The organism is Streptomyces sp. NPDC002138, from assembly GCF_040296485.1.
In the GTDB taxonomy this organism is placed as follows: domain Bacteria; phylum Actinomycetota; class Actinomycetes; order Streptomycetales; family Streptomycetaceae; genus Streptomyces.
The window spans coordinates 113,830-168,791 of record NZ_JBEOXE010000004.1; the positions used below are offsets into that span (position 1 = coordinate 113,830).

Consider the following 54,962-nt stretch of genomic DNA (forward strand, 5'->3'; position numbering starts at 1 on the left):
GATGACCGGTCCGCCTCCGGTCACTTCCCGATCCGGGCCCGGCGGAGCCGGCCCACCGGCCCGGGGGTCCCGGCGGCTACGTCTCGTCGGTTGCCGGCACGATGAATCCCCGCACAGGCTGGGGACCACGCCTGTCCGGTTGCTCCGGCTGCTCCCGCTGCGCGCGCAGCCGGGCGACGATGTCCGCGTACCTGGGATCAGTCCACTCGGTCATGCGCGGAGCCCAGCCCTTCGGCTTCTTCGGGATGATGACGATCGGTCCACGATCGTCGTCCGAGTGCGGGCACTCGGCCGCCACCGAGACGAGCGAGTCCCTCGGACCCCGCCACAGGTCCAGGTCAACCGTGAATCCAGCGGCCTCGATGGCCGCGATCGTCCGCATCAGGCTGTCTGAGCCGCGGCCTGGTGCGGCCACTCGCTCAACGGGCCTGTTCCTGTCTCTGGTGCTGTTGTGCGCGGCGGCGGGCCTGGTGCTGGTCTTCTTCGGCGAGCAGGTCGCGGACCGCTTCGGCGAGGGCGACGGCCTTCGGCCAGCCGTCCGGGAGGCGGACCGCGATGTGCCATGCGGCCAGGGCGGCCGCGGCCGCCAGGGTTCGACGGCCTTCGGCCTGAAAGTGGAAGCATCGGACGCCGTGAGCGACGAGGCCGCCGCCGTCGCTCAGGTAGGCGATCCAGCCCGCGGTGACCGCACTGTCCGGCGGCTGCTCCGCGTGGGCGAGTACGTACGCCGCTTCCTGGGCGAGCCGCGACTCCCGGCTCACCGCAGGCTCCGCCGGACCGGCTCGCACGCCGGGTCCCGGAGGTCGTGCACCCAGTCCGAGGGGCGGGCTCCGGACGCCGAGTGCCGGATGAACTCCCGCCCGCCGCTCCGGATGGGGCGGTCGCAGACCGCACAGATCCGGAGCGGAGCCGTACTCACAGCCCCACCAAGGTGTCCGGCGCCGCTGTGAACTCCAGGCCGTTGGCCGCCCGGACGTATGCGGTGCGGGTGTTTTTCGGGGTTCCGGCGACCGTGCCGACGTACTCCTCGACCACGGCCATCAACTCACCCTCTCGGTCCGATTTGGGGTCACGGACCCGCCGGTGCAGGAGGGGGTGGTCGACGTGTCCGAAGGCTTCGAGCGACCTGCTCTCGCGTACTTCCATCCCCGTGCTCCCTACCGTCGTAGACGGGCGGGACCGTCCCGCACTCTCGTCGCTCCGTGTGAAGAGAGAACCGCAGTCGGTCCTCCGCGAGTACCGTTGAAGGGTCGGAGAACCATGCAACCCATGCACCTGTCGGGAGTTGCACATGGCACAGGACTCGCGCACACCGAATGCCGGGCTGAGAAACCTCCTTGAGCAGGCCGGCTGGTCCCGGACCCAGCTCGCAATGATCGTCAATCGCATCGGCGCAGAGGCTGGACTCGCCCTCTCCTACGGCCAGCCAGCCGTTTCCCAATGGGTCGCCGGACACCAGCCGCGACCACGGGTCAGGGCCATCGTCGTCGAGGCGTTCGAACGGAAGCTCGGTCGGCCGGTCACCTACGCCGAGGCGGGCTTTCCCGCCGCCCGCGGCGCCGAGGACCCGGACGTGGTCCGAGAACTCGTAGACCTGGGAAGGGCGGACATGGATCCCTCGCGGCGGCGCGTCATCGCGGCCGGCGTCTTTTCCGCGGCGCTCGCCATCCCACTGTTCCCGACGCTCGCCCGGGCCGACAGCCCGGACCCCGTACGGCCCGGGAAAGCCACCACCCGTGTGGGGCAGGCCCAGGTCGACGCCGTCCAGATCATGACGGACCGGATCGCCGGCATCCTCGACGAACTCGGGGCCGGGCACGCCCGTCCCATGGCCGCGGCGTTCCTCGTCAACACCGTCGGCCCGTGGCTCAAGGCCGAGGCCGCCGCACCCGTCCGGCGCGGGATGCTCGCCGCCGCCTCGGACCTCGTCTACCTCACCGGGTGGATGGCCATGTTCGAGCGCCAGCACCGGCTCGGTCAGGACTACTACCTGTCCGCGCTGAAACTCGCTGGAGAGGCGGAGGAGCACGTGACCTACTGCCGCACGCTGCGCGGCATGTCGTTGCAGGCTTCGAACCTCGGCTACGGTCGTCGGGCCCTGGAACTCGCCGACTCCGCCGCCGAGGCGGCCCCGGCCGCAGGCCCGCGGCTCGTGGCCTTCCTGCGGGGGCAGCAGGCCCATGGCGCCGCCATGGTGGGCGACAAGCGGCAGGCCTTCGCGCGGCTGCGGGAGGCGGAGGAGGCGCTCGGCCGCGCCGATGACCGCAGGGAGAACATCGGCGGGTACGACCGCACCGCCTACCTGTTCCACGTCGCACACGTGCAGAACGAGACGAAGGACGTCCCCGGTTCGGTGCGCACCCTGCGCGAGTCCATCCGTGTGCAGCCCGCCAACGAACGCCAGGGGCGCTTGCACGCCTACGGGCTGCTGGCTCAACGGCAGCTGTCCATCGGCCATGTCGAAGCCGCGTGCGAGTCGTGGGGCCGGTTCCTCGACGACTACGAGGCACTGTCGTCGGCGCGCGGCGACGAGCACTTCGAGGTGATGAACCTTCGGCTCCGTCCGCATGGTGGCGTGCGGGCGGTACGCGAACTGCGCGAGCGAGCAAAGCTCGTGGGCACGCTGAAGGGGTAGGCCGGACCCGGGCTACCCTGACGGCCTCATGACGACGAGGACTCTGTATCTGCTCTGTTCGGCCGCGCCGCCCGTGTTCGAGGTGGCCGGGGTCATCGAAGAGGCGCAGCGTCGGGGATGGGACGTGTGCCTCGGGCTGACGCCAACGGCGGCCGAGTGGCTGGAGGACGGCGCTCCCGGGCTCGCCGCCCTCACCGGGCATCCCGTGCGCTCGCGGTACAAGCGGCCCGGCGAGCCGGACGTGTGGCAGGTGGCGGACGCGGTGCTCGTGGCCCCGGCGACGATGAACACCGTCAACTGCTGGGCCCTGGGGATCACCGGCACGTGGCTCGTCGGGTTCGTCGCGGAAGCCATCGGCAAGGGCATCCCGATGACCGTGATGCCCTGCGTGAACTCGACTTACGCCCAGCATCCGCAGTTCGCGCTGTCGCTGGAGACCCTGCGGACTTCAGGAGTGCGGGTGTTGTTCGGGGCGGCCGGATTCGAGCCGAATCAGCCCGGGGAGAAGCGGCCGTATCCGTGGGGGACGGCGCTGGACGCGGTCGGGGAGCCGGTCCGTAGAGACAGGGGGTACCCCTCGCTACCAGGCCAGTTGGGCGATCTCCTCCGAGACCACCGCGCAGGCGTCCGCCGCCGGGTCGATCAGGGGGAAGTGACCGACGCCGTCCAGCATCGTCAGGCCGACCATCTCGCCCGCGTGTGCGGCGGCCGCCACGTACGCCTCCGACACCTCGTGCGGGACCACGATGTCGTCGCGGCCCTGTACGACGGCCGTGGCGATGCCGGTCGGGAGGAGGGCGGCCGGGTCGGCGTACGGGAGGCGGTCGGCGAAGTACTGCGGGCCGCCCAGGAGTTGGGACGAGGCGCCGCCGCAGACACCCCGTGACTCCGCCTCGGTGAAGTCCGCGATGGGGGCCAGCGCCACCACGCCGCGCAGCTGCGGCGGGAAGGGCAGCCGCCAGGGGGAGCCGGCGGGCAGGACGTGGCGGGCAGCCGCCCACAGGGCGAGGTGGCCGCCCGCCGAGTGGCCGGTGATCACCATGCGGCGCGGGTCGATGCCGGGGAGGGCGGTCGCCGCCAGTGCGGGGAGGGCGTCCAGGGCGGCCGCGACGTCGTCGAAGGTTTCCGGCCACCGGCCCGCCACCGGGCCACCTTCGGCGTCCTGCCGCGGAAGGGAACTGCCGCGCCGGTACTCGATGTTGGCGACCGCGAAACCCTGGCGGGCCAGGAAGTCCGCGAAGGGCGTGATGTGGCGGCGGTCGTACGGGGCGCGCCAGGCGCCCCCGTGGAGGACGGCGACCAGGGGCGCGGGGCCCGGGCCGGGGGCGCGCGGGGTGTAGAAGTCGATGACCTGGTCGGGGTGGTCCCCGTACGCGGCGGTGGTGTCGGGGGCGACCGGCGGGTGGGAGAAGGCCGACGCGGCCTCGGCAGCGTCACGTTCCACTGCGGGGTCCGTCATCAGCTCAACCTCCGGTAACGCGTGGGACAGCGGGGACAGCAGAGTCGGCGGGTACAGGTGTTCCGGGCAGAGCGGGACCGTATCAGGCTGGAACCTGCCGTTCCGTGCCACCCCGGGCGTACGGGGGCGCATATGCGGGGGCGGGCGGAGCCGTAGCCCCGCCCGCCCCCTTGCCGTGACGTTTCGCCGCGACATCACTCGTATATGTGACCCAGTCACCGACCCAGTACGTCGCCCAGCGTCCGGGCGGCCCGCTCCGCGTCGGCGAAACCGACGTACAGCGGGGTGAAACCGAACCGCAGCACGTCGGGGGCCCTGAAGTCGCCCACGACGCCGCGCGCGATCAGCTCGGCCATGACGGCGGAGGCGTTCTCGGTGCGCAGCGACACCTGGCTGCCGCGCTCCGCGTGCGCGGCCGGGGTGACCGGCTCGACCGCGCCCGGAGGCACGTACGCCGCGACGCATTCCAGGAAGAAGTCGGTCAGGGCGAGGGACTTGGCGCGGACGGCCTCGACCGTCACGCCCTCCCAGGCGTCCAGGGCCGCTTCGAGGGCGAGCATGGAGAGGATGTCCGGGGTCCCGACCCGGCCGCGGAGCGCGCCCTCGGCCGGGGTGAAGCCGGGGGTCATCGCGAAGGGGTCCGCGTGACCGTTCCAGCCGGGCAGGGGCGAGTCGAAGTCCTGCTGGTGGCGGGCGGCGATGTAGAGGTACGCGGGGGAACCCGGGCCGCCGTTCAGGTACTTGTACGTGCAGCCCACGGCGAGGTCGACGGCGTTCTCGTCGAGGTTCACCGGGAGGGCGCCGGCGCTGTGGCACAGGTCCCAGACGGTGACCGCGCCCGCGGCGCGGGCCGCCGCCGTGAGGGCCGGGAGGTCGTGCAGGCGGCCGGTGCGGTAGTCGACGTGGTTGAGGAGGACGACGGCCGTGGCCGGGCCGAACGCCTCGGCGGCGCGGTCCGGGTCGACGGGGACGATGTTCAGGCCGGTCATGCGGGCGGCGGAGGCCGCGATGTAGCCGTCGGTCGGGAAGGTGGCCGCGTCGACCAGGAGGTCGGTGCGGCCCTCGCCCGCGAGGCGGGCGGCGCCGACCAGGGCCTTGAAGAGGTTGACGCTGGTCGAGTCGCCCACGACGGTCTGGCCGGGGGCCGCCCCGATGAGGGGGGCGATGCGGTCGCCGATGCGCTGGGGGGCGGTCCACCAGGTGCCCTCGCTCCAGGACCGGATGAGGTCCTGGCCCCACTGGCGGGTCACGACGTCGGCCGTCGCGGCCGCCACGCCTGCCGGGAGGGCGCCGAGGCTGTTGCCGTCCAGGTAGACGAGGTCCTCGGGGAGCTCGAAGCGGGTGCGCAGCTTGGCCAGGTCGTCCTGGGTGTCCAGCTGGGCGGCGCGGGCCTGGAGGGCGGCTGCGCCGGGCGTCTCGGGGCTCCGCCCCGCATCCCGCTCCTCAAACGCCGGAGGGGCTGAGTGGGTGCCCGTCGGAGGGGCTGATTCCGCCGCAGCGGGCGTCGGGGTCTCAGACATGGCTGCGGGCCGTCCAGAGCTCCGGGAAGACGTTCTTCGTGGCGCGCTTCTCCAGCCAGGCCACGCCCGCCGAGCCGCCCGTGCCCGTCTTCGCGCCCATCGCGCGGCGGGTCGCGACCAGGTGGTCGTTGCGCCAGCGCCAGACCAGCTCCGCGACGTCCGTCAGGACCTCGCCGAGGCGGTGCAGGTCCGTGTGGGTGTCCGGGGCGGAGTACAGCTCGGTCCAGACCGCCTCCACGACCGGGGAGGGCTCGTACCGCTGGGTCAGGTCGCGGGACAGGACGGAGGCCGGGATCCGCAGGCCGCGGCGGGAGAGCAGGCGCAGGACCTCGTCGTAGAGGCTGGGCTCGGCCAGGGCCTTCTCCAGCTCCGCGTACACGCGCGGCGCGCCGCGGTGCGGGACCAGCATCGACGCGGACTTCTCGCCCAGGAGGAACTCCATGCGGCGGTACATCGCGGACTGGAAGCCGGATCCCTCGCCGAGGGCGCCGCGGTACGAGTTGAACTGGGCCGGGGTGAGCTGGGCGAGGGGGCGCCAGGAGGCGTTGAGGGCCTCCAGCTCGCGGAGTGAACGTTTCAGCGCGTCCACCGCGACGGGGAGGTCGTCCTCGCGCAGCGCGCGGGCCGCCGTCTCCCACTCGTGCACGATGACCGTGAACCACAGCTCCATGACCTGGGTGGTGACCAGGAAGACCATCTCGCCCGGGTCGTCCGAGCGCAGGTGCTGGAGGTGGGTGAGGACATCCGCCTGGACGTAGTCCTCGTAGGGGGTCGTGCCGGCGAAGTCGAGGTTCGGGGTATCCGAACCGCCCACTCCGGAGGCATCAAGGTATTCCGACATCGCTGTCTCCTCGATATGAACTTCCGGGTAGCGGTCCGCCCCTTCCTGCTGGGTGAGTGGAGCTCCGGTCCCCTGCTCGCATCATAGGCCGGGGGCCCACGGGGCCCGCCAGTGGAAGGTGACCACCTTCACACCCTCCCCGGCGGGCCCGGAGGAGACGCGGGCCTCAGTTCAGGGTGTCGGCCGCGGTCGCCGAGGAATCGCGCAGGAAGGTCGCGCAGCGCTCGTACTCCGCGTCCTCGCCGATGGCGTGCGCGGCCCGCGCGAGGGCGTGCAGGGCGCGCAGGAAGCCGCGGTTCGGCTCGTGCTCCCACGGCACCGGGCCGTGGCCCTTCCAGCCGGCGCGGCGCAGCGAGTCCAGGCCGCGGTGGTAGCCGGTGCGGGCGTACGCGTACGACTCCACGGGGCGGCCGGCCTCGAACGCGTCGTCCGCCAGGCGCGCCCAGGCGAGCGAGGAGGTCGGGTACTTCGCGGCCACCTCGGCCGGGTCGGTGCCCGCGGCGAGGGCCTCGCGCGGCTCGGGGTCGTCGGGCAGGTGGGTCGGGGCAGGGCCACCGAGCAGGTTCTCGTGAATCGACATGGCCCCAGTCTGCGGTACTCGCGGCCCCGTGGTGGGGGGCCCACCACACCGGGGGTCAGGTGTGTGCCCGGCACACCTCCCCCCGCGCGGGGGCCACACCGGACCGTGGGAGGGCAGTCGGCCTTCGACTCGACGTTCTTTACGGGGGAACAGCATGACCACCACGATCACCAGGAGTCCTGTCCAGACACGCCCGCGGAGCCGGATGGGGCCCGCAGGCGTCGGCACGGACCGCGCCCACCAGGCCGCGGCGGACCTGTGCGGGGCCGTCTTCGGCTCGCTGCGGCGCCGGGACCAGCGGGAGCGCGGCCTGCAGTACGTACGGGGGCTGCTCGCGACCCCCGGCCGCAAGTCCATCCGCAACATCGCGCAGCAGATCGGCGGGCCCGCCGCCGAGCAGAGCCTGCACCACTTCATCGCCGGTTCCACCTGGGACTGGCAGCCGATCCGCGCGGCCCTCTCGCAGTACCTGGAGCAGTCCTCGCCGCTGACGGCGTGGGTGGCCCAGCCGATGGCGATCCCCAAGGGCGGGGAGCACTCGGTGGGGGTGGGGCGCCAGTACGACGCGCACCGCGGGCAGATGTTCCGGGGGCAGCAGGCCTTCGGGATCTGGTTCACCTCGGCCGATGTGGTCACGCCGGTGGGCTGGCGGCTGTACCTCCCGGAGGACGGGGCCGGCGCCGGGGGCGGCCGGGCCGGGGCGCCGGAGGGCGGCGAGCGGGCCGGGGAGACGTACGAGGAGTGCGCGGTGACCGGGGTGCTGGACACCGTGCGCCAGGTCGCGATGCCGCCGCGGCCGGTGCTGCTGGACATCCCGAACATCGGCACCCGGTCCACGATGAACCGGTTCGCCGACGCGAAGCTGCCGGTGCTGGCCCGGATCAGCCCGGCCGCCCGGCTGCTGGTGACCGACCCGGCGCTGCCCGGGCACGGCGCGGGGACGCTGGCCGCGCGGGACGTGCTGCAGAACGTACGGGCGCTGCGCACGCCGGTCGAGTGGGCCGACCCGCTGTACCCGGGGCAGCGGCGGACCTCGCTGGTGGCCGCGGTGCGCGTGATGATGCCGGACCCCTCGCCCGCGCGCCGGCGCCACCTGACGCTGCTCGGCGAGTGGACCGACGCGCGCAGCCAGCCCTCGCAGCTGTGGGTGTCGGACCTGGCCCGGCCGGTGCCGGTGACCCCGGCGGTGCTGCTGCGGATGACGAAGCAGGCGCGGCGGGTGTCGGCGACCTCGGCGCGCAGCGTGCAGGAGGTCGGGCTGCGGGACTTCGCGGGGCGCTCGCTGTCGGGCTGGCACCGGCACGTGACGATGGCCTCGGTGGCGCACGCGGCGCGCTGCCTCTCGGAAACCGGGATGCCGGTCGGGCGGGACCTTGTCTAGGGTCGGCCCGTAGATCATGCGCCCGGTCCGCAACGCGGGCCGGGCGCCCTGGGGTTGGTAGCGACGGGGGTTCGTTGTGCACAGTGCTGTGGTCACCGCGGAGGGCGACCGGATCAGGTGGGTCGAGCTGGCCGGGGAGGAACCGGCGCGGGTCTACCTGCACGGGCTGGGCTCCACCTCGCCCGCGTACTTCGCGGCGAGCGCGACGCACCCCCGCCTCGCCGGGCGCCGCTCCCTGCTGCTGGACCTGCTGGGGCACGGGCACAGCGACCGGCCCGAGGAGTTCTCGTACACGCTGGAGGCGCATGCCGACGCCGTCGCCGCGGCCCTGCGGGACACCGGGGTCGCCGGGGGCGAGGTGATCGCGCACAGCATGGGCGGGGCCGTGGCGATCGTGCTGGCCCACCGGCATCCGGAGCTGGTCTCCCGGCTCGTCCTCGTCGACGCCAACCTCGACCCCGTACCGCCGCCCGCGCCCGGCAGCCCGGTGCCGGCCGGGAGCAGCGGGCTCGCCTCCTACACGGAGGAGGAGTTCCTCGCGGGCGGCTGGGCCGAGGTGCGGGACCGGGTCGGCGCGCACTGGTGGTCGACGATGCGGCTGGCGGGGCGGACCGCCCTGCACCGCACCGCCGTTCACCTCGCGGCGGGGACCGTTCCCACGATGCGGGAGCTGCTGCTGGGGCTGCGGATCCCGCGCACCTTCCTCTATCCGGCCGAGGACGGCGGGCTCGCGGGCGCCGCCGAGCTGGAGGCGGCGGGGGTGTCCGTCGTGGCGGTCGAGGACTGCGGGCACAACATCATGCTGGACAACCCGGACGGGTTCGCGGGCGTGGTGGGCGCGGCGCTGGCCACGTCGGTGTACGTGCTCGACGGGCGCCGGATCGACACGCTGGAGGACTTCTGGCGGGAGATCGGCGAGGCCGTGAACGGGCCCGAGGGGTACTTCGGCCGCAATCTCGACGCCTTCAACGACTGCCTGCGGGGGGACTACGGGACGCCGGACGACCGGGACTTCCTCTTCGAGTGGTACGACCACGAGCTGTCCCGGGAGCGCCTCGGACACGCCGAGACCGCCCGCCAGCTGGAGCTGCGGCTGACGCGCTGCCACCCCACCAACCGGGAGAGCGTCGCGGAGAAGCTGGCGGCCGCGCGGCGCGGGGAGGGGCCGACGGTCTTCGACTGGCTGACGGAGATCATGGAGGACCGGGCGCCGGGGGCGCTGCGGCTGCGCTGAACCCGGCTTCGGCGCGGGCGGGGGCGGGGGCGGGGGCCGCTTCGGCGGGCGGGGGCTACGTCGGGGGGCGGGTGCGGACCAGGACCTCGCGGGTGCGGCGCAGGCGCAGGGCCATCTGGATCTCCAGGGCCTGGGCGGGCTTCTGCCAGCCCTCGCCCAGGAGTTCGGCGATCCGCTCCAGGCGGCGCGACACGGTGTTGGCGTGCACGTGCAGCGCCTCGGCCGCGTGGGTGGGGCTGCCGCCCGACTCGAAGTACGCCTCCAGGGTGCGGGTCAGCTCGGTGAAGCGGGCCGCGTCGTACTCCAGGACCGGGCCTAGGGCCTGCGCGACGAAGGCGTCCACGTCGTGGTCGGCGGACAGCAGCAGCCCCAGGAAGCCGAGTTCGCGCAGCGAGGCGGTGCCTCCGGCGCCGTCGAGCGCGGTCAGCGCGTCCAGGCAGCGCGCGGCCTCCTCGTACACGCCCGCCACCGCGGAGGGACCCTTCGCCGGGCCCGCCGCGCCCGTGGAGACCGGGTGGCCGAGCAGCGGGGTGACCTCCCTCGAGACCTGCCGGGCCGCCGCGGAGGCGTCGTCGCCGGGCAGGAGCAGCACGATGCAGCCGCGGCGGACGCCCTTGAGGCCGCCGACCCGGTAGGCGTACGAGCTCGCCCACGCGACCGCGCGGCCCAGCTCCCCGCCCTCCGGCCGGACCACGACCACCACGTGCGGCACGTCGAGGTCGATGCCCAGGCGCCGGGTGCGCTCGCGCAGGTGCAGGTCGGAGGAGTGGTTCGGGCGGTCCAGCAGCTCCTGGAGCAGCTCGTCGTGGAGGGGGCCCTCCGCGGCCGCCGTACCCCGCTGGATCAGCATGAGGGAGGCCACCGACAGGGCCGACAGCTCCAGCAGCCGTACGTCCTCCTCGGTGAGCGGCTCGGCGGCGTGCAGCACCAGCACACCGAGGTCCTCGGCCCCGGCGGTGACGGGCGCGACCCACACCTCGCCCGCGTCGGACGGCCCTTCGGCGCCGACGCTCCCGCCGGCGCTCCCGTCCGGGAGCCGGACCGGGCGGCGGGCCGTGTGCGCGTGCAGGGCGCCGCGGGTGACGGCGGCCTCGTCGAGGCCGACCGGCCCGGGGCCCGGGGTCAGCGGGCGGCCGCCGGGGTCGCGGACCTGGAGTACGCCGTCCAGCGCGTCCGCGGTGGTCCGGGCGAGGGTGGCCAGGCCGGCCCCGTCCAGCACGAGGCGGGCGAGGCGGGCGTGGCAGTCCCACAGATAGCGGACCCGGGTGAGGGTGGCGTCGGTGACCGAGCCAAAACGTTCCAGCTCGCTCATCTCGTCGCGGGCCCGCTCCAGCAGGCGCGCCTTCTCGACGGCGACGGCGGCCAGGTCGGCCAGCGACAGCAGCATCCCCACCTCGGCCGGGGTGAAGGAGCGCACCCGGCGGTGCGCGCCGTAGAGCACGCCGAGGATCCCCTCGCGGTGGCGCAGCGGTACGGCGACGACCGCGCGCACGCCCTCGGCGCGGATCGCGGCGTCCACGCCGGGGGCGTGCGCGAGGGTGGTGTCGTGGAGGTAGTCCGCGCTCCACACGGGGGCGCGGCGCTCGCGCACCAGCGCCCCGAGCCCTTCGGCGGAGCCGAGTCCGAGCCCGCTCCCGTACCCGGCGGTGCCGCCGTCGGACAGGTGCGGGTACGCGGTCCCGTCGGGCCGGGTGAAGCTGACGCAGACCACGTCGAGCCCGAGCAGCCGCCGGGCCCGCCGGGCGATGACGCGCAGCAGGCTGTCGAGGTCGTAGGCGGAGGTCAGGTCGTGGGCGGTGTCGACGAGCGCGGCCAGACCGGCCCCGCCGTCGTCCGCGTCCCGGTCCGTGGCCGCGTCCGTGTCCGTGTCCGGGTACCCGTCCGCGTCCCGGTCCGTGGCCGTGGCCGGCTTCGGGTACCCGGCCGCGTCCCGGTCCGCGCGCGCGTCCGGGTCCGCGTCCGTCCGCGCGGCCGTGCCCGGGTCACCGTCCGCGGCCCCTGCGCCGTCGGGCTCGTCCCGCGGGCCGGGCGTGCGGTCCGGGCCGGGCGCGGGCCCGGCGCCGCGGGACGCGGCGGGTGGGGCCGCGGGCGCGGCGGCGCGGGAGCGGATCACCCGGGCCAGGGCGACCGCCCGGGTCAGCCCGGGGTCCGCCGTGGGCAGGAGCGCGTCGAAGGCGGCCGCGGGCGCGCCCGCGGCCAGCAGTTCGAGGACGGCCAGGGCCGCCGCCGTGTCTCCGGCGGCACTCCCGGCGCTGTCCGCCGCTGGTTCCATGCGCCCCGTTCCCCCGCTCCCCGACGTTCCACGACGTACCGGCACGAATCAAACCATCCGAACCTAGGTTCCGGTGGAAGTGCGGTCAAGTGAGCCTTCCGCTGGTCAGCACGGGTGCGCGCGCTCACGGCGGGCTCAGCGTGTCGCCCCGCAGCGGCGGCAGGCACTGCAGCGCCCGCAGGGTCAGCGCCGCCGCGGTCCCCCAGCCGACCAGCTCGGGCAGGTACTCCGCCCGGTCGCCGAGGTCCGTCCACATCAGCCGGTGCGGGCGGGCGCCCGCCGCGGCCAGGGAGCGCCAGCGCCGCCCGCCGAGCGCCCGGTCGTAGCGCGCGTACAGCAGCCGCGCCGTCGGTACCGCCAGCGGACCCAGTTCGCGCACGCCCAGGGACGCGAAGGCCGGGAGCGCGGCCAGGTCAAGGCCGCGCTCCCGGGCTCGCTCCAGGCCGCCCAGCCAGGCTCCCAGGACCCCCTCGTACGTCCTGGGGCCGGTCATCGGGCCGAAGGCGACGCCGACTCCCTCCCCGAGCAGCCGCGCGCCGACCGCCGGTCCTTCCCCCGTGGCGGGCAGCACGACGATCAGATTCGGCCGGTCCACGGCCGTCACCAGGGCGCGGGCCACCTCGTACGAGGTCCCCTCCCCCGGCGGTGGCGCCGCGACCAGGCCGCCCCTCGGGAGCAACGCGTCGCACACCGCGCCGAGGGCGGCGGGCCGCCGCGGCACCCCGTACAGCAGGTTCCGCACTCCCAGCCGGTCCGCGAACTCCCGCATCCGGTCCGGTCCCACGCCCGGCAGGCCCTCCAGCCACGGCGTGACGCCCTCGGCCGCGAGGCCCTCCACGGCACCGGCGGCGCCGGGTTCTTCGACAAACGCAGCACCCATATCCAGCGAGTGTGGGGCGCCGGAGCCCGCCGCACACGGCCGGTCCCGGCGGTGTGTCAACTCATTCCGCCGGGGGTGACCGCCGCCGCCGCACCGGCCAGCCGGGCCATCCGCGCCATGCGGGAGCCCAGTCGCCGCACGGCGTCCAGCACCGGATCCGGTCCGGGACCGACGAAGCGCCCCGGCGGCCCGGTCGGCCCGATCCAGCACATGTCCAACGCCTCGGCGAGCGTGACCAGTTCCCGCAGACGGTGTCGCGCGTCCCCCTCTGGCCGCACGAAACCGGCCGCCGGCTTGCCCCGCCAGCCGCCGCGTCCGAGCGCCTCCGGCAGCGGCAGCGCCGTGCCGAAGAGGATGCCGTCGGCCTCGGCCAACAGCTCCCACTGCGCCTCGCCCAGGTCCCCGGCGGCGACGAGGTGACTGCGCGCCCCGGCTTCCGCGGCGCCGTCGCGCGCCACGAAAGCCTCCGCGCAGGCCCGCCCCGCCCGCCCCGCGTGGACGACCGCGATCAGCGGGGGTGGGGTCACCCCCATCCCGTGTCACCCGCGGACGGGTGGCCGGGGAAGGAGGCCTGAGGGGCGCGAGCGGAGGTGCTGTGGTTCATGAAGTAACACTTTCTGAGAGAAAAGTACCGGCGGGAATGGTCGGGCTTTTGCCGGAACGAAGGAAAAAGACCGCGTCACAGGTAAGGATCCGGAGGGTCCGCGGTGGCCTGAAGTGGATCGGGACATTCCGGTGGACGGGCCAAAACAGCAGGTCAGGCGGCCATGTGCACGAGTGGCGGCGGCGTCGGCAGCAGGGCGCGGCGCAGAGCTCGGGTGGTGTCTCCCGGACAGGGCCCAAGGTCCGAACCGATCACTTCTGCGAGGGTTCGGTATGTTTCGGAGGATTTTCCTGTCGTCACGGCCCGCAATTCGGTCCGCAACTCCCGGTGCCGGCCCAGCGCCAGCTCCGCCTCCACCCATTGCTTCAACGCCGAGAGCCGGGTCGCTTCCAGGTCCGCGATCCGCGCGGCGAGCCGCGGGCCCGCCTCGATCCCCTCGAAGGCCGGCCCCCGCCACAGCCGCAGCGCGCCGCGCAGCCGCCGGGCCGCCGTGGCGAACTCCCCGCGCGCCATGGCCCGGTAGCCCGCTCCGGCCTCCCGGGCGAACTCCCCCTGGTCGCTGCGGCCGCCGTCGGTGTCGAGTAAGAATCCGCCGGGCAGCGAGACCAGAACGGCCTCGGGGGTGCGCCGCCCGGCGGAGTCGGCGGCTCCCGCGAGCAGTTCGCGGATCTGCCGGACGGCCGTCAGCAGGACCGAGCGGGCGTGTTCGCCGTCCGGTCCGTGCGCCGACAGTTCCGCGGCGAGCACGGTCGTGGGCACCATCTGGTCGGCGTACGCGGCGAGTACGGCGAACACCTGGCGGGCGGGCTGGGTCTGCGGGAACACGGCCACGCCGTTCTCCTGGGCGCGAAGCCCGCCCAGCACCTCGATGTCCATGAATCCCCTCCCCAGGGTGCGACGCGGCAAGGTCCCCGCTGAGTGCCGGACCTTGCTGAAAAATAATACCCGGAAGTTTTTTAAAGGGAACGCTCTGCGCATCACCAGTCACGTGAGCCCGGGCACAGAAAACCGGCCCCTCCCGTGGTCAGTGGAAAGAGCCGGTGAAAAGTGCCGGGGGAAAACGCGTGGCGGAGAGGTCAGGCCACGTGCTCCTCGGCATCTCCCGGGAACTGCCGCAGCGCGTCGCAGTCACACAGGTGCGCCCCCTGGGCGCCGTGCAGCGCGCGGCCGCCGCGGCCGGGAGCGGTGTCGAGCCGGATCGCCACGGCCGAGACGACCAGGCTCGGCATGACGCTCGTGTAGAGGGCCGAGACCTCGTCGTCGAGGGTGAGGCCGAGGGTCTGCGACATGACGTTGAGCCCGGCGAACGACCCGACGATCAGCCGCGACGGCTGCAGCGGGTCCACGTGCGAGAGCAGCTCGCCACGGGCCTTGGCCTCGGTCATCAGCTCCACGTGCAGGTCGATCCACCCCTGGTAGGGAGCCGCGCGGTCCAGGGACCGGCCATTCTGCTCCAGGGTGAGCCGCGCGCTGCCGCGCATCAGCACGTCGTGCTGGAGACGGTGCGAGAAGATCATGCCGATGTCGACGAACTGCTGCGCCTTGAATTCCTGCGGCGTGTAAACGGGATCGACATTGACCTGCGCGTCGATCACCGCCTGCGCCAGGTCTTCCTTCGAGTCGAAATGGAAGTACAGCGCGCCCTTGGTGACTCTGGCGATCTTGACGATGTCCGTCAGCTTCGCCGCGTCGTAACCCCGGTCCTCGAAGACCAGCGCGGCGGCCTCCAGGATGGCCTGGCGCGTCCGCACGGCGCGGTCCTGCTTCACCTGAGGTCGTTCGGTCCTCATCAGTCGATCTGTCCCTCTCCCATGCCCCCGTTCGACCGGCATTACATGCCCCCGGGTACGTACTTCTGAATACAGCTTCACACCATCGAGAAGCCGCCGTCCACCGGCATGGTGATGCCTGTGACGAACGAGGCACGCGCGCTGCAGAGCCACGCCGCCGCCTCCGCGATCTCCTCCGGCGCCGCCGTCCTGGGCTGCGGGGTTGCCGCGTGCAGCTGCGCCTCGACCCCCGGAACGGCGGCGAACCACTGCTCCACCACCTCGGTCCGCGTGGTCCCCGGCGCCACCGCGTTGACCCGGACGCCCTGGGCGGCGTACTCGGCGGCCGCGGCCTTGGTCAGGCCGATCACCGCGTGCTTGGCGGCGACGTACGGCGCGGCCACCGGGGTCGCCAGCAGGCCGCCGACGCTGCTGTTGTTGACGATCGTGCCACCGCCCGTCTCCAGCATCGCCGCGATCTCGTCGCGCAGACAGTTCCACGTGCCGCGCACGTTCACTTCCATGATCTGGTCGTACAGATCGTCGCCCATCTCGTGCAGCGGCGAACGCCCCACGCCCCAGCCCGCGTTGTTGAAGGCGCAATCCAGCCGTCCGAACCGGCGCACCGCGTGCGCCACCGCCTCGGCCGTGTCACCCGCACGGGTCACGTCGGTGACGGCGTACTCGGCTTCCGCGCCCTGCGCGCGCAGCTCCTCGGTCAGCTCCTTGAGCCGGACCTCGCGGCGCGCGGCCAGGACGACCCTGGCCCCTTCGCGGGCGAACACCCGGGCCGCGGCGGCTCCGATGCCACTGCTGGCGCCCGTGATCAGCGCGACCTTGCCCTCCAGCATCCGCTCCTGCGCCATTGCTCTCTCCATTCGTCGTTCATCCGTACTGATGACCCGGATCGGCCGAATTCATTCGGTTCCGGTGGTGTTCCGTGGGGGCCCGCGCCGATCGCCGCGGGGCCGCCGGGGGTGCCCCTCGAGGGCTCAGGCCGCCCAGGCCAGGCCCGCCGCGGCCTCTCCGTCGAGGGTGCGCAGCAGCTCCTCGTCGATCTCCTCGAGGGAACCGACGACGTGCCGCACGCCCGCCGCGCGCATCAGGCCCGCCTGGAAGCCGTGCCTGAAGGGGCTGGGGTGGCCGATGAACGGCACCCGCAGCTCGCGCGCCGCCTCCGAGACCCGCGCGACGTCGTCGACGAAGACCGCCCGGTCGTAGTCGACCCCGAAGGTGCCGACCGCGATCTCGTGGATGCCCGGCCGGAAATCGTTGGTGCAGATGTAGCCCGGCTCGTCGAAGAGGTGCGCGTACCGGCCGAGGTGGGTGTCGAAGTGGGCCTTGTCCAGACCGCCGTAACAGACGGTCCGCAGGCCCAGGGCGCGCAGCCGGTGCAGCAGCTGCTCCGCACCCGGGAGGACCTCCAGGGGGCGCTCGGCCAGGTAGGCGGCACGCTCCTCGAAGTACACCTCCAGCACCTTCTCCGGGGTCCAGTCGACGCCGGCCGCGGCGCCGAGCGCGCGGGCGGCGACCGTACGGGACTGGGAGAAGACCCCGCGCTCGACGGCCGCGTCGTAGATCCCGCCGCGGCTGGTGACGAACCGGTGGATCACCGGGCTGAAGGTGTCGTTGAGCAGGACGCCGTCGATGTTGACGGCGGCGAGCCTCAAGTGCTCCAGCGGGCGCACGGCGTGGCGGGCGGGCATCGGTGTCTCCCATCGGCGGGGGCCGCTTGGGGTGGCGGGTGGCGCGGGTGCCGGGCGCCGCGTGTGGTGACGGACGCGTTCCGAACAGATGCAGCCACCGGCGAACCGGGGGACCCCCAAAAAATACTCCTAGGCACGCGGCCGCTGCCCCCGGTAAAAGATACCGGACGCATGTCTGTTTTCATCTGCTCGGCCGAAATTCGACGCAGCGTGACGGAATGATCGCTTCCTCGTCACTGACCTGCGGAAACCTTAGGCAAGCTGACTGGTTGACCACCCGTTTCCCTGTGGAGTGTGTCACTTCGAGCCCCCATACGGCGTGATCATCAGGTAAGCCTCTGACTGTCAATGAAACCCGGAAGTACGTACTCGGCGACGGCCATCTCGAGCAACTTCCGGCCATGATCGCGAGGGGCTTCATGATCACGACCCTGGACCCGACGGAGCAGCCCGCCGCGCCCCCCTCGACGGACCGATCCGCCGCGACCCCCTCGATGTCCTGCGTCTGCCCGGACGGCCCGGGAGAGCGGCTGACCAGCACGGTTCCCCGGGAACTCGTGCACCGGGCCGCCGTCGCCGAGGTCTTCCTCACCGGCATGTGCCGTCCCGCCCCGGACCGCTTCCACATCACGGCCCAACTCCCGCGCGGGCACAGCTTCTTCACCCCGATCGCCGGTACGCACTACGACCCGATGATGATCTGCGAAACCATTCGTCAGGTCGGTTCCTACGTCGCCCACGAGGCCTACGGGGTCCCGCTGGGCCACCAGTTCCTGCTCTGGGGGCTCGACTACACGACGGTTCCCGAGCACCTCGTGATAGCGGACACCCCGGCGGACCTCGACCTCGACGTGACCTGCTCCGAGATCCGCATGCGGGGCACGCAGCTGCAGGCACTGCGGTACGCGGTGGTCATGCGGCAGAACGGCGTGGTCATCGCCACCGGCGACGTCGGCTACACCGTGACCTCACCGGCCGTCTACCGGCGGCTGCGCGCCGAGCAGATGGGCCGGCGCCCCATGCCGTCCCTGCCGTCCGCGCCCCTCGTACCCGCACAGGTCGGCCGGCACTCCCTCTTCGACGTGGTCCTCGCCGCCACCACGCAGGCCACCACGGGTGCCACCTGGCAGCTGCGGTACGACACCCGGCACCCGGTGCTCTTCGACCACCCCGGGGACCACCTGCCGGGCATGGTCCTGCTGGAGGCCGCCCGTCAGGCCGCGGTGGCGCTGACCCCGGCTCCCGCCGTCCTGCCGGTGTCGGTCGTCAGCACCTACCAGCGGTACGCGGAGTTCGGCATACCCCTGTGGATCCACGCCGAGCGCACGGGCCCGGCCACCGTCCGGGTCACCGGCACGCAGAGCGGCGAAGAGGTCTTCCTCGCCGTCGTGGGCACCGGCCAGGTCCAGTCGATGCCGTTCGGGATGATGACGGCCTGAGCCTCCGCGCACGCCGAAGGGCCCCGCTCCACCGCGCTCGAGGCGGCGGAGCGGGGCCCTTCGGGCAGAGCGGCTACTTCAGCTTGGTACCGGTGGAGCGCAGGTTCGCGCACGCCTCGGTGACGCGCACGGCCATGCCCGCCTCGGCGGCCTTGCCCCAGGTGCGGGGGTCGTACTTGGACTTGGTGCCGACCTCGCCGTCGACCTTCAGGACCGCGTCGTAGTTGCGGAACATGTGGTCCACGACCGGGCGGGTGAAGGCGTACTGGGTGTCGGTGTCGAGGTTCATCTTCACGACGCCGTTCTCCAGCGCGGTGGCGATCTCCTCGGCGGTGGAGCCGGAGCCGCCGTGGAAGACGAAGTCGAACGGCGAGGACTTGCCGTACTTCTCGCCGACACCGGCCTGCAGGTCCTTGAGCAGCTCGGGACGCAGGACGACGTTGCCCGGCTTGTAGACGCCGTGGACGTTGCCGAAGGAAGCGGCCAGCAGGTAGCGGCCCTTCTCGCCCAGGCCCAGGGCCTCGGCGGTGCGCAGGGCGTCGTCGACGGTCGTGTACAGCTCGTCGTTGATCTCGTGGCTGACGCCGTCCTCCTCGCCACCGGTCGGGGTGATCTCGACCTCGAGGATGATCTTGGCGGCCGCGGCCTTGGCCAGCAGCTCCTGGCCGATGGCCAGGTTGTCGGCGAGGGTCTCGGCGGAGCCGTCCCACATGTGCGACTGGAACAGCGGGTTCAGACCGCGGGCCACGCGCTCGGCGGAGACCTCGAGCAGCGGGCGGACGTAGCCGTCCAGCTTGTCCTTGGGGCAGTGGTCCGTGTGCAGCGCGACGGTGATGTCGTACTTCGCGGCCACGATGTGGGCGAACTCGGCCAGGGCGACGGCGCCCGTCACCATGTCCTTGTTGTACTGGCCACCCAGGAACTCCGCACCACCGGTGGAGATCTGGATGATGCCGTCGCTCTCGGCCTCCGCGAAGCCGCGCAGCGCAGCGTGCAGGGTCTGGGTCGAGGTCACATTGATCGCCGGGTAGGCAAACTTGCCTGCCTTCGCCCGGTCGAGCATCTCGTTGTAGACCTCGGGGGTTGCGATGGGCATCTGTCCGCTCCTTGGATGTGCGGGGAGTGTGCTTATTGCGGGCCCTGACCTGGGGGCGACGTTGCCGTCGGGGCCATCTTTCCAGACTCCGCCCCTCACTCCACCTCTGCGGCGGGCGGCACGGGCTCCGGCGGGCGGAGTGTTTCACGTGAAACACTCCGCCTCGGCGGAAAGCAGCAGGTCAGGGCCGCCCCGGAGGATTCCGGGGACCTAAGTCACCAGTTCCCGCGGGAGCCGTTCACTCAGGAGAGGCCGAGGTCCCCGAGCTGGTAGCCGGTGAGGTACGGCAGCCCGGCGGCCGCGATGGCGTCGGCGGCGCCGCGGTCGACGATGGTGGCGACGGCCACGACCTCGCCACCGGCCTCACGGACGGCCTCGACGGCGGTCAGCGGTGAGCCACCGGTGGTCGAGGTGTCCTCGACGACCAGGCAGCGACGGCCCTTGACCTCGGTGCCCTCGATGCGGCGCTGCATGCCGTGGGCCTTCTGCGCCTTGCGCACGACGAAGGCGTCCAGGCGCTGCCCGCGCGCGGCGGAGGCGTGCAGCATCGAGGTCGCGACCGGGTCGGCGCCCAGGGTCAGACCGCCGACGCAGTCGAAGTCGAGGTCGGCGGTGAGGTCGAGCATGACCTGGCCGACCAGCGGGGCCGCCTCGCCGTCCAGGGTGATCCGGCGCAGGTCGATGTAGTAGTCGGCCTCCCGCCCGGAGGAAAGCGTCACCTTGCCGTGCACCACGGCCTTGTCCTTGATCTGCTGGAGCAGCTCACCACGTACGTCACTCATGCCCATGAGCTTAGAGCCCGTCGTGGGAGTCGGACGCCTGGAGCCGGCGCCACGTCCAGGTGCTGGCCAGCTCCAGCGGATCGACGGGGGTGACCAGGCGCGGCAGGGTGTTCAGGCCGTTGGGCGGGCCGGACTGCGGCTCGACGCAGACGGCTTCCTCGGGCTGGTCGAAGACCACCACCCATTCGGCCCTGCTGGTCAGCCGCAGCTCAAGGGCGCCGGGCCAGGTCAGCGTCACGTCGACGCCGTAGGGCATGCCGAAGCAGTCGTCCCAGGGTCCGGGCAGCGGCTCGATGCGCCGGCCGGTCGGCAGGTAGTCCTCGCCGCGCTCCTCCTGCCAGGCGGGCTCGAACGTGAGCTGTACGTCCTCCCCCACCCCGAGGTTGCGGCGGAACCAGGGGTGCCAGCCGACCTGGGCGGGGAAGGAGTCGCCGTAGGTCTCCACGCCCAGGCCGAGGGTGAGCGCCTGCGCGGTGAGTCCGAAGGTCTGGGTCACCCGGCCCTGGAACGGCCACGGTTCGGCGAGGTCGTAGGTGAAGGAGGCCTCGGCGCCGGTGCCGTCCGCCGCGGTTCCGGCGGAACGCCAGGCGGCGTGCCGGGCGAAGCCGTGGAGGGCGTGCGGCGGGTGGTTCAGCGGCATCTGGTAGAGCACGCCACCGTCCCGGAAGCGGCCCTCGCCCAGCCGGCCGCACCACGGCACCATCGGGAAGGACCCGAAGTCCTCGCCTTGGCGCAGCAGTTCCAGCCCGTCGACGCGCAGACTGCTGATCCGGCAGCCGTTCTCCTGGTCGACGGTCAGTTCGGCGCCACCGGCGCTCAGTCGCGTACTCATGCCCCCGACCCTACGGGTCAGCGGCGCCTGCGCAGGGCACGTCCGACGACGACCGCCGAGGCGAGCGCGAGGGCCGCGGCGGGGGCGAGCCAGCGCAGGTTCAGCGCCTGGGAGCCGGAGTCGGGCGCGGGCACCGGGGCGTAACGCCCGCGCGGGGGCGCGTGGTCGACCTCTTCGGCACTGCGGCCGATCATCGTGCGGCGGGCGTGGGCGGCCTCGGCGGGCGGGCGGGGGGTGTCCCCGAGGTCGCCCAGGTCACCGAAGTCGTGGTCGAGGAAGGGGTCCAGCGAGGGCGGCGGCACGTCGGCGTCGAACACGGTGGCCGACACCTCGATGACCTCGGGGCCGTCCGGCTCGCCGGACCCGTCGGTCTCGTCGGATTCATCCGTCTCGTCGGATTCATCCAGCTCCTCCGGCCCGTCCACGACAGGCGCGGGCGGGGCCGTGGCCACGGTCGTCAGGTTCGCGCAGGCCCGGTCCAGCAGCCGGTGCACCGCGGTGGCGGTGGCCTCCGGCGCGAACCCCGCGGCGCGGCCGTCGGCGCCGCCCTCCGCGGTGATGACCAGCCGGGTGCCGTCGTCCGCCGGGACGAGCCGCAGGGAGAGCGAGACCTTCACGGAGCCGGAGCCGCGCACCTCCGCGCCGTCGGCCCGCGCCCCGAAGGTGTCCTCGTCCCGTTCGGTGACGGTCAGCGCACCCCGATAGGTGACGGTGTTGCCGCCGACGCGCAGCTTCAGCCGCCCGGCCAGCGGCCCGGAGGCGTCGTCGGCGTCCTGCTGGAAGCCGGGTACGCACCGGGCCAGGCGGGCGGGGTCCCGCAGCACCGCTCGCAGGTCGGCTGCCGGTACCGGAACGAACACCTGATGCTCCATGGCGCCGAGCCTACCGAGGGCGGGGCCCCCGCGTGGGCTTTCCCGCCCCCGCCCCGCCCCCGCCCCGTGAGCGGTGCCGCGCGCGGGCCGGGCATCCCCTCGGCGAGAGGGGTCAGAACGCGTAGCGCGGATGCGGAAGGGTCGATGGGGGCAGGCCGCGCATGCGGACGCGTTCGGCGTCGCGGGCCGCGTCCTGGAGGGCGCGCGTGGACAGGGACCGCAGCACCGGGGCGTCCCGCTCGACCCGTAGCTCGGGGGTCCGGTCCCGGGCGGACAGCACGAAGCCCCAGTCCTGCGGCGGGTTGACCGAGCCGCCCTGGGCCCGGTCGGGGCCCGCCGCGAAGCCCGTGAGGCGCCCGCCCGCGCTGTACGGCGCGGTCCGCAGCCCCGCGGCGCGCAAGGTGGCCTCCACCGTCCAGTAGGTCCGGGGGCGGGAGGTCAGCGGGCCCGCGTGCACCGCGAGCCGGCCGCCCGGGCCCAGCGCCCGCGCGGCCAGCCCGTAGAACTCCTGGGAGTACAGCTTGGTGCTGGGGGTGATCCCGGGGTCCGGCAGGTCGGACACGATGACGTCGTACCGACCGGCCGCCCCGGGTCCGCGCAGCCAGTGGAAGGCGTCCGAGGTGACCACCGCGATCCGCGGGTCGGCGAAGACGTGCGCGTTGAGCCGGGACAGCATCGGGTCGGTGCGGGCGAGCCGGACCACGCCGGGGTCGAGTTCGACCACGGTGACGGACCGGACGTCGGGGTAGCGCGCCACCTCGCGGGCGGCGAGCCCGTCGCCGCCGCCGAGGACGAGCACGCGGGCGTGCGGGCCCGCCATCGCGGGGTGCACGAGGGCCTCGTGGTAGCGGTACTCGTCGTAGCCGCTGACCCGCAGCCGCCCGTCGAGGTACAGGTCGAGGGAGCGCGGCGAGCCGGTGGGCGGTCCGGTGACGACGAGTTCCTGGACGCCGGTCTGGACGGCGACCCGCACCTCGTCCCCGTAGACCGCGCGCCGGGCCACCCGTTCGAAGTCCCCGGCCAGCACGGTCGCCGCGGCGAGGACCAGCAGCACGCTCACGTTGGCGACGAGCAGCAGCCAGCGGCCGCGGCGGCTCAGGTCGCGGCGGAAGAGCCACAGGACGAGCGCGCCGCCCGCGACGGCGTTGACGGTGCCGGTGAGCATCGCGCCGGTGAGCTGGCCGAGCGACGGCAGCAGCAGGAAGGGGAAGGCGAGGCCGCCGACGAGCGCGCCGACGTAGTCGGCGGCGAAGAGATCGGCGACGGCGCCGCCCGCGTCCTGGCGCCGGACCCGCTGGATGAGGGTCATCAGCAGCGGGATCTCGGCTCCTATGAGCACGCCGATGGCGAGCGAGAAGGCGACCAGCGCCGGTCTGGACTCGCCGAACCAGGCGAAGCTCGCGTACAGCGCTATGGCGGAGAGGCCCCCGACCAGTGCGAGCAGCGCCTCGACGGCGCCGAAGCCGAAGGCGGGGCGTCGGCGCAGGCGTTTGGCGAGCAGGGAGCCGACGCCCATGGCGAAGACCATGAGGGAGAGCACCACGGACGCCTGGGTGACGGAGTCACCGATCAGGTACGAGCCGAGGGCGAGCAATTCCAGTTCGTACACGAGCCCGCAGGCGGCGCAGACGAACACGGTGGCCAGGACGAGGAGCCTGCCGGTCCGGGGCCGTACGGGGAGGGCGGCCGGGACGGTGGCCCTGCCCCTCGGCTCCGCTGCCGGGAGCACTCCGCCGGGGGCGGAACGGTCGATCATGAAGCGAACCGTACGTCACGGCCTGCTCGCACCCCGTCACCCACATGGGTGCAAGTGGCGCACCGTTCGAGCCAGTTGGCGTAACCGCGGACCCGTGCGCGCAGGCTCGTGCGCCGGACTGCGGGGCGCCCTACGGCGCCGCGGCGGGCATGCGTACGCCCACCCGTGTCCGGGTCGCGACCAGTTGACCCTCCTGGGGATACGCGTGCCAGGTGCGCCAGCGCACTTGTCCCTCGCAGCGCTGCGCGAGGAGCGCGGTGAAGGCGTGCGGGCTGCCCGGGAAGGTTCCGGCGAGCCCGTTCGGGTGGTCCGCGACCAGCGCGAGCAGCTCCTGCGCGCGCCCCGCGAAGGATCCCTCCGAGAGCGTCTCCACGCGCGCGGCGAACTCGTACTCCCAGTCCCCCACCCGCTTGGCCACGCCGAGCGGCAACGGCGTGCTGCTGCCGGGCATGCAGGCGACCGTCTCCGAGCAGAGCACCTCGCCCTCCTCCAGGAGCACCTGGTGGGAGGCGCCGAGCAGGCGCAGCTCCACCTTCGCGCTCTCCAGCTCGAGGTGCAGCACGGCCAGGGCGGGCAGCCGCTCCCGACCCAGGGCCCAGGCGAGGTCGGCGGCACGCGTGTCGGTATAGGTGGTCTGGAGGGTCGTGAGCATGAGTCGGCTCCGCAAACGCGCGAGGGGAGATGGGCCGGAACCCGCCAGCGGTAATCAACGGGTGGGGGGTCACCGGCTCGGGTCCACAGGAAGTCCAGCGAGGTCCGAGGACTGGTCTACTCAACCGAGGGAATCATGAAAGGCACGGCACTCACAGCGTTTTTACCCAACTTGACGGGGTTTACATCCCCCCGGGGGCTACACAGTTCAGGTGTTCAACCAGGTACCCCGCGCGGCGGTCCTACAAGCGGCCCAACCAGGCATTCAACCGGAATGCGCCCGGCGAAATCCGCTTCGGCCGGGCACCTTCCAAGCGCATATTCCACGCGCGTACTCCGCGGTCAGCTGCTGCCGCAGCCGCCTCCCCCGCACGAGGACGAGGACGATCCACAGGAGCTGCTCGAACACGACGACGACGAAGACGACGAGCAGGACGACGAGGACGACGAGCAGGACGAGGACGAGGACGACCCGCCGTCACCCGCCCACCAGCTGCTCGACCCGGACGAGGACGAGCCGGACGAGCCGCTCCCCCCGCCCCGCGCCAGCCACCAGAAGAAACCCACCACCAGCACAGCGATACCGATGAAAAAGGCCAGGACCATCGCCCTCGACCCCCTTCCAGTCGCCTCGGTCCCCCGAGGTGCGGGATCCCCGCGTCCCGCGTGACAGGGGGATTCCCGCGGCCCGTTCCGGCCAAAGCACACTTGAGCAACTCCAGAGGTTGCCCAAGGATGACGCCCATGAGCGCACCCGCGGGCAGCAGCCGCCCCTTCCTGAACCGCCGTCTCGCCTCCTTCGGCACGACGATCTTCGCGGAGATGTCCGCACTGGCCACGAGCACGGGATCGATCAACCTCGGCCAGGGGTTCCCCGACACCGACGGCCCCGCCGAGATCGCCGAGGCGGCCTCCCGCGCGGTGCTCTCCGGCCGCGGCAACCAGTACCCGCCCGGCCCCGGCGTCCCCGAGCTGCGCGACGCGATCGCCCGCCACCAGCAGCGCTTCTACGGCCTGTCCTACGACCCCGCCACCGAGATCCTGGTCACCGCGGGCGCCACCGAGGCCATCGCGGCCTCCCTCCTCGCGCTCCTGGAGCCCGGCGACGAGGTCATCGCCCTCGAACCGTTCTACGACTCCTACGCCGCCTGCATCGCCATGGCCGGCGCCACCCGCGTCCCGGTCACCCTGCGCCCGCACGCCGGAGCCTTCGCCCTCGACCTCGACGAGCTGCGCGCCGCCGTCACCCCGCGCACCCGGCTGCTGCTCCTGAACACCCCGCACAACCCCACGGGCACCGTCCTGACCCCGGCCGAACTGGCCGGGATCGCCGCCCTGGCCGTCGAGCGGGACCTCCTCGTCGTCACCGACGAGGTGTACGAGCACCTGGTCTTCGAGGGCGCGCACGTCCCGCTCGCCTCGCTCCCCGGGATGCGCGAGCGCACGGTGACGATCTCCTCCGCCGGCAAGACGTTCTCCTTCACCGGCTGGAAGGTGGGCTGGGTGACGGCGCCGCCGGAGCTGGTCACCGCGGTCCGCTCGGCCAAGCAGTTCCTGACGTACGTCGCCTCGGGCCCGTTCCAGTACGCGATCGCCGAGGCCCTGGACCTGCCCGACGCCTACTACGACGGCTTCCGCGCCGACATGGCCCGCAAGCGCGACATCCTGTCCGCGGGCCTGACGGCGGCCGGCTTCGAGGTCTACGCCCCGGCCGGCACGTACTTCATCACCACCGACATCGCCGCCTTCGGGGAGCGCGACGGCCTGGACTTCTGCCGCCGCCTGCCCGCCCTGTGCGGGGTCGTGGCCATCCCCAACCAGGTCTTCTACGACGACAAGTCCGCGGGCGCCACCCAGGTCCGCTTCGCCTTCTGCAAGAAGGACACCGTCCTCCAGGAAGCCGCGACCCGCCTCGGTCGGCTCACCCGGCTCTGAGGGCGCTCGCGCGCCGCGCACGCCCCTCGTTAGGGTTCTCCCGTTCTCACCCACACGTTTCTCACCACCACACGCCGTACCGGAAAGCCGGGGGACATGACGACGGGCACGCGCACGGTGACGGCTTCGCCACGTCTGCGGACCACGGCCCTGTCGGCCGGGATGACCGCGCTGGTGGTGTTCGCCGTGGTGCGCGGCGCCGGGGTGGTCCTGATCGCGCTGGGCGCGTGGTGGGCGGGCAAGGACCCGGTCGCCGTGCTCGGCACCTCCTGGGACTCCGGCTGGTACATCGCGATCACCGAGCACGGGTACGGGCGCAGCCTCGCCTGGCCCCACAGCGGCTCCGTACAGAGCGATCTGGCCTTCTTCCCGCTCTACCCCTCCCTGATGAGGCTCACGTCCCTCCTGCTGCCCGTGGGGGCCGCCGGGGCGGGTCTCCTGGTCGCCTGGGCGGCGGCCGCGGCGGCCGCCGTCGGGGTCTACCGGGTGGGCGAGCGGGTCGCGGGGGCCCGGACCGCGGTGCTGCTGGTGGCGCTGTGGGGGGCCCAGCCGCACGCCGTGGTGTTCACCACCGGGTACACGGAGTCGCTGCTGGCCGCGCTGGCCGCCTGGGCGCTGTACGCGCTGCTGCGCGAGCGGTGGATGGCGGCGGCGGGCCTCGCGGTCCTGGCGGGGCTGACCCGGCCGACGGGGATAGCGGTGGCCGCCGCGGTGTCGGTCACCGCCCTGTACGCGCTGCTGGCCCGCGGCGGGCGCCGGCGGCCCGAGGTGTGGGCGGCCGGGCTGCTGGCCCCGGCGGGCTGGACGGCGTACCTCCTGGCCGTCGGGCACCACCGGCACGATCTGCTGGGCGGCTACTTCGCCGTGCAGGACTCCTGGGGCTCGCGCTTCGACTTCGGGGCCGGTGCGGTGCGCTCCGCCTCGCGGGTGCTGATGGGACAGGGCTCGCCCAATTCCGCGATGACCCTGGTCGTCCTGGCGGTGGCGGTGGGGCTGGCGGTGCTCCTCGTGCTGGACCGGGCGCCGCTGCCGCTGCTCGTGTACACCGCCGTACTGCTGGTGATCACCCTCGGCGGGGCGGGATTCTTCGACTCCAAGCCGAGGTTCCTGCTGCCGGCGTTCCCGCTGCTGCTGCCCCTCGCGGCCGCCATGGCGAGAGCCCGGCCGCGGACCGCGGTCGTGGTGACCGGGTCCCTGGCCGGGCTCTCGTGCGGCTACGGGGCGTACCTGATGCTCGTCTCCCACGTCCCGTTGTAGGCCCTGTCGGCCCGGGGGCGCGGCGGACGGGCCGGGCGGCCCGCCGACTCAGTTCTTCGAGTCGTCGTCGCCCTCGGAGTCACCCGCGGAGTCGCCCTTGTCGCCGTCCGCCGAGTCGACGTCCTTCTCCAGGCCGAACTGCTCCAGGAGCCACTTGTCGAACTCGATGGACGCGCGGACCCAGCTGACCGTGGAGGACACGAAGTGCTCCAGGGAGACGCCGGTGCCGATCAGCATCTGCGCCTCACCGATCAGGCGGACCGAGCCGTCGTCGTGGGTGTGGCTGTAGACCTTCGGCCACAGGGTGCGGCGGTTCCAGTCGTCGATGGCCTCGAGGAGCTGGTGCTTGTCCTCGATGGCGTGCGGGCGGTCGTAGAACGTCCGCACCGAGAAGACCTGCTGCTCGTCTTCACCACGGAACATGAAGTACGTGCGGAAGTCCTCCCACGGCGCCGCGAGGTCACCCTCGTCGTCGACGACGTACTTCAGCTCCATCTGCTCCAGGAGCTGCTTGACCAGATCCTGGTCGGGGACGACGGGTCCCGCCGATCCTGTGGCCTGCGGTTCGGGCTGACCCCCGAAGTTCGGAATCGAGGCCGGGTCGATGCTCACCGTGTACTTCCCTTCGTGCGGATACCTTCATCCTCCCCCATCGCGCCCGCCCCGTGTCCACCCCCGGGCGCACGATCCGCTCCGGGCGGACAGGCATAAGAGCTGGCTAAGGGCGTGTGTGGCCGGACCACGCCGGACCACGCCGGCCCGCGCCGCCCTACAGCGCCTTGCCGACCAGCAGGTCCTCGCCCGCCACGTCGACGCGGACGGTGTCTCCGTCCCTGACCTCGCCCGCCAGGATCTCGCGGGCCAGCCGGTCGCCCACCGCCGTCTGGATCAGACGCCGCAGCGGCCGCGCGCCGTACGCCGGGTCGTTGCCCTTGTCCGCCAGCCAGGCCAGCGCCTCCGGGGTGACGTCCAGGGTCAGGCGCCGCTCCGCGAGCCGGGCCGCGAGGCGGGCGATCTGGAGCTCGGCGATGTGCGCCAGCTGGTCGCGGTCCAGCGCGGTGAAGACCACCAGGTCGTCGAGGCGGTTGATGAACTCCGGCTTGAAGCTCGCCCGGACCACCTCCAGCACCTGCGCCTTCTTCACCTCTTGCGAGGTCAGCGGGTCCATGAGGTGCTGGCTGCCCAGGTTCGAGGTCAGGATCAGGATGGTGTTGCGGAAGTCCACCGTCCGGCCCTGCCCGTCCGTGAGGCGCCCGTCGTCCAGCACCTGGAGCAGCACGTCGAAGACCTCCGGGTGCGCCTTCTCCACCTCGTCCAGCAGCACCACCGAGTACGGGCGCCTGCGCACCGCCTCGGTGAGCTGGCCGCCCTCCTCGTACCCGACGTACCCGGGCGGAGCGCCGACCAGGCGGGCCACGCTGTGCTTCTCGCCGTACTCCGACATGTCGATGCGGATCATGGCCCGCTCGTCGTCGAAGAGGAAGTCGGCCAGGGCCTTCGCCAGCTCGGTCTTGCCGACGCCGGTCGGGCCCAGGAACAGGAACGAGCCCGTCGGGCGGTCCGGGTCCGCGATGCCGGCGCGGGTGCGGCGCACCGCGTCCGAGACGGCCTGGACCGCCTCCTTCTGGCCGATCAGGCGCCGGCCCAGCTCCTCCTCCATCCGCAGCAGCTTCTGCGTCTCACCCTCCAGCAGCCGGCCCGCCGGGATACCGGTCCAGGCGCCGACCACGTCCGCGATGTCGTCCGGGCCGACCTCGTCCTTGACCATCGTGTCCGGGGACACCTCCGCCTCGGCCTCGGTGGCCTCCGCCAGCTCCCGCTCCAGCGCGGGGATCTCCCCGTACAGCAGCTGGGAGGCCGCGTCGAAGTCGCCGTCGCGCTGGGCGCGCTCGGCCTGCCCGCGCAGGTCGTCGAGGCGCTCCTTGAGCTCGCCGACCCGGTTCAGGGACTGCTTCTCCTTCTCCCAGCGGGCGTTCAGGCCGCGCAGGTCCTCCTCCTTGTCGGCGAGGTCCTTGCGCAGCCGCTCCAGGCGCTCGATGGAGGCCGGGTCGGATTCGTTCTTCAGTGCCAGCTCCTCCATCCGCAGCCGGTCCACCGAGCGCTGGAGCTCGTCGATCTCGACCGGGGAGGAGTCGATCTCCATGCGGAGCCGGGAGGCCGCCTCGTCGACCAGGTCGATGGCCTTGTCGGGGAGGAAGCGGGAGGTGATGTACCGGTCGGACAGGGTCGCCGCCGCCACGAGGGCGCTGTCGTTGATGACGACCTTGTGGTGGGCCTCGTAGCGTCCCTTGAGTCCGCGCAGGATCGCGATGGTGTCCTCGACGCTCGGCTCGGCGACCAGGACCTGCTGGAAGCGGCGCTCCAGCGCCGGGTCCTTCTCGATCCGCTCGCGGTACTCGTCCAGGGTGGTCGCGCCGACCATCCGCAGCTCGCCGCGGGCCAGCATGGGCTTGAGCATGTTGCCCGCGTCCATCGACGAGTCCCCGCCGGCGCCCGCGCCGACGACGGTGTGCAGCTCGTCGATGAAGGTGATGATCTGCCCGTCGCTGGACTTGATCTCCGCGAGGACGGTCTTCAGCCGCTCCTCGAACTCGCCTCGGTACTTCGCCCCGGCCACCATCGCGCCCAGGTCGAGGGAGACGAGCCGCTTGTTCTTGAGGGACTCCGGTACGTCGCCCTTGACGATCCGCTGGGCCAGGCCCTCGACGACGGCCGTCTTGCCGACGCCGGGCTCGCCGATCAGCACGGGGTTGTTCTTGGTGCGGCGCGAGAGGACCTGGACCACGCGCCGGATCTCCTGATCGCGGCCGATCACCGGGTCGAGCTTGCCCTCGCGGGCGGCCGCCGTGAAGTCGGTGCCGAACTTCTCCAGGGCCTTGTACTGGCCCTCGGGGTCGGGGGAGGTCACCCGCCGCCCTCCTCTTGAGGTCTCGAAAGCGGACAGCAGCTTCGGCGCGGTCGCGCCCTGCGCGGAAAGGACCTCGCCGGCCGGGCCGCCCTTGGCGGCGACGGCGATGAGGAGGTGTTCGGTGGAGAGGTACTCGTCGCCGAGCCGCCCGGCCTCGCGGTCGGCCTCGGCGAGTACGGCGAGCAGGTCGCGGCTGGGCTGCGGCGGCGCGACGGTGGATCCGGTGACGCTGGGCAGCGCCGCGAGCAGGCGCTCGGCGCCCGCCCGGACGACGGCCTGGTCGGCTCCGGTGGCGGCGAGCAGGTCGGTGACGTTCTCGTTGTCCTCGCCCGTGAGCAGGGCCAGGAGCAGGTGCGCGGGGGTCAGGTCGGCGTGGCCGCCCTGGACCGCCCTGCTGGTGGCGGCGTTCAGGGCGGCCCGGCTCTTGTTGGTCAGCTCGGCGTCCACGTACGGCTCCTCTCCGTTCCTTCTTTGCCATGGGAAGCGTGCACAAAGTTGAGTCTATTCCACTCAAGAAGAAGCTCGTACGCTTCGGCGCATGTCCCATGACGTACTCAACCCGACGGCCGACTACCTCGCCTTCTGGCGGGAGCGGCACATCTGCACGCTGACGACCCCGCGGCCCGACGGAAGCCCGCACGTCGTGCCCGTGGGCGTGACGTACGACCCGGAGGCCGGGGTGGCGCGGGTGATCAGCAACAAGCACAGCAAGAAGATCCGCAACGTCCTGGCGGCGGGGCCGCAGGGGGCCCGGGCGGCGGTGTGCCAGATGGCGGGGCGCCGCTGGGCGACGCTGGAGGGGCGCGCGCGGATCGTCGACGACGAGGCGTCCGTCGCCGACGCGGTGGCGCGCTACGCGGAGCGGTACGGACGCGTCCCGTCGCCCAATCCGGACCGGGTCGTCCTGGTGATCACGCTCGACCGCGCGATGGGCCGCGCCTGAGGGCGGACCGGTGCGGCGCGGGTGCCCGGCGGGTGCGGCGCCACTGATTTATTCGGGCCATTTCCGGAACGTTTCCGGTTCAAGCACTGGACGGGGGCAGCACAGCGGCGCCATCGTGTTCAGGTTCACGATGGCGCCGCTGTGTGGGGGAAGCGCCTGAGCGATCTGCGACGACGGGGGAATCGCTTCAGGCACTGCGGGGGGTGGCGGTGGTGATATCGGGTTCGAAGAGCTGGTGGTCACGCTGATCCAGGTTGACGAAGACCATTCCGTACCGCACCTCGCAGCGGACAGGCTGCGGCGCACCTCGCGGGCGGCGCAGGCAGCGGTAGGCACGGACGTCCTCGTCCTCCTCGCGCACGACGACGATCGGCTGGCCGAACAGGGTGACCATCAACGAATCGCCAGTGTGGGGGATGGCCGTGACGAGATCGATGAACTGCCATCCGGACCGGTACGCGGAGGCCATTTCGCGACGGAAGTCGCGGTCGTCGGGGGTCATGAGGACACCGCCTCGGGGTGAGAGGTCCACCCTGTGTCGCCCCCGGCGCCCTGCGGTGAATCGGTCCAGCCGGTGTCGTCCTTCAGAGCCGGCGCGGTGGTCCAGCCGGTGTCGAACGATGTGCCTGCCGGCGCACTGGTCCAGCCTGTGTCATAGCTGGCCCTAGCGCTCCCCGCGTCAGTGTCGACGGCGCTGATTGCCCCAAAAACCGCAGCGGCGGAGAAAACAACGGCAAGCGCCGAGCGAAGCATTCTTTTGTACATGGTCGGCTTCGTCCTCACTTGATGGAATCCTCTCCCCCGCGTGTCCGACGATGGCTCATTCAGGCACGTCACTGCCACAGGGACGATGCATCATGTTCTTGCATGTTCAGGACCCTGGGGGGTGGAGATTTGCCCAGAAGCGGCACAAACGAGACACATCCCCACCCCGTCACGTCTCTGTGTGACGAGGGAGCGCGGCTCTACGCGGCGGCGCTCAGCACGGGCCGGATCGCAAGGGGAGAAGTTGAAAACGCCCCCTGCCTGCTTGAATTCGCTCTTCTGCAGCCCGACCCGGATGACGCGAACCAACTGCGTCCGGTTCCCCCATCCGTCGCATTGGCCCAACGCCTTCATCCGATTGAACGTGAGATCCAGGACCGCCGACGCAGCGCTGTAGATCTCACCGACGCTTTCGAGCCGTTCCTTACCATCAGTGCCCAGAGTCCCGCCAACACGCACGCCATCACGGTGCTGGAGGGCTTCGAGCGGATCAACGCCGCCCTGAACCTGGCGACCGCCGAATGCCACACCGAGGTGCTGACGGTCCAGCCCGGCGGCGCCCGGCCCTCGCTCGCCCTGACGCAGGCACTGGAGCGCGACGCCCCGCTGATCGACCGCGGGGTCAGCATACGGACCCTCTACCAGCACACCGCGCGGCACAGCCAGGGCACGCTGGCCTACGTCGACCGGATCTCCGCGGGCAAGGTGGAGATCCGTACGCTGGAGGAACTGATAGAGCGCCTCATCATCTTCGACCGCACCGTGGCCTTCATCCCCGCCAGCGACGACCGGCGGGTGGCGCTGGAGCTGCGGCACCCGGGCCTGGTCGAGTACCTCATCAAGGTCTTCGAGCAGCTCTGGCGGCGCGCTGTGCCCCTGCGCCAGGAAGTGACGTACCGGCACACCCCCGAGGGGATTTCGGGCGTCCAGCGCTCCATCGCGCAGCTTCTGGTGGAGGGCTACGTCGACGAGGCGATCGCCCGCCGGCTCGGCATGAACGTACGGACCGCCCGCGCGCACATCGCCAAGCTGGCCACCGTTCTGGGCAGCGGGAGCCGCGCCCAACTCGGCTACCTCATCGCGCAGTCGGGGATCCTCGACGGCCCCGGCGGACTGCCGGGCGGCGGCGGCCTGACCCCCGAACCGGATCCGGATCCGGATCCCGGTCCCGGCCGCCTGGTGTGAACGCGCGAAGGCCCCGCCCCGGAAGGGGGCGGGGCCTTCACCACAACACGGGCACCGGGCGGCGGCGCCGGTCAGTCCAGCGGCCGCTTGGGACGCCACACGACCAGGGCGTTGCCCGGCTGCGGCGGCTGGTACGGGACCAGGTCGCGCCGGTACGAGGCGTGCACCTGGGCCTCGCGCTGGCGCAGCACCGCCGCCGCGCCGTCCACAGCTGTGGACAGTTCGGCGACGCGCTGCTGGAGCGCGGCGACCTGGTTCTCCAGCTCGATGATCCGCTTGATGCCCGCCAGGTTGATGCCCTCGTCCTGGGACAGCGCCTGCACCGTGCGGAGCAGCTCGATGTCCCGGGCCGAATAGCGCCGGCCGCGGCCGGCCGTCCGGTCCGGGGAGACCAGACCGAGGCGGTCGTACTGGCGGAGGGTCTGCGGATGCAGGCCCGAGAGCTGGGCGGCCACCGAGATGACGTAGACCGGGGTCTCGTCGGTCAGCTGATAAGGATTGCGTCGGCGGCCGTCCATGTCATGCTCCCTTCGCGGACTCGAACAGGATGGAGCGCGGATCCTCCGAGGCCGTGGCATCGCGGAACGACTCCAGCGCCTCCCGGGCCTTGTCCGACAGCTCCGTCGGGACGGCCACTTCGACCGTCACCAGCAGATCGCCGCGGGTGCCGTCCTTGCGGACCGCACCCTTGCCACGGGCGCGCATCGTACGCCCGTTGGGGGTGCCCGGCGGCAGCTTCAGCGTCACCGCGGGGCCGTTCAGGGTCGGCACCTTGATGTCGGCGCCCAGGGTCGCCTCGGCGAAGGTGACGGGGACGGTGACCGTGAGGTTGTCGTCCTTGCGCCCGAACACCGGGTGGCTGCCGACATGGACGACGACGTACAAGTCGCCGGCCGGACCGCCGCGTTCACCCGGGGCTCCCTTGCCGCGCAGCCGGATCCGCTGGCCGTCGGAGACGCCCGCCGGGATCCGGACCTGCATGGTGCGCGAGGAGCGGGCCCGGCCGCTGCCCTTGCAGATGTCGCAGGGGGTCTCGGCGATCAGCCCCCGGCCCTTGCAGTCCGCGCAGGGGTCGGTCAGCGAGAAACCGCCGCCGCTGCCGCGCGAGACCTGCCCGGTGCCGACGCAGGTCGGGCACACGCGGGGCGTGCCGTTCTTGTCGCCGGTGCCCGAACACGCCTTGCAGGGAGCCTGCGAGGACATCCGCAGCGGCACCGTGGCCCCGTCCACCGCCTCCGTGAAGGAGAGGGTGACCTCGGACTCGATGTCCTGGCCGCGGCGCGGCTGGGTGCGGGTCCCCGCACCGGCGCCCGCGCCGCCGCGGTTGAACAGGCCGCCGAACACGTCGCCCAGGCCGCCGCCGAAGCCGCCCGCGCCCGCTCCGCCCTGGGCGCCTCCGAAGAGGTCGCCCAGGTCGAAGTTGGAGAAGCCGCCGCCACCGCCGGGACCGGCGCGGAAGCCACCGTTCCCGAACAGCGCGCGGGCCTCGTCGTACTCCTTGCGCTTCTTCTGGTCGCCGAGGACGTCATGCGCCTCGGAGATCTCCTTGAAGCGCTCCTCGGCCGAGGAATCACCCTTGTTGGCGTCCGGGTGGAACTCGCGGGCGAGCTTCCGGTACGCCTTCTTGATCTCGGCCTCGGTGGCGTCCTTCGGGACACCGAGGACCTTGTAGTAGTCCTTCTCGACGAAGTCCTTGGTGCTCATCCCCGGTGGCCCTCCTCTCGTGACGTGCTGACATCTGGTGACGCGGCGGCATCAGGCCTCAGCCCTTGTCGGCCCCGTCCGCATCCGGACCCGGCTCGGCCGCGTCCTCGGACTTGGCCGGAGCGGCCGCGCCCGGCTGGGGCTCCGCCACCGCGACCCGCGCGGGACGGATCGTACGCTCGCCGATCCGGTAACCCGGCTGCAGGATCGCCACGCAGGTGTCCTCGGTGACGTCCGGCGCGTACGAGTGCATCAGGGCCTCGTGGATCGTCGGGTCGAAGGGCTCGCCCTCCTTGCCGAACTGCTGCAGGCCCATCTTGGCGGCGGCCGTCTCCAGCGATTCGGCCACCGACTTGAAGCCGCCCAGCAGCTCGCCGTGCTCCCGCGCCCGGCCGATGTCGTCCAGCGTCGGGAGCAGCTCGGTCAGGAGGGACGCGACCGCGATCTCCTTGACCGCGATCCGGTCCCGCTCGACCCGGCGACGGTAGTTCTGGTACTCCGCCTGGAGCCGCTGGAGGTCCGCGGTGCGCTCACCGAGCGCGGTGCGGGCCTGGTCCAGCTGGGCCAGCAGAGCGGTTTCCTTGCCGAGCGACTCGGCTGCTCCTGCGTCCCCGGCCGGGGCCGCCTTCTCCTCCGGGGAGGAGTCGGCGGCCTTCGGCTCGGCTGCGGCGTCGTCCGCCTTGTCGCCGGTGGGGACTTCGGGCTTCTCGTCGAAACCCGGGGTCTCCTCCGACATCAGGCAGCGCCGCCCTTCGGCTTCTCGTCGTCGACGATCTCGGCGTCGACGACGTCGTCGTGGGCGTCGGCGGCCTGGCCGGCGTCACCGGTCGGCGCGCCACCGGCGGCCTGGGCGCCCTGGGCGTCGGCGTAGATCGCCTGGCCGAGCTTCTGGCTGACGGCGCCGAGCTTCTCGGTCGCGGTGCGGATCTCGGCGGTGTCCTCGCCCTTGAGCTTTTCCTTCAGCTCGGCGACGGACGCCTCGACCTCGGCCTTGACGTCGGCCGGGACCTTGTCCTCGTTGTCCTTGACGAACTTCTCCGTCTGGTAGACGAGCTGCTCGCCCTGGTTGCGGGACTCGGCGGCCTCCTTGCGGCGCAGGTCCTCGTCCGCGTACTGCTCCGCCTCCTGGCGCATGCGGTCGACCTCGTCCTTGCCGAGCGAAGAGCCGCCGGTGACGGTCATCTTCTGCTCCTTGCCCGTGCCGAGGTCCTTGGCCGTGACGTGCATGATGCCGTTCGCGTCGATGTCGAAGGAGACCTCGATCTGCGGGACGCCACGCGGGGCCGGCGGCAGGCCGGTCAGCTCGAACATGCCGAGCTTCTTGTTGTACGCCGCGATCTCGCGCTCGCCCTGGTAGACCTGGATCTGCACGGACGGCTGGTTGTCCTCGGCCGTCGTGAAGATCTCGGACCGCTTGGTCGGGATCGTGGTGTTGCGCTCGATGAGCTTGGTCATGATGCCGCCCTTGGTTTCGATACCAAGGGACAGCGGGGTCACGTCGAGGAGCAGGACGTCCTTGACCTCGCCCTTGAGGACACCGGCCTGGAGGGTCGCGCCGATGGCGACGACCTCGTCCGGGTTGACGCCCTTGTTGGCGTCCTGGCCGCCGGTCAGTTCCTTGACCAGCTCGGCGACGGCCGGCATACGGGTCGAGCCGCCGACGAGAACGACGTGGTCGATCTCGGACAGGTTGATGCCCGCGTCCTTGATGACGTTGTGGAACGGCGTCTTGCACCGGTCCAGCAGGTCCGCGGTCAGCTGCTGGAACTGCGAGCGCGTGAGCTTCTCGTCCAGGTGCAGCGGACCCTCAGCGGACGCCGTGATGTAGGGCAGGTTGATCGAGGTCTCCGTGGAGGAGGACAGCTCGATCTTCGCCTTCTCGGCGGCCTCGCGCAGACGCTGCAGCGCCATCTTGTCCTTGGCGAGGTCGACGCCGTGGCCGTTCTGGAACTGCTTCACGAGGTACTCGACGACGCGCTGGTCCCAGTCGTCGCCACCGAGGTGGTTGTCACCGTTGGTGGCCTTGACCTCGACGACGCCGTCGCCGATCTCGAGGAGCGACACGTCGAAGGTGCCGCCACCGAGGTCGAAGACGAGAATGGTCTGGTCGTCCTTGTCGAGACCGTAGGCCAGGGCGGCGGCGGTCGGCTCGTTGACGATGCGCAGGACGTTCAGACCCGCGATCTCACCGGCCTCCTTCGTCGCCTGACGCTCGGAGTCGTTGAAGTAGGCCGGGACGGTGATGACCGCGTCCGTGACCTTCTCACCCAGGTAGGCCTCGGCGTCGCGCTTCAGCTTCTGCAGGATGAAGGCGCTCATCTGCTGCGGGTTGAAGTCCTTGCCGTCCAGGTTGATCTTCCAGTCGGTGCCCATGTGGCGCTTGACCGACCGGATGGTCCTGTCGACGTTCGTGACCGCCTGGCGCTTGGCCACCTCGCCGACGAGGACCTCGCCGTTCTTGGCGAAGGCGACGACGGACGGCGTGGTCCTGGCGCCCTCGGCGTTGGTGATGACGGTGGGCTCGCCGCCTTCAAGAACGCTGACGACCGAGTTGGTGGTGCCCAGGTCGATGCCGACCGCACGTGCCATTTTGATTCCTCCAGCAACACTGACTTGAGTGGAACAGACTCAAGGATGCATGATCCCCTCCACATCGTCAACAGACCTGAGTCGAGCCCGCTCAACTTTTAACCCACCCTTACGCTCACGCACGAGCAGGGCCCGTTCAGCCGGGAATGGAGGCGCAGGGCCGAGCGGGGGACCCGGCCCGACCCGGCCGCGCGCCACCCACCCCCGTCCGCAGGCGTACGGCACGGTGCCCCCATGCCGCCCCTCCCACCTCTCCCACCCCTCCGGCTCCGACCCCCCGCCGCCCCGCCGGCGAAGCGCGTCGCCGACCTCCTCGGCGCCCTGCTGCTGCTGGCCGCGCTGGCCGTCCCGCTCGGCATGGTGTGCGCCCTGCTGTACGCCGCCCCCCGCGGCGCGGCCCCCCGCGCGCGCGTCTTCGTACGGGAGACCCGCACCGGCCTCGGCGGCCGCCCCTTCCACACCTGGCGCTTCCGCACGGACGGCCCCCGGCTCGGCGCCGCCCTGGACCGGTACGCCCTCGACGGCCTCCCGCAGCTGCTGAACGTCGTCCGCGGCGAGATGTCCCTGGTCGGACCCCGCCCCCTGGCGAGCGCGGAGCACCCCGAGCGGCTCCTGGTGCGCCCCGGCATGACGGGCCTGTGGCAGGTGAGCGCCCGCTCGGACCTGCCGTGGGAGGAGATGGACCTGCTGGACCGGCACTACGTGGAGAACCACTGGCTCGGGATGGACCTCGCGATCCTCGCGCAGACCCCCCGCGCGATCCTGCGCACGGCCGTCCCGAAGGCACCGCGGCAGGCGGCCCCGCAGACACCCGCGACGGCCCCGCCTGAGCCCCTGGTGACCCCGGCCCCGCAGCCCGCACCACAGCCCGCACCACAGCCCGCTCCGGACACCGCGACGCACCCCGCCCCGCAAAGGGTGGCCTGAGCGACACAGATCACCGCGCGCTCGGCTACATTGCGGCACGGGAAATGGGTAATCTCAAGGCTTGACTGACTAAGTTACTGCTTAGTAAGTGCCCGAGTGCCCGCCCTGGCCCGCCCGAGGAGCCGTCCCATGCAACTCGCCGCGATCATCGTGTCGCTGGTCCTGACCGTGGTCGGCGTCGCGCTGCTCGCCCGAGCCGTGGCGCAGATCTACCGGTTCGTGAAGATCGGCCAATCCGTCCCGGCGGGCAGCCGCACGGACCGGCCGATGGACCGAACGCTCACCCTGGCCAAGGAGTTCCTCGGCCACAGCCGGATGAACCGCTGGGGCATCGTCGGATTCGCGCACTGGTTCGTCGCGATCGGCTTCCTGACGCTGCCTCCGACGCTGGCCCAGGCCTACGGCCAGCTCTTCCAGGCGGACTGGACGCTGCCGATCATCGGCGAGTTCCTGCCGTTCGAGCTGTACATCGAGTTCATCGGCGTGATGACCACCATCGGCATCCTCGTGCTGATGGCCATCCGACTGGCCAACCTGCCCTCCCGGGCCGGCCGCAAGTCGCGCTTCGCGGGCTCGAAGGCCTGGCAGGCGTACTTCGTCGAGTACATCATCCTGACCATCGGCCTCGCGATCCTCACCCTGCGCGGCCTCGAGGGCGCGATCCACCACGTCGACAGCTACGAGCCGGCGTACTTCCTCTCGTACCCGCTGGTCCTGGCCTTCAAGGGCCTCTCGGTCGGCACGCTGCAGAACCTCATCTACATCACCGCGATGATCAAGATCGGCACCTCGCTGATCTGGATGATCGTCGTCTCCCTCAACACCAACATGGGTGTCGCCTGGCACCGCTTCCTCGGCTTCCCGAACATCTGGTTCAAGCGGAACGCCGACGGCGCCACGGCGCTCGGCGCGCTCCAGCCGATGACCAGCGGTGGCAAGGTCATCGACTTCGAGGACCCGGGCGAGGACGACGTCTTCGGCGTCTCCCAGGTCGAGCAGTTCTCCTGGAAGGGCATCCTCGACTTCTCCACCTGCACCGAGTGCGGCCGCTGCCAGTCGCAGTGCCCGGCCTGGAACACGGGCAAGCCCCTGTCCCCGAAGCTCCTGATCATGTCCCTGCGCGACCACGCGCACGCCAAGGCGCCGTACCTGCTCGCGGGCGGCGGCAAGGACATGGAGGGCAACGAGAAGGCGACCCCGGAGCAGCTGGCGAACGTACCGGCCGCGGCCCTGGCGGAGGCGGAGCGCCCGCTCATCGGCACCGCCGAGGAGAACGGCGTCATCGACCCGGACGTGCTCTGGTCCTGCACCAGCTGCGGCGCGTGCGTGGAGCAGTGCCCGGTCGACATCGAGCACATCGACCACATCGTCGATATGCGGCGCTACCAGGTGATGATCGAGAGCGCGTTCCCGAGCGAAGCCGGGACGATGCTCAAGAACCTGGAGAAGAAGGGCAACCCCTGGGGGCTGGCCAAGAAGCAGCGCGTCGAGTGGACGAAGGAGGTCGACTTCGAGGTCCCGATCATCGGCAAGGACGCGGAGGACCTCTCGGAGTTCGACTACCTCTACTGGGTCGGCTGCGCCGGCGCGCTGGAGGACCGGGCGAAGAAGACCACGAAGGCCTTCGCGGAGCTGCTGAACATCGCGGGCGTCAAGTTCGCGATCATGGGCGGCGACGAGAAGTGCACGGGTGACTCCCCGCGCCGTCTGGGCAACGAGCCGCTGTTCCAGCAGCTCGCCCAGGAGAACGTCGCGATGCTGAACATGGCCTTCGGCGAGGACGACGACGACCCGGAGACGAAGAAGCCGAAGTCGGCGAAGCGGATCGTCTCGACCTGCCCGCACTGCTTCAACACCATCGCGAACGAGTACCCGCAGCTGGGCGGCGAGTACGAGGTCATCCACCACACGCAGCTGCTCCAGCACCTGATCGACGAGGGACGCCTCACGCCGGTCACCCCGGTCGACGGGCTGATCACGTACCACGACCCCTGCTACCTGGGCCGGCACAACAAGATCTACACGCCGCCGCGCGAGATCATGTCCGCCGTCCCGGGCCTGCGCCAGCAGGAGATGCACCGCCACAAGGAGCGGGGCTTCTGCTGCGGCGCCGGTGGCGCGCGGATGTGGATGGAGGAGCGGATCGGCAAGCGCATCAACAACGAGCGCGTCGATGAGGCCCTGTCCCTCAACCCCGACATCGTCTCGACCGCCTGCCCGTTCTGCCTGGTCATGCTGACCGACTCGGTCAACGGCAAGAAGAACGACGGCCAGGCGAAGGAGTCGGTGCAGGTCGTCGACGTGGCGCAGCTGCTGCTGGACTCGGTACGGACGCCCGCGGAGGCGGAGCCGGAGCCCGAGCCGGAGCCGGAGCCCGCGAAGTAGGGCGTAGCACGACGCGGTACGTACGGAAGCGGCCGGTACCCCTCGCGCGGGGGTACCGGCCGCTTTCGCGTACGTACGCCGGGTGCGTAGGCCGGGTGCGTAGGCCGGGTGCGTAGGCCGTCAGCGCTGGTCGGAGCGGTTGCGGCGGAGGATCGCGAAGCCGAGACCCGCGGCGCCGACGGCGGCCATGCCGCCACCAGCGGCCAGCAGGGTCGGGGCGCCCGCGTCGGCCGCCTGGGTGACGCCCTCGGCACCGGCCTTCACGCCACCCTTGGGCACGACGCGATCGGCCTTCTTCTCGACCGCCGGTCCGGCCTTCTGCTCGACCTTCTTCTCGGCCTTCTGCTCGACCTTCTTCTCGGCCTTCTTCTCGGCCTTCTTCTCGGCCGTGTACTTCTCGATGAGCCTGCCGCGGAAGTCGTAGACCCAGCTGCTGCCGCCGCCGTTCCTGCCGTCGATGACGACGAACTTCACGCGGTGGCCGTCCTGGACCAGCTTGTACGTCCAGCCGTCATGGACGGCGCCGGGGTTCTGGAGGTCGATGGCGCCGAGGAAGGCGCCCTTCGCCATGAACAGCTCGGCGCGCTTGCCGTTCGGCCCGTCGGTCAGCTTCGCGATCCGCCCGTCGGCCATCGTGACCCGCGCGGAGGTCTCCTTGCGGACCTCCTTCTTCTCGTCCGCCTTCTCGTCCGCCGCCGTGCCCTCCATCCAGGAGGTCACGGTGCCATTCGGCTGGAGGATGACGCGCATGCCGTTGTTCCGGCCCTGGGCGGGCTTGCCGTCCTTGCTGACCAGGGTGTCCAGCTTGGTGGACCCGTCGAAGATGTCGGCCTCGAAGTGTCGGTCGTTGATCTTGTAGATCTTGGCGACCGAGCGGTCGGCGAGATTGACGGTGGTCACGAACCCGCGGACGTTCCCCTCGGGGCGGGGCTTGGCGCTCGCCTCCGGCTGCGCGATGCCCGGCCGGGTCTCCGGTTCCGGGGCGGCCGGGGAATCGGCGAAGGCCGCGCCCACCGGCAGGGCCAGCACGGCCACCGCTCCGGCGGTGACGGCGGTGGCGCGGAGGGTGGTGCGGCGGGTGCTTCGGCGGGTGCTGCGCATGGCGTCGGCTCTTCCTCGTGGACATCGGGCTGCGATACGTCCGAAGCTACGGGGGACATATGTGCGTATTCAGTAGGCAATGTAACGAGAGGCCACAGACTCCCGCGCAGCCGTGTAAACCGCCCCGGGGGCCAGCCCCCCGGGGCAATACACCTAGGGGATGTCACAGGTCAGCCGCAAAGGCCCCGGGTTCCGGCCGCCCGCACACCGCCGGTCGCCGGACCAGGTACGTTCGATCACGTGGCAGGATTCAGGATCGGACGCGGCCGGGACAACAACCGTGCTCCGCAACAACCCCCGCAGCAGCAACAGCCGTACGGGCAGCAGCAACAGCCGCCGTACGGCCGGCAGGCCCATCCCCCGGCCGGCCCGCCGCCGCAGCAGCAGTGGCCGCAACCGTCGCCAGGGGGCCACGGGGAGCCGGAGTACTTCGACCCCCGCACGGGCGCTCCGCCCTACCCGGGCGGCGGCTATGGCGGCCCCGGCGGCGGGGGCTCGTACGCGGACAACCCCGGGCACACGCAGGCCTTCGCCTTCGGCGAGGACCCGTACAGCCAGGGCGCGACCTATCACGCGGGCGCGGACCGGCCCCCGGTCGGGCCGACCGGGCCGCGGCTGAGGTGGAAGGACCTGCTCCGGGGCATCGTCATGCGGCCCGGCCCGACCTTCCTCCAGATGCGGGACTACCCCGTCTGGGGTCCGGCGCTGATCGTGACGTTCCTGTACGGCCTGCTCGCCGTCTTCGGCTTCGACAAGGCCCGCAAGGACGTCATCAACGCGACGCTGGCCAACGCCGTCCCGATCGTCCTGACCTCGGCCGTCGCCTTCGTCATCTGCGGCCTGATCCTGGGCGCGGTCACGCACACCCTGGCCCGCCAGCTGGGCGGCGACGGCGCGTGGCAGCCGACGATCGGCCTGTCGATGCTGGTCATGTCGGTCACGGACGCCCCGCGCCTGCTCTTCGCCCTCTTCCTGGGCGGCGACAACGTCCTCGTACAGGTGCTGGGCTGGGCCACCTGGGTGGCGGCCGGCGCCCTCTTCACCTCGATGATCAGCAAATCGCACGACCTGCCGTGGCCGAAGGCCCTCGGCGCGTCCGCGATCCAGCTGATCGCCCTGCTGTCGATCATCAAGCTGGGCACGATCTAGCACCCCGGACAGCGCAGGAGGGCCCGTACGCGATGCGTACGGGCCCTCCTGCGCCATCCCTCGCGGGGACCCCTCGCGGGACGCCCTCAGGCGTCGAGGACCTGGCCCTCACGCTTGACGACGGGCGGTTCGACCGACCAGGGGAAGTTGATCCACTCGTCGGTCTTCTTCCACACGTATTCGCACTTCACCAGCGAGTGCGACTTCTCGTAGATCACGGCCGACCGCACCTCGGCGACGTGGTCGAGGCAGAAGTCGTGCACCAGCTTGAGCGTCTTGCCGGTGTCGGCGACGTCGTCGGTGATCAGCACCTTCTTGGCGGTGAAGTCGATCGCCTCGGGCACGGGGGCCAGCATGACGGGCATCTCGAGCGTCGTGCCCACGCCGGTGTAGAACTCCACGTTCACGAGGTGGATGTTCTTGCAGTCGAGCGCGTACGCCAGGCCGCCCGCCACGAAGACGCCGCCGCGCGCGATGCTGAGGATGATGTCGGGCTCGTACCCGTCGTCGGCGATGGTCTGCGCCAGCTCGCGGACGGCGCGGCCGAACCGCTCGTAGTCGAGGTTCTCGCGTACGTCGCTCATGCCTGGTGCCTCACCTGAGTGCGGTGGAAGTTCTGGAAGGACCGCGACGCCGTCGGTCCGCGCTGGCCCTGGTAGCGCGAGCCGTAGCGCTCGCTCCCGTACGGGAACTCGGCGGACGAGCTGAGCTGGAACAGGCACAGCTGCCCGATCTTCATGCCCGGCCAGAGCTTGATGGGCAGCGTGGCGAGGTTCGACAGCTCGAGCGTGACGTGCCCCGAGAACCCGGGGTCGATGAACCCGGCCGTCGAATGCGTCACCAGCCCGAGGCGGCCCAGGCTGGACTTGCCTTCCAGTCTGGACGCGATGTTGTCCGGGAGCGAGATGACCTCGTACGTCGAGGCCAGCACGAACTCACCCGGGTGAAGGATGAACGCCTCGTCGCCGTCCGGCTCGACCATCCGGGTCAGATCCGGCTGCTCGGTGGCGGGGTCGATGTGCGCGTAGCGGTGGTTCTCGAACACCCGGAAGAACCGGTCGAGCCGTACGTCGATGCTGGAGGGCTGCACCATCGAATCCTCGAACGGGTCGATGCGAACCCGTCCGCTGTCGATCTCGGCACGGATGTCTTTGTCGGAGAGAAGCACGTCCCGAGGATACGCAGAGCGCGCGGGCCACCCCCAATCGAGTGCGCCCGCGCGCGTCCGTCCGCTGCCGGTACGACTACCGCTTGCCTCCTGCGTGCCTACCGCTTGCCTACCGCTTGCCCACGGGCACCGCGTGCCGCAGGCGCGCGCACCGCGGACACCGGATGAGCCGCCCCGGACCGATCCGCCCGGCCCCGAGCTGCTGCATCGGGAACGAAGCGGTACTGAATACATGCCCTTCGGCACAACGGACGACGGTGTGCTCCATCGAGTCCCTTTCCCCAACGAGCCGTGCTGCGACGAATCGCCACATTAGGGGATGAACAAGACCCACTCCAGTCGCCGCTCCGCACCCCAAAGGTACGCCCCAACTCCCGCCCCCACAGCACCCGGTACCCCCACCACCCCCACCCCCCGCCGGGGCGAATTCACCGACAAGGGATCATGGGGTACAGTGTGCAACGATGCGGCACCAGATAATTGGCCCGCTGTGCGGATGTAGTTTAATGGTAGAACATGAGCTTCCCAAGCTTATAGCGCGGGTTCGATTCCCGTCATCCGCTCTTGCAAGAAGGCCCAGGTCAGCGACCTGGGCCTTCTTCGTTGTCTAGACCTATCGAGCCCCGCATGCCATAACTGCCGTCATTGTGCGTCGGGTTGACCCCGACTCGTACGCAGCAGCTTCAGGAAGACGGCGCCGGCGGGGCTGGAGGGGCCGTCCGTCCGCCAGGCCAGAGCGACCCGGCCGCGTAGCCGCGGCTCGGTGATCTCCAGCGTCCGCAGCCCGAACGCCGCCGCCGCGCTCGCGGGGAGGGCCGGAACCACCGCCACGCCGAGACCGCGGGCGGCGAGCTGTGCAAGGAACAGCGGAGCGGCTGCCTCGAAGGCGACGCGGGGCCGGAACCCCGCCTGTGCGCACGCGCGGTCGAGTACCCCGCGCAGCCCTGTGCCACGTGGCAGGCTGATCAACGGGCGATCGCGGAGCTCGGCCAACGGAATGCTCGTGCGGTCCGGGGACGTGAGGGCGGAGTCGTCCGGGGCGACGGCTGCGACCAGCGGCTCGTCGACCAGGACCTGGAGGGAGATGCCTGGCGGGGGCTCCTGGTCCGCGAGTCCGATCACCGCGGTGTCGAGCTCCCCTCGGTGCAGCGCGGCGAGCATCCGCTCTGAGGTGTCCTCGGTCAGGGCGATCTCCACCTGGGGGTGGTCCTCGTGGAAGCCTGCCAGGACGGCGGCGAGGTCGAACTCATGGGCTGCCCCGGCTGCGCCCGAGACGAGGCCGAGGGTGACCTTGCCGCGGAGCAACCCGGTGAATTCGCCCGCGGTCTGCCGTACCGCTTCGACGGCGGTGATCGCGGCCCGCGCGTACGGCAGTACGGCCTCGCCCACCTCCGTAAGCGTCACCGACCGGCCGGAGCGGTCGAGCAGCGAGTGCCCGAGTTCCTTTTCGAGCTGGCGGACCTGGGCACTCACACCCGGCTGTGCCAAGTGCAGCCGGGTGGCGGCGCGGGTGAAGTTGGCTTCCTCCGCGACCGTGACGAAGTACCGCAGCTGCCGAATATCCATAACTGATCATTCTAGTTGCGAGACATGCAAACTCTTGGACTTATGACGGGGCTGCCGAGAGCCTTGAGGCCATGGGGAACACGACGTACCGCAGACCAGCGGCGGAGATCAGAGCCGCGATCGCGGCCGAACGCCGGGAGCTGGCGGCCGTCCTGGACGGCCTGTCGGCCGAGGAGTGGGACGCGCCGACCCTGTGCGGGGGGTGGCGGGTACGGGAGGTCGCGGCCCACATGACGATGGGGTTTCGGTACTCGCTCTCCAAGATGGCGTGGCAACTGATCAGAGCGCGAGGCAGCCTCCATCGGATGACCGACCGATGTGCCCGCACAGACGCGGCCACCCATTCGACGCGTGGGCTCGCCGCATTGCTGAGTGACAACGCGGATCACCCCTGGAAACCGCCGGTCGGCGGGATCGAGGCGGCCTTGGGCCACGACGTGATCCACGGCCTGGACATCACGGTCGCGCTGGGCCTCGGCCGCCGGGTTCCCGAGGACCGCGTGCGCATCCTGCTGGAGAGCGTCGACGCCAGGACCCTCAAGTTCTTCGGAGCCGACCTCGGCGGCATAGAACTCCGTGCGAACGACCTTGAATGGTCCTTCGGCACCGGAACGCCTCTGTCCGGCGCCGCACAGGACCTTCTCCTGCTCGCATACGGCCGACGGCTCCCACCGGGACACCTCCGCGGCGACCCGCGCGACCGCTTCGTCGCCGCACCCGTGGCGTGACGGGCATGCGCATCCGACTGCTCCAGGGGCTCGCCCTGCTCGCCACCGGTCTCCTCGCCGGCGCGTTCGGCTACGGCGCAGCCAACCTCGTCCCCACCTTCAACGCGGTACCGCTCGACATACGGCTGTCGTTCCACGCCGAGTTGATGAAGATGAACGGCATCACCATGCAGGCGGCGATGGCCGTGTCGACGCTGAGCTCCCTCGCCCTCTCGGCCCTGGCCCGCGGCCGCGCCCGGCTGATGGCGGGTACGGCAGGTGGGCTGACCCTCGCGTCCTTCCTGATCACCCGGCTCGGCAACGTGCCGATCAACGGCCGGATCAAGGAATGGGCACTCACCTCGGCCCCGGCCGATCACGCGGAGATCCTGCGGCGCTGGGAACTCTTCAACAACCTGCGCACGCTCACTGCCCTCACGGCGTTCGTTCTGCTCATCGTCCTCACCCTCGGGCAACCGCCAGTCGACCAGAAGCAGACGCAGATCACCCCGGCTTGAACACGGTCGCGCCGCGACTCTGGACGTACCACAGGCCCTACCGCCAGGGGCATGCCCCAGCCGTGCCCTTACGGGCGGTGCGCAGCGGTCAGAACCGGTGCGCGGAGGCATGCCCTGCGAAGCCCGTCGGGAAGGCTCAGGTCAGCGACCTGGGGCTTCCTCGTTGTTCAGGCCTTCCTGGCGCCGCGCACCACCCCGCGCCACCTGCCCTGCTCGTGTCAGAGCAAGTGCGGCGGCGGTACGACCAGAACCACGGCGAGGAGGCGCGGCCTCATCCGTGGGAGCGCCTGGGTCTCGAACCACCCGCCGGACGGGAGCATGTGACGGCGAGCCGTACCGGGGGTGGGGTCGCCGAGTTCGGACGGGTCGATGCCGAGGTCGGCCAGCTCGACGATCTGGTCGGCGACGGCCTTCACCTCGTCGCGGACGGTCTTCGGGTAGCCGACCTCGTCCTCGGCGTGGAAGGCGTACTCCCACACCCAACGGTCGTCGGTCACCGGGCGGCCCCGCCGGCGGTACGGAGGCCGGCCTCGGCCGCGGCGGCGTTGCGGATGCGGCTGATCTCGAAGGCGATGTCTCGGGCCTCGCCGAGGTCGGTGACCTCTCCGGCGCGGGCCTCGAGCACGTGGAGTCGGGCGGCGGTCTCCGGGTGCCGGGCAATGGCCACCTCAACGGCCCACGCCTCCGTGAACGTGCGGAGAGGAATGGCGGAAACCTCGGCGCGCGCGCGGGCGGTGCTGGCCGCGCGGTCGCGGTCGAAGTCGGCGAGCAGCTGCGGAGCCACCTGGGCGAGGGCGGCGCGGATCGCCTCCGGCTGAGTGGGCGGCTGCGGGACGGCGGACGGCTGGGGCGCGGTGCTCATGCGGCTTCGGTCCTCTCCTCCTGGTCGAGTTCGCCCGCACGGTAGGCATCGGCAAGGGCGGTGACGTGCTGACGGGACCAGCCGACGCGGCGGCCGGTCGCAGCCTTCTGCCCGTAGCGGTCGGCGGAGCCGATCCGGCCCACCGTGCGATTGAGGTGCGCCTGCGTCCGCGCAAGGACCTGCTCGGCCCGGCGGACGGCCTTGAGTGCGTCGTCCAGATCGGCCTTCTCGTCGTCCGTCAGGGGGTCGCTCACAGTTCGCACAGCCCGAGCATAAACCGTCGCCCGCGTTTGACGCTATGACGCGACTCGGAAGAGCGATCGCGGCAGGAACGGGTACCTCCGGCGCCGACACCGCGCTGATAGCGGTGCAACAGGTTGCCCTGCGGCGACATATCAGCGGGAGAGAATCCGAGCCGTTCCAGCGCCGCGACCAAACGGCGCAAGCTCTGCTGATACGACTGCACGTCAGCCAGGACATCCAGGTCGGCGCTCGCCGCCGGTGGGGTCCGACCATGCTCCAGGCCGTGCAGGAGCACCATTTGCCCACCGATCAGCGACCAGGCATCCGGCACCTGCTCCGAAAGGTCGAACAGCACGTCCCACAGCTTCACCAGCGGACCGGTGAACAGGTCCGACTGCAGCCGTACGCCGGGCAATTCAGCCGCCATACTCATACCCTCCGAGGCGGTACATAGCGAGTCAGCAGAGACTCAAACAACCCAGCTGCGGCTGCATCGGCTCGGCCCTCGTGGCGGTCCAGCAAGTCGGCCGCCACTACTGAGGCGGGGGCGTCGTAGCCCCACCCAGGCGTTTCAGACCTTGAGCTCAGGAACGACCACATCTCCGCCGGGGGGATTCGGACCGAGACATTGCCCCGCTCTTCATCACGGACCATGCCGAACTCGGCTTCCAGTCTGTCGACGCTGCCGGGATGTACGTAGATCTCCGCACGGCCGAGAGCGATGTAGTCCGCCCCCGCCTGCGCCGCGGCACTCGCTCCCCCCTCACCACATCCTGAGCGGCGAGCAGAACCGGCAGTACGCCGGAATGAACGCGGTACGAGCGAACCTCGGCTCTGGCGGCAAGAAGCTCCTGAAGCAGGGCCGGAGCCGGTTGCCCGTGGGCAAGGAGATTCCGCAATCGCATGCGCACCCGGGACTTCTCGGCATCGGACAGGCCCACCGGCTGATGGCCGTCCAGCACCGCCAGAACGCCCCATGCATTGCGGGCCGACAACGGTCTCCGTGAACGAGGGCCCCGGTCCTTTCGATCCCGGACACTGCCCCCGGCAACCAGCCAACGGCCACCGACCCGCTGCCCTTGAAGCTTCCCGTCATGCAGCAACTGACGGACACGGGAATCATCCACCCCGAGCAGGGCCGCGTCCCGCACACCGAGCGGGTCAGACCCCACCCATCCGCCGACGCTTTGGCGGTGCAACAGATTCGTACTGGCGTACGGAATCGTTTTCCTGACGCCGCGTCACTCATGTAGACCCTTTTCCTGATTTGCGGTCTATCGCTGTGCAATATGCGGGAATACCCCGGTTCGCGGCGTATCACTGCCTCTGGCAGAGAGTCGCTCTGCGGTCCTCCGCTCAGGGTGATTCAGCGCGTCGGCACAGGCAGGGGGATCGCGGCCCTGAGCGGTCATCGCCGCGGCGCTCGGAATCCTCCTTGGGGGGCTTGAGATTCGAAGCAACAAGAAAGGTCCCGCTATGGCATCGGACGTCATCCGGTCGGATCCACCCGCCAGAGGGTCACAACGCACGCTGCTCAGACGGGGGTCTCTCTCCCTGCTCCCCGTGGCGCTCGTGGCGGCGGCCTCCCTGGCCCCGAGCCCCGCTTACGCCGCCGAAGCCCCCGTGGGGCTGGGGACCGCCACCAACTATGCGGTTCTGGCCGGTTCGACGATCACCAATACGAACCCCACAGTCATCAACGGCGACCTGGGGCTACATCCGGGCACATCGGTGACCGGCTTCCCGCCGGGCATCGTCAACGGAACACAGCACGTGACCGACGCCGCCGCCATGCAGGCGAAGGCCGACCTCGTCACCGCCTACAACGACGCGGACAGCCGGGGACCCGGGAACGTGCTCGCCACGGCCGATATCGGCGGACAAACGCTGGCGCCCGGCGTCTACTCGGCCTCGTCGGAGCTGCACATCACCGGAACGGTGACGCTCGACGGTCAGAACCAGCCCGACTCCGTGTTCATCTTCCGGATCCCCTCGACCCTGATCACGGCTCCGGCCAGCGTCGTGGCCTTCATCAACGGAGCGAACGCCTGCAACGTGTTCTGGGAGGTGGGCAGCTCCGCCACCCTCGACACGACCACGCAGTTCAAGGGCAACATCCTGGCCATGGAGTCCATCACGCTGAACCACAGCGCCGTGATCGAAGGCCGCGCCCTGGCGCGCAATGGCGCGGTCACGATGGACAACAACACGATCACGAGGGCAGCCTGCGCGGTTGGCCCGCCCGGGCCTCCCGGGCCGACGGGCTCACCCGGCCCCACCGGCAGCCCCGGTCCCACCGGCAGCCCCGGCCCGACCGGTGCACCCGGTCCCACCGGTGCACCCGGTCCCACCGGTGCACCCGGTCCCACCGGTGCACCCGGTCCCACCGGCAGCCCTGGTGCCCCCGGCTCGCCCGGTGCCCCCGGCCCCACCGGCTCGCCTGGCGCCCCCGGCCCCACCGGAGCCCCCGGCTCGCCCGGAGCGCCCGGGCCCACCGGTTCCGCAGGACCTGCCGGACCTGCGGGACCCACCGGACCCGCCGGACCTGCCGGACCCGCCGGACCCACCGGACCCGCCGGACCTGCCGGACCTGCCGGACCCGCGGGACCCGCGGGACCCAAGGGGCCTCGCGGCGACAAGGGCGAAAAGGGTGACAAGGGCGAGCACGGCCACGGTCACCACGACCACGGCAAGGGCGAGCACGGTCAAGGTCCCGACGACCACGACCATGACGAGCACGGTCAAGGTCCCGACGACCACGACCATGACGAGGACGAACACGGTCAAGGTCCCGACGACCACGACCATGGCAAGCCCCCCTGGGCCGACTTCTTGCCAGGCGGCCTCGACGACGCCCTGGGCCACGTGGGTCGCGGCTCCACGCCCAAGAGCGTCAACTTCGCCCACGTGAGCGCCGCCACGGACCAGCGGTCGCGGGTGGCGTCGCCAGACCTCAGCGCGCGCGGCGCGAGCAGCGGGACCACCTTCATGGCCGCCTGTGCGGCCGCACTGGCCTTCCTCGGAGGCTCGGCCCTCTTCGCCATGAAACGAACCCGGCGAGGTGCAACGACTCGACAGGACTAGCCCATCGCAGGCGTGACCACCTCACGTCGCTGAACGATCCGTCCCGAGCGCTCGGGACGGATCGCCAGACCGTGGGCGTTCCCGTCACCGACGGCCTACCGCACGGCGTTCACAGGTGGCAGGGCAGTTCGCGAGCGTCGGGTCGGAATTCCGTGCCGGCGTACGCCTTGGCGGCTTCGTCGAGGAAATTCAGGGTGTTCTCCGGGCTCAATGCCTGGGCCTGCAAGTGCGCGTACATATCGCTGTAGCACCGTACGTCGGATCGTTTTTCCAGATAGAAATCGCTGGTGAAGCCTTCCAGATACACCACGTAGGAGTTCCACCAGCCCTGCTGACCCGATTTCTTGGCCAGCTGCATCAGACGGTCGACGAGCCGCTGATCCTGGACTCCGTATTTTTCCGGTTCGAATAAATAAGAACGAACGCCAAACCCCTTCATGTTTCTGAGCAATATGCCAGCGGCAGAGAGACCACCGCCGCGGCGCGGGATCCGTGACGATCCTGCCCGCCGAGGCCCGCTGGGCCACGTCCGCCGCCTGGTCCGCAGCGCTGCGGAAAGCCCCCGATGCCGAAGACACGGCACGGGCATACCCTGATAAGTGGGTCATTGCACTCTCACGTGCAGTGCCCGGAAGGGCGGCCCCGGTGCGTGAATGTGCCGGGGCCGTTGCATCACCGTCTCACCGCGCCGATCCGATCATCCGCTCTTCCGGGAAGGCCCAGGTCAGCAACCTGGGCCTTCTTCGTTGTCTAGACCCTTTCAAGAGTCCCGCACCACTTGCGCACCACTTGACTCCTTTCCCGCCTGCTCAGCGGCCGTCTTCCGGGCGGCCCGCACCATTCCATAGAGGAACCCCGGCCGGGGCGGCCGGGGTTCCTCTTCGTGGGCGGGGCGAGGGGGGTCAGTGCTGGAGGGTGAGGATGCCCGGGCGGTACGGCAGTTGGTCGTAGGGGCCGCCTGCGGTGGGGGATTTGCCCTGGTAGAGGAACTGGAGGTTGCAGGGGTCGATGGTCATGGTCTGGTCGGGGTTGTTGCGGACCAGGTCACCGTGGCTGATGTCGTTGGTCCAGGTGGCGCCGCTGTTGGCCTTGCCCGCGAAGGGGTTGTTCTCGCTGGTGGCCTGCGGGGTCCAGGAACCGCTCAGGCCGGAGGCCGTGAACGAGCGGAAGTAGCGCTGCTGGTTCGCGCCCTTCGCCTCGACGATCATGAGGTACTGGTTCTGGCCCTGCACCTTGTAGACCTGCGGCGCCTCGAACAGCTTGTCCGCCGCGTCGCTCATGACCGTCGTGTACGACGAGCCGAAGTTGCCCGGGAAGTTCCCGATCGGCATGCTCGCCCGGTAGATCTTGCCGTTGTCACCGGCGAAGAACAGGTACATGTTCTGGTCGTCGGCGATCAGGGTCTGGTCGATCGGGCCGGTCGGGGAGTCGGTGCGGGGGATGCTGCCGGTGAACAGCGGCTGCGGCGCGGACCAGCCGTTGGGGTTGGTCGGGTCGCTCGAGGTGCGGTAGATGAAGGGCCACTGACCCCACTGGTAAGCCAGCACCCAGATCTTCTTGGGCGCGAAGTAGAACAGCGTGGGCGCCACCGCGGCCTGGTTCATGCCGGTCTGGCCGGCCGACGCCATGTCCGACCAGTTCGTGAAGGGACGGAACATCATCGAGCCGTACGCCGATCCCGCGAAGTTCGTCCCGTAGACCAGGTGTTTGCCGTTGTACGTGACGGTGGTGAAGTCCTTCAGCGAGGCTCCCCCGTTCGCCGGCTGCGCCAGCGCGCCCGTCGACGTCCATCGGTACGTCGACGGAAGGGCGCACGGGCCGCCCGCCGGGGAGGGCGTCGTCGGGGTCGACGTGCCGGACAGGCCGGTCCACTTCTGGTTGCCACCGCCGGACCAGCAGGCGTGCAGCTGGATCTTGGTGCGGTTGGCGGTGGCCGCGCCGACGGCGTCGAGGCACAGGCCGGACCGGACCTCGGCGATCGTGCCGTCCGTGTTGATGTTCCACTGCTGGCCCGCGCCGCCGTTGCAGTCCGCGATGACCACCGCGGTGCCGTTGGCGGTGCCGTTGTCCTTGGCGTCCAGGCACTTGGTGCCGTAGACCATCAGCTGCTTGCCGGCGGTGTAGGTCCAGCGCTGGTTGGTCTGCCCGTTGCAGTCCCACAGCTGCGCCTGGGTGCCGTTGGCGGTGGTCGAGCCGTTGATGTCGATGCACCGACCGGAGCCGACGCCCTTGATCGCCCCGGTACCGGCTCCGTCGGTGGCGCCGGGGGCGGCCTTGAGGGCGTTCACGACGGCGGAGTAGGCGGCCTTGGGGTTGCCGTTGTTGTCGAAGAGCAGGGGGCTCTCGCCGCCGCGCCAGGAGTCGCTGTCGCGGATGCCCCACACCGTGATCCCGCTGCACCGGAGCACTGCCAGGCAGGCCTTGACCGTGTTGGCGTAGTGGGTGGGCGACGCCTGGGCGATGTCCAGCTCGGTGATCTGGACGTCGACACCCAGGGCGGCGAAGCTGGACAGGGTGGTCTGGAAGCTCGACGGCGGGCCGCCGGCGCCGAAGTGGCTCTGGAAGCCGACGCAGTCGATCGGCACGCCGCGGGCCTTGAAGTCCTTGACCATGCTGTAGACGCCCTGCGTCTTGGCGTCCGACCAGTTCTCGATGTTGTAGTCGTTGTAGCAGAGCTTGGCCGAGGGGTCCGCCGCCCGGGCGGTGCGGAACGCCTCCTCGATGAATCCGTTGCCCAGCACGTTCTGGAACACCGAGCCGCGGTGCTGGCCGGAGCCGTCGGCGAACGCCTCGTTGACCACGTCCCAGGCGTAGATCTTGCCCTTGTAGTGGGTCATCTCGGTGGTGATGTGGTTGTTCATCACGCTGCGCAGCGTGTTCGCGTCGCGGATGGAGCTGACCCAGGCCGGGAGCTGCGAGTGCCAGACCGTGGTGTGGCCGCGCATGCGCTGGCCGTGCTCCGTGGCGTGGTTGACGATGCGGTCGGCGGGGCCGAAGGTGAAATTGCCGCGGGACGGCTCGATGGCGTCCCACTTCATCTCGTTCTCCGGGGTGATCATGTTGAACTCCCGGTCCGCGAGCCCGGCGTACGTCGAGTCGCCGAGCCTGCCGGCGGCCACGGCGGTGCCGAAGTACCGGCCCGAGGGTGCCGCCTGCGTACCCAGGGGCGTCGTGGCTCCGGCGGAGCTGGGGAGGAGCGTCACGACGCCGGCCACCAGCGCCGCGGCCGTCACTCCTATCGCCACGGTTCGGCGACGCCGGCTGAGCCGGTGCAGGCCCTTCATGATTCACCTCGGGAGTCGCGGGTCACCCTGGTCGCCGTGAGCGTGCGCGCGTCGGCCGCTACGGCCTGATCCGCCGCGGGGTGGGTGCGGTGCGGGAGGCGGGACCGTTCCCGCCCACCGGTCACCCGGGGTTCGTGGCTGTGTCGCGTCATGGGTGGGGCCTTCTTCAGGGGATGCGTCAAGGGGAAGTCGGGGAACCCGCCCCGCCGGCACCTCCTGGTGAACGGCGGGACGAGCAACCCCACGAAGAGGAGGCCTCCCCGCGCGCGGCCCCGTAACGAAAAAATCGCGCCGCCCCGGCGATTGCCCCGTGATGCATCTCGCGGCCGGAAAGTGTTACGGCGCGTCCCCGGTTCCGGCCGTCCCCGGGAAG

At 71.3% G+C, this 54,962-nt stretch carries 53 protein-coding genes, 1 tRNA gene and 2 pseudogenes; 18 read left to right on the forward strand and 38 right to left on the reverse strand.

From position 1 onward, the window contains the following. Window positions 1-76: 76 nt before the first annotated feature. From ABT084_RS03735 to ABT084_RS03745, 3 genes are all read right to left on the reverse strand, one after another. Window positions 77-382, reverse strand: a complete 306-nt coding sequence (locus tag ABT084_RS03735; RefSeq protein ID WP_351038037.1) for a hypothetical protein — start codon at window positions 380-382, stop codon at window positions 77-79. Window positions 383-419: 37 nt separating this feature from the next. Beyond that, complete coding sequence (locus tag ABT084_RS03740) at window positions 420-761, reverse strand: hypothetical protein (RefSeq protein WP_351038038.1); 342 nt, start codon at window positions 759-761, stop codon at window positions 420-422. Between the two features lie 154 nt (window positions 762-915). Continuing rightward, a complete protein-coding gene (locus tag ABT084_RS03745; protein ID WP_351038039.1) occupies window positions 916-1,146 on the reverse strand; it encodes a hypothetical protein in 231 nt (76 codons plus the stop codon). Window positions 1,147-1,291: 145 nt separating this feature from the next. Between ABT084_RS03745 and ABT084_RS03750 the strand changes: the two genes are divergently transcribed. Both ABT084_RS03750 and ABT084_RS03755 read left to right on the forward strand, forming a co-directional pair. Continuing rightward, the gene (locus tag ABT084_RS03750) at window positions 1,292-2,635 is read left to right on the forward strand and encodes an NsdA family TPR-like regulatory protein (protein ID WP_351038040.1); all 1,344 of its coding nucleotides are present in this window, start codon (window positions 1,292-1,294) and stop codon (window positions 2,633-2,635) included. Between the two features lie 28 nt (window positions 2,636-2,663). Continuing rightward, window positions 2,664-3,110 (forward strand): annotated as a pseudogene (locus ABT084_RS03755) (flavoprotein); the annotation flags it as partial. A 105-nt stretch (window positions 3,111-3,215) separates the two neighbouring features. Here ABT084_RS03755 and ABT084_RS03760 read toward each other — a convergent pair. The 4 genes from ABT084_RS03760 to ABT084_RS03775 form a co-directional block, all read right to left on the reverse strand. After that, complete coding sequence (locus tag ABT084_RS03760) at window positions 3,216-4,094, reverse strand: alpha/beta hydrolase family protein (RefSeq protein WP_351038041.1); 879 nt, start codon at window positions 4,092-4,094, stop codon at window positions 3,216-3,218. Window positions 4,095-4,309: 215 nt separating this feature from the next. Next, the gene (gene kynU / locus ABT084_RS03765; RefSeq protein WP_351038042.1) at window positions 4,310-5,614 is read right to left on the reverse strand and encodes a kynureninase; all 1,305 of its coding nucleotides are present in this window, start codon (window positions 5,612-5,614) and stop codon (window positions 4,310-4,312) included. Next, complete coding sequence (locus ABT084_RS03770) at window positions 5,607-6,455, reverse strand: tryptophan 2,3-dioxygenase family protein (RefSeq protein ID WP_351038043.1); 849 nt, start codon at window positions 6,453-6,455, stop codon at window positions 5,607-5,609. Before ABT084_RS03770 ends, kynU begins: the two co-directional genes overlap by 8 nt. 166 nt (window positions 6,456-6,621) lie before the next feature. Further along, window positions 6,622-7,035 carry a DUF3151 domain-containing protein gene (locus ABT084_RS03775; RefSeq protein ID WP_351038044.1) on the reverse strand — a complete coding sequence of 138 codons (414 nt, stop codon included), beginning with the start codon at window positions 7,033-7,035 and terminating at the stop codon, window positions 6,622-6,624. Between the two features lie 154 nt (window positions 7,036-7,189). Between ABT084_RS03775 and ABT084_RS03780 the strand changes: the two genes are divergently transcribed. The 3 genes and pseudogenes from ABT084_RS03780 to ABT084_RS03790 all read left to right on the forward strand — a co-directional run bounded on the left by ABT084_RS03780 (window position 7,190) and on the right by ABT084_RS03790 (window position 9,650). After that, window positions 7,190-8,416 carry an IS701 family transposase gene (locus ABT084_RS03780; RefSeq protein WP_351038045.1) on the forward strand — a complete coding sequence of 409 codons (1,227 nt, stop codon included), beginning with the start codon at window positions 7,190-7,192 and terminating at the stop codon, window positions 8,414-8,416. A 76-nt stretch (window positions 8,417-8,492) separates the two neighbouring features. Beyond that, window positions 8,493-9,266: pseudogene (locus ABT084_RS03785) on the forward strand (alpha/beta fold hydrolase); the annotation flags it as partial. Between the two features lie 12 nt (window positions 9,267-9,278). Then, a complete protein-coding gene (locus ABT084_RS03790; RefSeq protein WP_502968833.1) occupies window positions 9,279-9,650 on the forward strand; it encodes a barstar family protein in 372 nt (123 codons plus the stop codon). 55 nt (window positions 9,651-9,705) lie between these two features. On the opposite strand, the gene ABT084_RS03795 is transcribed toward ABT084_RS03790, so the two are convergent. From ABT084_RS03795 to ABT084_RS03825, 7 genes are all read right to left on the reverse strand, one after another. Beyond that, window positions 9,706-11,922 carry a helix-turn-helix domain-containing protein gene (locus ABT084_RS03795; RefSeq protein WP_351038046.1) on the reverse strand — a complete coding sequence of 739 codons (2,217 nt, stop codon included), beginning with the start codon at window positions 11,920-11,922 and terminating at the stop codon, window positions 9,706-9,708. A gap of 124 nt (window positions 11,923-12,046) precedes the next feature. Continuing rightward, complete coding sequence (locus ABT084_RS03800) at window positions 12,047-12,802, reverse strand: beta/alpha barrel domain-containing protein (protein ID WP_351038047.1); 756 nt, start codon at window positions 12,800-12,802, stop codon at window positions 12,047-12,049. A gap of 56 nt (window positions 12,803-12,858) precedes the next feature. Next, window positions 12,859-13,329, reverse strand: coding sequence for a flavodoxin family protein (locus ABT084_RS03805; protein ID WP_351038048.1), 471 nt, complete (start codon window positions 13,327-13,329; stop codon window positions 12,859-12,861). A 230-nt stretch (window positions 13,330-13,559) separates the two neighbouring features. Then, window positions 13,560-14,282: an AfsR/SARP family transcriptional regulator gene (locus ABT084_RS03810; RefSeq protein ID WP_351038049.1), complete on the reverse strand. Its 723-nt coding sequence runs from the start codon at window positions 14,280-14,282 to the stop codon at window positions 13,560-13,562. 200 nt (window positions 14,283-14,482) lie between these two features. Continuing rightward, on the reverse strand, window positions 14,483-15,196 hold the full coding sequence (locus tag ABT084_RS03815) for a ScbR family autoregulator-binding transcription factor (protein ID WP_351038050.1): 714 nt from the start codon (window positions 15,194-15,196) through the stop codon (window positions 14,483-14,485). 77 nt (window positions 15,197-15,273) lie between these two features. Beyond that, on the reverse strand, window positions 15,274-16,053 hold the full coding sequence (locus ABT084_RS03820; RefSeq protein ID WP_351038051.1) for a glucose 1-dehydrogenase: 780 nt from the start codon (window positions 16,051-16,053) through the stop codon (window positions 15,274-15,276). A gap of 114 nt (window positions 16,054-16,167) precedes the next feature. After that, the gene (locus ABT084_RS03825) at window positions 16,168-16,881 is read right to left on the reverse strand and encodes an HAD family phosphatase (RefSeq protein ID WP_351038052.1); all 714 of its coding nucleotides are present in this window, start codon (window positions 16,879-16,881) and stop codon (window positions 16,168-16,170) included. Between the two features lie 401 nt (window positions 16,882-17,282). Here ABT084_RS03825 and ABT084_RS03830 point away from each other — a divergent pair, with 401 nt between their 5' ends. Then, window positions 17,283-18,320 (forward strand): ScbA/BarX family gamma-butyrolactone biosynthesis protein, encoded by a 1,038-nt coding sequence (locus ABT084_RS03830; RefSeq protein ID WP_351038053.1) that lies wholly within the window; start codon window positions 17,283-17,285, stop codon window positions 18,318-18,320. Between the two features lie 73 nt (window positions 18,321-18,393). Here ABT084_RS03830 and fbaA read toward each other — a convergent pair whose 3' ends face one another. From fbaA to ABT084_RS03860, 6 genes are all read right to left on the reverse strand, one after another. Beyond that, entirely contained in the window at window positions 18,394-19,416 is a 1,023-nt protein-coding gene (fbaA, locus tag ABT084_RS03835; RefSeq protein WP_351038054.1) for a class II fructose-bisphosphate aldolase, read from the reverse strand. A gap of 242 nt (window positions 19,417-19,658) precedes the next feature. Further along, window positions 19,659-20,198 carry an orotate phosphoribosyltransferase gene (pyrE, locus tag ABT084_RS03840; RefSeq protein ID WP_351038055.1) on the reverse strand — a complete coding sequence of 180 codons (540 nt, stop codon included), beginning with the start codon at window positions 20,196-20,198 and terminating at the stop codon, window positions 19,659-19,661. A 10-nt stretch (window positions 20,199-20,208) separates the two neighbouring features. Then, window positions 20,209-21,030, reverse strand: a complete 822-nt coding sequence (locus ABT084_RS03845) for an aldose epimerase family protein (RefSeq protein WP_351038056.1) — start codon at window positions 21,028-21,030, stop codon at window positions 20,209-20,211. A gap of 17 nt (window positions 21,031-21,047) precedes the next feature. Further along, window positions 21,048-21,902, reverse strand: a complete 855-nt coding sequence (locus tag ABT084_RS03850; RefSeq protein WP_351038057.1) for an SRPBCC family protein — start codon at window positions 21,900-21,902, stop codon at window positions 21,048-21,050. 112 nt (window positions 21,903-22,014) lie between these two features. Continuing rightward, complete coding sequence (locus ABT084_RS03855) at window positions 22,015-23,658, reverse strand: polyamine aminopropyltransferase (protein ID WP_351038058.1); 1,644 nt, start codon at window positions 23,656-23,658, stop codon at window positions 22,015-22,017. 130 nt (window positions 23,659-23,788) lie between these two features. Further along, window positions 23,789-24,310, reverse strand: a complete 522-nt coding sequence (locus ABT084_RS03860; protein ID WP_351038059.1) for a DUF2617 family protein — start codon at window positions 24,308-24,310, stop codon at window positions 23,789-23,791. Between the two features lie 273 nt (window positions 24,311-24,583). On the opposite strand from ABT084_RS03860, the gene ABT084_RS03865 reads away from it, so the two are divergent. The 3 genes from ABT084_RS03865 to ABT084_RS03875 all read left to right on the forward strand — a co-directional run bounded on the left by ABT084_RS03865 (window position 24,584) and on the right by ABT084_RS03875 (window position 27,501). Further along, window positions 24,584-24,979 (forward strand): hypothetical protein, encoded by a 396-nt coding sequence (locus ABT084_RS03865; protein WP_351038060.1) that lies wholly within the window; start codon window positions 24,584-24,586, stop codon window positions 24,977-24,979. A gap of 65 nt (window positions 24,980-25,044) precedes the next feature. Next, window positions 25,045-26,244, forward strand: a complete 1,200-nt coding sequence (locus ABT084_RS03870; RefSeq protein WP_351038061.1) for a pyridoxal phosphate-dependent aminotransferase — start codon at window positions 25,045-25,047, stop codon at window positions 26,242-26,244. A 96-nt stretch (window positions 26,245-26,340) separates the two neighbouring features. Then, entirely contained in the window at window positions 26,341-27,501 is a 1,161-nt protein-coding gene (locus ABT084_RS03875; RefSeq protein ID WP_351038062.1) for a mannosyltransferase family protein, read from the forward strand. Between the two features lie 48 nt (window positions 27,502-27,549). Here ABT084_RS03875 and ABT084_RS03880 read toward each other — a convergent pair whose 3' ends face one another. Further along, window positions 27,550-28,113: a type III secretion system chaperone family protein gene (locus ABT084_RS03880; protein ID WP_351038063.1), complete on the reverse strand. Its 564-nt coding sequence runs from the start codon at window positions 28,111-28,113 to the stop codon at window positions 27,550-27,552. Between the two features lie 157 nt (window positions 28,114-28,270). Continuing rightward, a complete protein-coding gene (gene clpB, locus ABT084_RS03885) occupies window positions 28,271-30,856 on the reverse strand; it encodes an ATP-dependent chaperone ClpB (protein ID WP_351038064.1) in 2,586 nt (861 codons plus the stop codon). Window positions 30,857-30,947: 91 nt separating this feature from the next. Here clpB and ABT084_RS03890 point away from each other — a divergent pair, with 91 nt between their 5' ends. Beyond that, window positions 30,948-31,352, forward strand: a complete 405-nt coding sequence (locus tag ABT084_RS03890; protein WP_351038065.1) for a pyridoxamine 5'-phosphate oxidase family protein — start codon at window positions 30,948-30,950, stop codon at window positions 31,350-31,352. 187 nt (window positions 31,353-31,539) lie between these two features. Here the strand turns inward: ABT084_RS03890 and ABT084_RS03895 are convergent, their stop codons facing one another. Further along, complete coding sequence (locus tag ABT084_RS03895) at window positions 31,540-31,854, reverse strand: Rieske (2Fe-2S) protein (RefSeq protein WP_283454141.1); 315 nt, start codon at window positions 31,852-31,854, stop codon at window positions 31,540-31,542. A gap of 365 nt (window positions 31,855-32,219) precedes the next feature. Here ABT084_RS03895 and ABT084_RS03900 point away from each other — a divergent pair, with 365 nt between their 5' ends. Further along, window positions 32,220-33,302 carry a helix-turn-helix transcriptional regulator gene (locus ABT084_RS03900; protein WP_351038066.1) on the forward strand — a complete coding sequence of 361 codons (1,083 nt, stop codon included), beginning with the start codon at window positions 32,220-32,222 and terminating at the stop codon, window positions 33,300-33,302. A gap of 71 nt (window positions 33,303-33,373) precedes the next feature. Here ABT084_RS03900 and ABT084_RS03905 read toward each other — a convergent pair whose 3' ends face one another. The 4 genes from ABT084_RS03905 to dnaK are packed head-to-tail and all read right to left on the reverse strand — an operon-like array spanning window position 33,374 to window position 37,595. Next, entirely contained in the window at window positions 33,374-33,820 is a 447-nt protein-coding gene (locus ABT084_RS03905) for a heat shock protein transcriptional repressor HspR (RefSeq protein WP_283454134.1), read from the reverse strand. A 1-nt stretch (window position 33,821) separates the two neighbouring features. Next, the gene (gene dnaJ, locus ABT084_RS03910) at window positions 33,822-35,006 is read right to left on the reverse strand and encodes a molecular chaperone DnaJ (protein ID WP_351038067.1); all 1,185 of its coding nucleotides are present in this window, start codon (window positions 35,004-35,006) and stop codon (window positions 33,822-33,824) included. Between the two features lie 58 nt (window positions 35,007-35,064). Continuing rightward, a complete protein-coding gene (grpE, locus tag ABT084_RS03915) occupies window positions 35,065-35,742 on the reverse strand; it encodes a nucleotide exchange factor GrpE (protein ID WP_351038068.1) in 678 nt (225 codons plus the stop codon). Then, window positions 35,742-37,595, reverse strand: a complete 1,854-nt coding sequence (gene dnaK / locus ABT084_RS03920; protein WP_351038069.1) for a molecular chaperone DnaK — start codon at window positions 37,593-37,595, stop codon at window positions 35,742-35,744. Before dnaK ends, grpE begins: the two co-directional genes overlap by 1 nt. A gap of 234 nt (window positions 37,596-37,829) precedes the next feature. Here dnaK and ABT084_RS03925 point away from each other — a divergent pair, with 234 nt between their 5' ends. After that, entirely contained in the window at window positions 37,830-38,522 is a 693-nt protein-coding gene (locus ABT084_RS03925; RefSeq protein WP_351038070.1) for a sugar transferase, read from the forward strand. Window positions 38,523-38,651: 129 nt separating this feature from the next. After that, window positions 38,652-40,907 carry a heterodisulfide reductase-related iron-sulfur binding cluster gene (locus tag ABT084_RS03930; RefSeq protein ID WP_351038071.1) on the forward strand — a complete coding sequence of 752 codons (2,256 nt, stop codon included), beginning with the start codon at window positions 38,652-38,654 and terminating at the stop codon, window positions 40,905-40,907. 120 nt (window positions 40,908-41,027) lie between these two features. Here ABT084_RS03930 and ABT084_RS37940 read toward each other — a convergent pair whose 3' ends face one another. Next, the gene (locus tag ABT084_RS37940; protein ID WP_502968830.1) at window positions 41,028-42,008 is read right to left on the reverse strand and encodes a hypothetical protein; all 981 of its coding nucleotides are present in this window, start codon (window positions 42,006-42,008) and stop codon (window positions 41,028-41,030) included. 240 nt (window positions 42,009-42,248) lie between these two features. On the opposite strand from ABT084_RS37940, the gene ABT084_RS03940 reads away from it, so the two are divergent. Further along, a complete protein-coding gene (locus ABT084_RS03940) occupies window positions 42,249-43,157 on the forward strand; it encodes a Yip1 family protein (protein ID WP_351038072.1) in 909 nt (302 codons plus the stop codon). Between the two features lie 86 nt (window positions 43,158-43,243). On the opposite strand, the gene ABT084_RS03945 is transcribed toward ABT084_RS03940, so the two are convergent. The 3 genes from ABT084_RS03945 to ABT084_RS03955 form a co-directional block, all read right to left on the reverse strand. Next, a complete protein-coding gene (locus ABT084_RS03945) occupies window positions 43,244-43,741 on the reverse strand; it encodes a phosphoribosyltransferase (protein ID WP_351038073.1) in 498 nt (165 codons plus the stop codon). Continuing rightward, a complete protein-coding gene (dcd, locus tag ABT084_RS03950; protein ID WP_351038074.1) occupies window positions 43,738-44,325 on the reverse strand; it encodes a dCTP deaminase in 588 nt (195 codons plus the stop codon). The genes ABT084_RS03945 and dcd overlap by 4 nt, the downstream gene beginning before the upstream one ends. A gap of 109 nt (window positions 44,326-44,434) precedes the next feature. Next, entirely contained in the window at window positions 44,435-44,638 is a 204-nt protein-coding gene (locus ABT084_RS03955) for a hypothetical protein (protein WP_351038075.1), read from the reverse strand. Between the two features lie 179 nt (window positions 44,639-44,817). On the opposite strand from ABT084_RS03955, the gene ABT084_RS03960 reads away from it, so the two are divergent. Further along, window positions 44,818-44,888: transfer RNA gene (locus ABT084_RS03960), tRNA-Gly, on the forward strand. Between the two features lie 79 nt (window positions 44,889-44,967). Here the strand turns inward: ABT084_RS03960 and ABT084_RS03965 are convergent. Next, the gene (locus ABT084_RS03965) at window positions 44,968-45,891 is read right to left on the reverse strand and encodes a LysR family transcriptional regulator (RefSeq protein WP_351038076.1); all 924 of its coding nucleotides are present in this window, start codon (window positions 45,889-45,891) and stop codon (window positions 44,968-44,970) included. 71 nt (window positions 45,892-45,962) lie between these two features. Between ABT084_RS03965 and ABT084_RS03970 the strand changes: the two genes are divergently transcribed. After that, window positions 45,963-46,619: a maleylpyruvate isomerase family mycothiol-dependent enzyme gene (locus ABT084_RS03970; protein ID WP_351038077.1), complete on the forward strand. Its 657-nt coding sequence runs from the start codon at window positions 45,963-45,965 to the stop codon at window positions 46,617-46,619. 5 nt (window positions 46,620-46,624) lie between these two features. Continuing rightward, entirely contained in the window at window positions 46,625-47,116 is a 492-nt protein-coding gene (locus tag ABT084_RS03975; RefSeq protein ID WP_351038078.1) for an anthrone oxygenase family protein, read from the forward strand. Between the two features lie 218 nt (window positions 47,117-47,334). On the opposite strand, the gene ABT084_RS03980 is transcribed toward ABT084_RS03975, so the two are convergent. The 4 genes from ABT084_RS03980 to ABT084_RS03995 are packed head-to-tail and all read right to left on the reverse strand — an operon-like array spanning window position 47,335 to window position 48,648. Continuing rightward, window positions 47,335-47,613: a hypothetical protein gene (locus ABT084_RS03980; RefSeq protein ID WP_351038079.1), complete on the reverse strand. Its 279-nt coding sequence runs from the start codon at window positions 47,611-47,613 to the stop codon at window positions 47,335-47,337. Then, window positions 47,610-47,978, reverse strand: coding sequence for a hypothetical protein (locus tag ABT084_RS03985; RefSeq protein ID WP_351038080.1), 369 nt, complete (start codon window positions 47,976-47,978; stop codon window positions 47,610-47,612). Before ABT084_RS03985 ends, ABT084_RS03980 begins: the two co-directional genes overlap by 4 nt. Next, window positions 47,975-48,241, reverse strand: coding sequence for a hypothetical protein (locus ABT084_RS03990; RefSeq protein ID WP_351038081.1), 267 nt, complete (start codon window positions 48,239-48,241; stop codon window positions 47,975-47,977). Before ABT084_RS03990 ends, ABT084_RS03985 begins: the two co-directional genes overlap by 4 nt. Further along, complete coding sequence (locus ABT084_RS03995; protein WP_351038082.1) at window positions 48,229-48,648, reverse strand: hypothetical protein; 420 nt, start codon at window positions 48,646-48,648, stop codon at window positions 48,229-48,231. The genes ABT084_RS03990 and ABT084_RS03995 overlap by 13 nt, the downstream gene beginning before the upstream one ends. 1,136 nt (window positions 48,649-49,784) lie before the next feature. Between ABT084_RS03995 and ABT084_RS04000 the strand changes: the two genes are divergently transcribed. Further along, on the forward strand, window positions 49,785-51,305 hold the full coding sequence (locus tag ABT084_RS04000) for an ice-binding family protein (protein ID WP_351038083.1): 1,521 nt from the start codon (window positions 49,785-49,787) through the stop codon (window positions 51,303-51,305). A 109-nt stretch (window positions 51,306-51,414) separates the two neighbouring features. Here ABT084_RS04000 and ABT084_RS04005 read toward each other — a convergent pair whose 3' ends face one another. Beyond that, window positions 51,415-51,744 (reverse strand): Scr1 family TA system antitoxin-like transcriptional regulator, encoded by a 330-nt coding sequence (locus tag ABT084_RS04005; protein ID WP_351038084.1) that lies wholly within the window; start codon window positions 51,742-51,744, stop codon window positions 51,415-51,417. A gap of 463 nt (window positions 51,745-52,207) precedes the next feature. Continuing rightward, complete coding sequence (locus ABT084_RS04010) at window positions 52,208-54,589, reverse strand: non-reducing end alpha-L-arabinofuranosidase family hydrolase (RefSeq protein ID WP_351038085.1); 2,382 nt, start codon at window positions 54,587-54,589, stop codon at window positions 52,208-52,210. Window positions 54,590-54,962 lie beyond the last annotated feature (373 nt).

What these genes read in the sequence shown, in the direction of transcription:
- ABT084_RS03735 (WP_351038037.1), bottom strand. Translation starts at nt 382, where the DNA reads ATGCGGACGATCGCGGCCATCGAGGCCGCTGGATTCACGGTTGACCTG.
- ABT084_RS03745 (WP_351038039.1), bottom strand. Translation starts at nt 1,146, where the DNA reads ATGGAAGTACGCGAGAGCAGGTCGCTCGAAGCCTTCGGACACGTCGAC.
- ABT084_RS03750 (WP_351038040.1), top strand. Translation starts at nt 1,292, where the DNA reads ATGGCACAGGACTCGCGCACACCGAATGCCGGGCTGAGAAACCTCCTT.
- ABT084_RS03760 (WP_351038041.1), bottom strand. Translation starts at nt 4,094, where the DNA reads ATGACGGACCCCGCAGTGGAACGTGACGCTGCCGAGGCCGCGTCGGCC.
- kynU (WP_351038042.1), bottom strand. Translation starts at nt 5,614, where the DNA reads ATGTCTGAGACCCCGACGCCCGCTGCGGCGGAATCAGCCCCTCCGACG.
- ABT084_RS03770 (WP_351038043.1), bottom strand. Translation starts at nt 6,455, where the DNA reads ATGTCGGAATACCTTGATGCCTCCGGAGTGGGCGGTTCGGATACCCCG.
- ABT084_RS03775 (WP_351038044.1), bottom strand. Translation starts at nt 7,035, where the DNA reads ATGTCGATTCACGAGAACCTGCTCGGTGGCCCTGCCCCGACCCACCTG.
- ABT084_RS03780 (WP_351038045.1), top strand. Translation starts at nt 7,190, where the DNA reads ATGACCACCACGATCACCAGGAGTCCTGTCCAGACACGCCCGCGGAGC.
- ABT084_RS03795 (WP_351038046.1), bottom strand. Translation starts at nt 11,922, where the DNA reads ATGGAACCAGCGGCGGACAGCGCCGGGAGTGCCGCCGGAGACACGGCG.
- ABT084_RS03800 (WP_351038047.1), bottom strand. Translation starts at nt 12,802, where the DNA reads ATGGGTGCTGCGTTTGTCGAAGAACCCGGCGCCGCCGGTGCCGTGGAG.
- ABT084_RS03810 (WP_351038049.1), bottom strand. Translation starts at nt 14,282, where the DNA reads ATGGACATCGAGGTGCTGGGCGGGCTTCGCGCCCAGGAGAACGGCGTG.
- ABT084_RS03815 (WP_351038050.1), bottom strand. Translation starts at nt 15,196, where the DNA reads ATGAGGACCGAACGACCTCAGGTGAAGCAGGACCGCGCCGTGCGGACG.
- ABT084_RS03820 (WP_351038051.1), bottom strand. Translation starts at nt 16,053, where the DNA reads ATGGAGAGAGCAATGGCGCAGGAGCGGATGCTGGAGGGCAAGGTCGCG.
- ABT084_RS03825 (WP_351038052.1), bottom strand. Translation starts at nt 16,881, where the DNA reads ATGCCCGCCCGCCACGCCGTGCGCCCGCTGGAGCACTTGAGGCTCGCC.
- ABT084_RS03830 (WP_351038053.1), top strand. Translation starts at nt 17,283, where the DNA reads ATGATCGCGAGGGGCTTCATGATCACGACCCTGGACCCGACGGAGCAG.
- fbaA (WP_351038054.1), bottom strand. Translation starts at nt 19,416, where the DNA reads ATGCCCATCGCAACCCCCGAGGTCTACAACGAGATGCTCGACCGGGCG.
- pyrE (WP_351038055.1), bottom strand. Translation starts at nt 20,198, where the DNA reads ATGAGTGACGTACGTGGTGAGCTGCTCCAGCAGATCAAGGACAAGGCC.
- ABT084_RS03845 (WP_351038056.1), bottom strand. Translation starts at nt 21,030, where the DNA reads ATGAGTACGCGACTGAGCGCCGGTGGCGCCGAACTGACCGTCGACCAG.
- ABT084_RS03850 (WP_351038057.1), bottom strand. Translation starts at nt 21,902, where the DNA reads ATGGAGCATCAGGTGTTCGTTCCGGTACCGGCAGCCGACCTGCGAGCG.
- ABT084_RS03855 (WP_351038058.1), bottom strand. Translation starts at nt 23,658, where the DNA reads ATGATCGACCGTTCCGCCCCCGGCGGAGTGCTCCCGGCAGCGGAGCCG.
- ABT084_RS03860 (WP_351038059.1), bottom strand. Translation starts at nt 24,310, where the DNA reads ATGCTCACGACCCTCCAGACCACCTATACCGACACGCGTGCCGCCGAC.
- ABT084_RS03865 (WP_351038060.1), top strand. Translation starts at nt 24,584, where the DNA reads ATGCGCCCGGCGAAATCCGCTTCGGCCGGGCACCTTCCAAGCGCATAT.
- ABT084_RS03870 (WP_351038061.1), top strand. Translation starts at nt 25,045, where the DNA reads ATGACGCCCATGAGCGCACCCGCGGGCAGCAGCCGCCCCTTCCTGAAC.
- ABT084_RS03875 (WP_351038062.1), top strand. Translation starts at nt 26,341, where the DNA reads ATGACGACGGGCACGCGCACGGTGACGGCTTCGCCACGTCTGCGGACC.
- ABT084_RS03890 (WP_351038065.1), top strand. Translation starts at nt 30,948, where the DNA reads ATGTCCCATGACGTACTCAACCCGACGGCCGACTACCTCGCCTTCTGG.
- ABT084_RS03895 (WP_283454141.1), bottom strand. Translation starts at nt 31,854, where the DNA reads ATGACCCCCGACGACCGCGACTTCCGTCGCGAAATGGCCTCCGCGTAC.
- ABT084_RS03900 (WP_351038066.1), top strand. Translation starts at nt 32,220, where the DNA reads ATGTTCAGGACCCTGGGGGGTGGAGATTTGCCCAGAAGCGGCACAAAC.
- ABT084_RS03905 (WP_283454134.1), bottom strand. Translation starts at nt 33,820, where the DNA reads ATGGACGGCCGCCGACGCAATCCTTATCAGCTGACCGACGAGACCCCG.
- dnaJ (WP_351038067.1), bottom strand. Translation starts at nt 35,006, where the DNA reads ATGAGCACCAAGGACTTCGTCGAGAAGGACTACTACAAGGTCCTCGGT.
- grpE (WP_351038068.1), bottom strand. Translation starts at nt 35,742, where the DNA reads ATGTCGGAGGAGACCCCGGGTTTCGACGAGAAGCCCGAAGTCCCCACC.
- dnaK (WP_351038069.1), bottom strand. Translation starts at nt 37,595, where the DNA reads ATGGCACGTGCGGTCGGCATCGACCTGGGCACCACCAACTCGGTCGTC.
- ABT084_RS03925 (WP_351038070.1), top strand. Translation starts at nt 37,830, where the DNA reads ATGCCGCCCCTCCCACCTCTCCCACCCCTCCGGCTCCGACCCCCCGCC.
- ABT084_RS03930 (WP_351038071.1), top strand. Translation starts at nt 38,652, where the DNA reads ATGCAACTCGCCGCGATCATCGTGTCGCTGGTCCTGACCGTGGTCGGC.
- ABT084_RS37940 (WP_502968830.1), bottom strand. Translation starts at nt 42,008, where the DNA reads ATGCGCAGCACCCGCCGAAGCACCCGCCGCACCACCCTCCGCGCCACC.
- ABT084_RS03945 (WP_351038073.1), bottom strand. Translation starts at nt 43,741, where the DNA reads ATGAGCGACGTACGCGAGAACCTCGACTACGAGCGGTTCGGCCGCGCC.
- ABT084_RS03955 (WP_351038075.1), bottom strand. Translation starts at nt 44,638, where the DNA reads ATGTGGCGATTCGTCGCAGCACGGCTCGTTGGGGAAAGGGACTCGATG.
- ABT084_RS03965 (WP_351038076.1), bottom strand. Translation starts at nt 45,891, where the DNA reads ATGGATATTCGGCAGCTGCGGTACTTCGTCACGGTCGCGGAGGAAGCC.
- ABT084_RS03970 (WP_351038077.1), top strand. Translation starts at nt 45,963, where the DNA reads ATGGGGAACACGACGTACCGCAGACCAGCGGCGGAGATCAGAGCCGCG.
- ABT084_RS03975 (WP_351038078.1), top strand. Translation starts at nt 46,625, where the DNA reads ATGCGCATCCGACTGCTCCAGGGGCTCGCCCTGCTCGCCACCGGTCTC.
- ABT084_RS03985 (WP_351038080.1), bottom strand. Translation starts at nt 47,978, where the DNA reads ATGAGCACCGCGCCCCAGCCGTCCGCCGTCCCGCAGCCGCCCACTCAG.
- ABT084_RS03995 (WP_351038082.1), bottom strand. Translation starts at nt 48,648, where the DNA reads ATGGCGGCTGAATTGCCCGGCGTACGGCTGCAGTCGGACCTGTTCACC.
- ABT084_RS04005 (WP_351038084.1), bottom strand. Translation starts at nt 51,744, where the DNA reads ATGAAGGGGTTTGGCGTTCGTTCTTATTTATTCGAACCGGAAAAATAC.
- ABT084_RS04010 (WP_351038085.1), bottom strand. Translation starts at nt 54,589, where the DNA reads ATGAAGGGCCTGCACCGGCTCAGCCGGCGTCGCCGAACCGTGGCGATA.